Source organism: Pseudomonas sp. P4_C1 (genome assembly GCF_056402155.1).
Genome location: NZ_JBFUHY010000030.1, coordinates 1 through 56,574, shown reverse-complemented (window position 1 = coordinate 56,574; position 56,574 = coordinate 1). Strand labels below are relative to the sequence as shown.

The following is a 56,574-nucleotide window of genomic DNA, read 5'->3' as shown; positions in this document are numbered from 1 at the left end:
GGTGCTGGGTCGTCAGCCCGAGCGTGTACTCGACCTGGGTTGCGGCGAAGGCTGGTTGTTGCGCGCGCTGGCTGAACGGGCCATTGACGCGGTGGGTGTGGATGGCGACGTGACGCTGGTGGAGGCGGCGCGAGCGGCGGGTTCGTCGAAAGTGCATGTGGCGAGTTATGAAGCGTTGGCCGAAGCGAAAGTCGATATCGGCCGCGACTACGACCTGATCTGCGCCAATTTTGCCCTGCTGCATCAGGACATCATCCCCCTGCTCGCCGCCATGAACCTCTTGCTCGCCCCGGGTGGCGCGCTGGTGATCCAGACGTTGCATCCATGGGCAGCTGCGGCAGGCGATTATCAGGATGGCTGGCGGGAAGAGACCTTCGCCGGCTTCAAGGGGCAGTGGCAGCCCATGCCGTGGTATTTCCGTACTCTGTCCAGTTGGTTCAATGCGCTGGACATGGCCGGTTTTACGCTGGTCGGCTTGCAGGAGCCGCAGCACCCGCAAAGCCCTGTGCCGCAGTCGTTGCTGTTGGTGGCCGAGCCGCGGTGCTGAGTGATGCAAATCCTTTGGAAGCTTGCTCGCGATAGCGGTCTGGGGTTTCAGTGGCTGTGCGCAACATCTGCGAACTAACCAAATCATTGTGGGAGCGAGCTTGCTCGCGATGAGGCCGGTACATTCGACATCGATGTCGCCTGACACACCGCCTTCGCGGGCAAGCCCGCTCCCACAGGTTCAGTGGTTGTACGCAAAATCTGCGAACTACCCCAATCATTGTGGGAGCGAGCTTGCTCGCGATGAGGCCGGCACATTCGACATCGATGTCGCCTGACACACCGCCTTCGCGGGCAAGCCCGCTCCCACAGGTTCAGTGGCTGTGCGCAACATCTGCGAACTAACCAAATCATTGTGGGAGCGAGCTTGCTCGCGATGAGGCCGGCACATTCAGCATGTTCGTTGACTGACACACCGCTTTCGCGAGCAGGTTCAGCGGCTGCACACAAAATCTGCGAGCGACCCAAATCACCTGTGGGAGCGAGCTTGCTCGCGATGAGGCCGGCACATTCAAGATCAATGTCGCCTGACACTCCGTCATCGCGAGCAGGCTCGCTCCTACAGGTTCCGTGGTGCACCTAATACAGCGTCAGGCCCATTCTTTACGCAGTTGACGCGCCGCATTGACCATGTGCACCAGCGCCGCTTCGGTTTCCGGCCAGCCGCGGGTTTTCAGGCCGCAGTCCGGGTTGACCCACAGGCGATCGGCGGGAATGCGCTTGGCAGCCTTGCGCAGCAGGTTGGCCATTTCCGCGGAGTCCGGCACCCGTGGCGAGTGGATGTCGTACACGCCCGGGCCGATTTCGTTGGGGTAAGCGAAGGCTTCGAACGCATCCAGCAGTTCCATGTCCGAGCGCGAGGTTTCGATGGTGATCACGTCCGCATCCATCGCCGCGATGGACTCGATCACATCATTGAATTCGCTGTAGCACATGTGGGTGTGGATCTGGGTTTCGTCACGTACGCCGCAGGCGCACAGGCGGAACACTTCGGTCGCCCAGTCCAGGTAGTGCTGCCACTGCGCCCGACGCAACGGCAAGCCTTCGCGGAACGCGGCTTCGTCGATCTGCACGATCTTGATCCCGGCGGCTTCCAGGTCCACCACTTCGTCGCGAATCGCCAGGGCCAGTTGGCGGGCCTGCACTTCGCGGCTCACGTCTTCACGCGGGAACGACCACATCAGCATGGTCACGGGACCGGTCAGCATGCCCTTCATCACTTTGTCGGTGAGGCCTTGGGCATAGCGGATCCACTCCACGGTCATGGCGTTCGGACGGCTCAGGTCGCCGAAGATCACCGCCGGTTTCACACAGCGCGAACCGTAGCTCTGGACCCAGCCGAAACGGGTGAACACGTAGCCGTCGAGTTGCTCGGCGAAGTACTCGACCATGTCGTTGCGCTCGGCTTCACCGTGCACCAGCACGTCCAGGCCCAGGTGTTCCTGCACTTGCACGGCGTGACGGATCTCGCTGTGCATCGCTTCGGTGTATTCGGCTTCGGTCAGCTTGCCTTGCTTGAACGACTGGCGAGCCAGGCGGATCGACGCGGTTTGCGGGAACGAACCGATGGTGGTAGTCGGGAACAGCGGCAGGTTCAGACCGGCGCGTTGCTTGGCGATACGCTGGGCAAACGGCGAATGACGCTGGCTGTCCTTGGCGGTGATCGCGGCAACACGTGCCTGCACGGCCGGTTTGTGGATGCGCGGCGACGCAGCACGGCTGGCCTGCACGGCACGGCTTCGATTCAGCGCTTCAAGCACTTTCGGCGCTTCCGACTGGTTGACCGCCTGAGCCAGTACCGCCACTTCTTCGCACTTCTGCACGGCAAACGCCAGCCAGCTTTTCAGTTCGGCATCGAGCTTGTCTTCACGCCCCAGGTCAACCGGGCTGTGCAGCAGCGAGCAGGATGGCGCAACCCACAGGCGATCCCCCAGACGCTCGTGAGCATACTGCAACGTGGCCAGGGCGTTTTCCAGGTCGCAGCGCCAGACGTTGCGGCCGTTGACCACGCCCAGCGACAGCACTTTGTAGGCCGGCAGGCGGTCGAGGATGGTCGGGAACTGCTCAGGTGCGCGCACCAGATCGATGTGCAGACCGTCCACCGGCAGGTTGGCGGCCAGGCCCAGGTTCTCTTCCAGACCGCCGAAGTAAGTGGCAACCAGCTTCTTCAGCGGGTCACGCTGAATCAGGTTGTAGGCGCGTTCAAAGGCGTTTTTCCAGTCTTGCGGCAGGTCGAGGACCAGGATCGGCTCGTCGATTTGTACCCACTCGACGCCTTGTGCCGCCAGGCGCTGGAAGATCTGGCCGTACAGCGGCAACAGGCGATCCAGCAGCTCCAGCTTGTCGAATTCGGCGCCCTTGGCCTTGCCCAGCCACAGGTAAGTCAACGGGCCGATGATGACGGGCTTGACGTTGTGCCCCAGTGCGCGGGCTTCTTCGACTTCTTCGAACAGCTGATCCCAACCGAGCTGGAATTGTTGATCGGCGCTGAATTCAGGGACGAGGTAGTGATAGTTGGTATCGAACCACTTGGTCATTTCCTGGGCGTGCGCGCCGCGGCAGTTGTCGCTCACACCGCGCGCCATGCCGAACAGGGTATGCAGGCTGGCCTTGCCGTCGTGCGGGCGGAAACGCTCGGGGATTACACCGAACATCAACGAGTGGGTCAGGACCTGGTCGTACCAGGCGAAGTCGCCGACCGGCAACAGCTCGATCCCGGCCTTTTTCTGCAAATTCCAGTGGGTCTTGCGCAGGTCGCGGCCCACGGCGCGCAGACCGGCTTCGTCGAGCTCGCCCTTCCAGAACGCCTCTTGAGCCTTTTTCAGTTCGCGGTCGCGACCAATGCGCGGAAATCCAAGGGAATGGGCCAATGCCATGACAATAAAAACTCCATCTGGTTAATGGAGCCATTGTCGGTAGTTGGGCCCTGGTGAGACAAACTCATTTTTATCGTGATGATCACGAGTTTCATTCATGGAGATGAGAAAAAGTTTTACACCGCAAAAATATGTGGCGAGGGAACTTGCTCCCTCGCCACGGATCACGCCAGCTTATGAACAACTGCTACCGGCTGTTGCAGATCAGCTCCCGCCCATCAGATTTCCCAGATCAGGTTGACCGCCGCATAACGCCCTGGCTGAGTCAGACGATCAAGCCCTGCCGCGTTCTCGTCGCGGCCCTGCACGTCACCCCAGTTCCAGTACTTTTTGTCGGTCACGTTGAACAGACCGCCATTGACCGACACTTCCTGGGTCACCTGCCACCAGGCCGTCAGGTCGAGCGTGCCGTAGCCCGGGGTTTCGAACTGGCGATTGATCAGAAGGTCGGCATCGCCGCTGTGGTCGACGCGGTCCTTGGCCTGAACCAGAGTCCACATGACCTGGCCGCCGTACACGCCGCTCGGTGCATCGTAGGCCAGGCCCATGACGGCCTTGAGCGGGTCGACACTGTTGAGCGCCTCGCCGGTGTCTTCGTCCTTGCCACGGGCATAGGCAATCGAGCCCAGCGCGCGGGTGCCGGCCGGCATGAAGGCATCCAGCTTGACGTCACCCTTGGCTTCGGCACCACGAATGGTGACCTTGCTCAGGTTGCGCGACTGGAAGGTCAGCGGGATGTCGCTGGTCGGATCAACAAAACTGACAGTGTCGATGAAGTCCTTGTACTTGTTGTAGAACAGCGCAATACCAAAGCTTCCCAGGTCGTAGCGACCACGCAGACCGGTCTCGAAGCTGTCGCTGGTTTCCGCCTTGAGGTTCGGGTTGCCGATTTGCTTGTAGCCGACCTGCGGGTTGCTGAACTCACCGAACATGTTGACCGGGTTAGGTGCGCGGAAACCGGCGGCGTACTGGCCGTACAGGCTTTCGTGCTCGGTCAGCTGATAGGTCACGCCGAATTTCGGCGAGATGTGATCGTCGGTGATGCGCGACGGATCGGTTTCCGACGGCAGGCCATTCAGGAACTCCTGAGTGACGTGCGGGGTCTGGCGGTAGTAGTCGTAGCGCAGGCCCGGCAACAGGGTCCAGCGGCCGATCTCGATGCTGTCCTGCACGAACAGGCCCAGGGATTCGCTGGTCGGATCCGGGAAGTCGCTGACCGGGAAATTCTCCGAGGCCGGTACGGTGGCGCCGGTGTCCAGGCGAACCTCTTTACCGGTACGCAGGTTGCTCGAGTCGATGCGCTTGACTTCACCACCGTAGATCAAATGGTGCCTGGTGTCGGCAATCGCGAACTGTTTGTCGAGCTGGGCATTCAGGCTCCACAAGCGTTCATCGTAAGACGACTGGCGGGTGCGCACGCGGTTGACCCCCGAGGCGGTCTGACGCTGCTGGAAGGTATCCTGGTCGTTGCTGCTTTCCTGATAGTTCAACTGCCATTGCAGTTTGTCGGCCATCGCGCTGTCCAGGCTCAGGGTGTGCGCCAGGCTGTAGCGGGTACGGTCGATGCTGTCTTTGGAAGTGGAGCCGAGAATCGCCGGGCTCATGCCCGTGGCGCGGGGAACGATGTCGCTCAGCAGGTTGCTGTCGGCGTCGTCCTGATAACGCTCGTAAGTGAATTGCAGGCGGTCGCCTTCGCCGTAGTCCCAGCCCAGTTTGGTCAGCACGTTTTCAGTGGTGTAGTCGAGCGGATTGGCTTCTTCACGAGCGGCGCCAACGCCGCCAACGCTGCCTGCGGTGTCAGTGGACTGACCGTCACGGCGACCCAGGTGCAACAGGCCATCTACAGTGCCGGTGCGGCCGGCGAAGGTGGCGCTGCGCTGCCAACTGTCATCGCTGCCGTCATAACCGGTCTTGAAGCGTGCGTAGGCGTCGTCGCCGTCTTCGAGGTAGTCAGCGGCGTCCTTGGTCAGGTAGCTGACCGCACCACCGATGGCGTCGCTGCCGTACAGCGAAGACGCCGGGCCGCGGATGATTTCCACCTGCTTGATGGTATCGAGGTCGACGTAGTTGCTGCGCACGTCCTGGAACGGGCTGAAAGCGTTGCTCTGCGGCACGCGCACGCCGTCGACCTGGGTCAGGACCCGATTGCCGTCGATACCGCGGATGTTCGCCCCGGACAGACCGAAACGGCTGCCGGTGCCGCTCACCGAAACGCCCGGCTCATAACGCACCAGATCCTTGAGGTCCTTGTCGTTCTGCTGATCGATTTCACGCTCGCTGTGCACCGACACGGTACTCGGCACCTGCAACAGGGTCTGCTCGGTGCGGGTGGCGGTCACGCTGACGGTATCGAACTGAGTAACGGGTTCGGCGGCAAAAACCAGCGAAGGTGAGAGCAGCAGCAAGGCGAGCCAGGGACGCATGGCGAATGGCGGGCGGATCGACATCTGACTTTTACTCCTGAGAGTCTGACAGCGGTCACGTGCATGCAGGGTGCTGAAGGGGATCTGCATGGGCGACGGCAACTGTCCGGCGTGTGTTTGATTTTTTTGTGAACAAAGCGCTCGACCCTTTCTCTTGAAGGGATGTATACAAAAACGCTTTTCGGCAGCGGCGGCGAAGATAACCAGCTTGACTTGTAAATGCAAATTATTATCATGTGCATTATATTTTATAGCTGGAACGAGTGTGCATGAAGCACTTCTGGGGTTGTCTGGGGTTATCGATTGCGCTGCATTTGAGCGCCGGATGGCTCGTTCGCGAGATTCAGGCCGCGCCAGAACCTTTGGCCTTTCAGCCGCCGATGGCCATTCAAGTGGTCACCCTGGCGCCGATTGCGGTGCCCGCCCCTGCCCCACCGCAGCCCGTCCGCGCGCCAACGTCAACATCAGCGCCAGCACCAACGCCGGTGAAGGAACCGGCGACAACAAAGGCTGAACCCGCAACGCCCGCGCCAACACCGGTCAAGCCACTGCCGGTCAGCACCCAGCCGTCCATCGTCAAGGCTGCGAGCAAACCGCAACCGGCTCCCAAATCCCAGGCCGATCCACGTCGCGCCGAACCGCTTGAGTTGCCGGCCACCGTGGCGAAAAACCCACCGGCACCGGCACCGGCAGCGCCCTCCGCCGCCGTGCCCGCACAGAACACTCACCCGGCCACGCCGGTCGCTGCTGCCCCGGCCCCCATGCTCTCTCCGGTGGTCAGCCTGCGCCCGACCTTCGTCACCCCGCCCCCCGCGCCTCGCTACCCCACCACTGCACGTCGCCGAAACCAGCAGGGCGTGGTGCGGGTCGAGGTGCGCCTGGATGAACGCGGCCAGCAACTCAAGCTGACGCTGGTGCGTTCTTCCGGGGTGGAAAGCCTTGACCAGGCTGCACTCGAAGCCGTCACCACCTGGCGTTTTCGCCCCGAAATTGTCGACGGCCGGGCCGTGCCCAGCCGCGTAGAGATACCAATAGAATTCGCCCTCACGGCGAACCGTTGACCCTGAAGGAGCTTCACATGACCGCACAAACGTCCGCCCTGCCAACCAGCCCGGCCCTGTACCAGACCTGGCAACAGCTACGCGCCGAACAACCGGGCCTGCGCGCCCGCGACGCCGCCGCCAGACTGGGCGTCAGCGAGGCCGAGCTGACCGCCAGCCGCCTGGGCACCGACACCGTGCGCCTGCGCCCGGAGTGGAAAGAGCTGCTGCCAGCCCTCGGCGAACTGGGCACCATCATGGCCCTGACCCGCAACGAACATTGCGTACACGAACGCAAGGGCGTGTACAGCGAAGTGACGGTGATGGGCAGCGGTCAGATGGGCATGGTGCTGTCGCCGGACATCGACCTGCGCCTGTTCCTCAGCGGTTGGGCCAGCGTGTTCGCCGTCGATGAGACCACCGCGCGCGGTCCGCAGCGCAGCATCCAGGTGTTCGACCGTCAGGGCCTGGCCGTGCACAAGGTCTACCTGACCGCCACCAGCTTCGATGCCGCCTGGGCGCCGTTGGTCCAGCGTTTCCGTGCTGAAGAACAAACGGCCGAACTGAACCTGCAACCGCTGCCGCAAGCCAAGGCACCGCGTGCCGATGACGAAGTCGATGTAGACACCCTGCGTAGCGAATGGTCGCAGCTCAAGGACACCCACGACTTCTTCTTGCTGCTCAAGCGCAATGACGTGGCGCGCACCCAGGCCTTGCGCCTGGCCGGTCACGAGTGGGCCGAACCTCTGGCCACCGTCGAGCTGACCCGCGTCATTGAAGAAGCGGGCAAGCGTGAAGTGCCGATCATGGTGTTCGTGGGCAACAAGCACTGCATCCAGATCCACTCCGGCCCCGTCAGCAACCTGCGCTGGATGGACACCTGGTTCAACGTGCTCGACCCGATGTTCAACCTGCACCTGAAAACCACTGGCGTGACCGAACTGTGGCGTGTGCGCAAGCCAAGCGTCGATGGCATCATCACCAGTTACGAAGGTTTCGATGCCGAAGGAGAGCTGGTCATCCAGTTGTTCGGCGTGCGCAAGCCGGGCATCCCTGAGCGTGACGACTGGCGTGCCCTGGCTGAAACCGCCACCCCTCTGATCGGCTAAGGAATAGTTCCGATGCGTATGAAAACACTGCTGGCCTGTGCCAGCGTGCTCGTCAGCCAGATGGCCGTCGCCGATGCCCTGCCCCAGCGCTGGGTCAGTGCCGGCGGTGCGTTCAGCGAATGGGTGGTTGCCCTGGGCGGCGAAAGCAAACTGGTGGGTGTCGACAGCACCAGCCTGTACCCGCAATCGCTGCGCAGCCTGCCGGGCGTCGGCTACCAGCGTGCGCTGGCGGCCGAAGGGATCCTGGCCCTGAAGCCGGACATTCTGGTGGGCAGCAACGAAATGGGCCCGCCACCGGTACTGGAGCAACTCAAGGCGGCCGGCGTGCGCATTGAATTGCTGTCGGCCAAGGCCGACGTGCCGGCCCTGCAACACAACCTGACCGAGCTGGGGCAACTGCTGGGTAAGGAAACTGAGGCGCAAGCGCTGATGGGCGGTTACCTCAAGCGCCTGCAAACCCAGGCCGATTGGGTCAAGCTGGCGCAGCAACAGCAACCGGCTCCCCGGGTGCTGATGCTGCTCAGCCACTCCGGTGGCAACCTGCAAATGGCGGGCAAAAACACCCTGGCCGCCTGGATGATTCAACAGGCCGGAGGCAAAAGCCTGGGTGAGCACAACGGCTACAAACCGGTCTCCAGTGAAGCCATGCTGAGCCTGGACCCGCAAGTAATCATCTTTGCCGGTGGTCGTCTGGAGGGTGATGCGGCGCGTAAAGCCTTGCTGGAACAGAACCCGATCCTGGCGCAAACCCAGGCCGGTCGAAATGGCCGGGTGGTGGTGATCGACCCGACGCTTCTGGTCGGAGGCCTTGGCCCGCGTGTACCGGATGCACTGACGCGTCTTTCCACGGCGTTCTACCCGGACGCCAAAGCGCAGACTGCCGGGACCAACCCATGACGGCCATTTTTCGGCCGCGTCCGACGTTGATCTTTTTGCTGCTGTTGCTGGTGCTGGTGTTCTGGTTGTCCCTGGCCCTCGGGCCGGTCAGCCTGCCCCTGGGCGATACCTTGCTGGCCGGGATGCGCCTGCTGGGGTTGCCGCTTGACGGTGGCGACACGCAGCAGGCGGAGTTGATCCTCGGTCAGATTCGTTTGCCGCGCAGTCTGCTCGGCATCGCCGTCGGTTCAGTACTGGCGCTGTCCGGCGTGGCGATGCAGGGGTTGTTCCGCAACCCCTTGGCGGACCCGGGTCTGGTCGGTGTTTCCGGTGGCGCGGCACTCGGTGCCGCCCTCGCCATCGTCGGCGGCAGTCTGCTCGGTGGCATGCCAGCGGCCATCGAACCTTATCTGCTGTCGGTCAGCGCCTTCGCCGGTGGCTTGATCGTCACGGCGGTGGTGTATCGCTTTGGTCGCCGCAACGGGCAAACCGACGTTGCCACCATGCTCCTGGCGGGTGTGGCAATGACGGCCATGGCCGGTGCCGGGGTTGGTCTGTTCACCTACCTGGCTGATGATGCGACCTTGCGTACCCTGACCTTCTGGAACCTGGGCAGCCTCAATGGCGCCAGCTACCCGCGCTTGTGGCCGTTGCTGATCGTCACCGTGGGCGTGGCATTGTGGTTGCCACGTCGCRCGGCAGCACTCAATGCCATGTTGCTGGGTGAGTCGGAGGCCCGTCACCTTGGCTTCGACATCGAGCGGATCAAGCTGGAGCTGGTGTTGTGCACCGCCCTTGGCGTCGGTGCCGCTGTAGCGGCGGCCGGCCTGATCGGTTTTATCGGTCTGGTGGTGCCGCACCTGATGCGCCTGCTGGTCGGCCCGGATCACCGGGTGTTGCTGCCCGCCTCGTTGCTGGCCGGTGCCAGCCTGCTGTTGCTGGCTGATCTGGCGGCGCGCCTGCTGTTGGCGCCAGCCGAATTGCCCATCGGCATCGTGACCGCACTGATCGGCGCTCCGTTCTTTCTATATCTGTTGGTGCGAGGGCGTTCCTGATGCTGCAGGCAAACAACTTGCTGGTACGTCGTGGCAACCGCACGGTACTGGCAAACATCGATATCGAGTTGCGCCCTGGTGAAGTACTGGGTGTGCTGGGACCGAATGGCGCCGGCAAAAGCACCCTGCTCGCTGCCTTGTGTGGTGAGCTGGCGTCCAGTGAAGGCAGGGTCAGCCTCGACGAGCGTCCGCTCGCCGACTGGCCGGGTCAGGAACGGGCCAAACGCCTGGCCGTGCTGCCGCAGAGTTCGAGCCTGAACTTTGCGTTCTCGGTCAATCAAGTCGTCGGCATGGGTCGCTTGCCTCACGCCAGCGGCCGCGTGCGCGATGACGAAATCGTCGCCGAGGCGCTCAAAGCCGTCGACGCCCTTCATCTTGCCGGACGCAGCTACCTGGCCCTGTCCGGCGGTGAACGCCAGCGCGTGCATCTGGCGCGGGTGCTCGCTCAGCTCTGGCCGGGTGCCGAAGGGCAGACCCTGCTGCTCGATGAGCCGACGTCGATGCTCGATCCGCTGCATCAGCACACCATTTTGCAAGCCGTGCGCGACTTCGCCGAGCGCGGCGCTGCCGTGCTGGTGATCCTGCACGACCTCAACCTGGCCGCACGTTACTGCGATCAACTACTGTTGTTGCAACAGGGTCTGCCCCACGCCTATGGTCCACCGGCAGAGGTGCTGACCGCCGAGGCGCTGGCAGCGGTGTATGGGCTGGAAGTGCTGATTCACCAGCATCCGGAACGCGGTCACCCTTTGATCATCGCGCGCTGATACCACCCCTCCTCCGTCATCGAGGGGGCACCTGTCCAATAAGGAAAACCGATGCGCTTTCTGTTGCTCTGTGCATTCAGCCTGTTGGCTGCCTGCCAAACCCATCAGGCCACACCACTGCCGGCGCCGATCGCTCCGCAAGGGCGTGATCACGCCGACCTCGGGGTCATCCGTGAACTCGCCACGGGCCGTACGCTGACGCCGCAAGAACTGGTCGAACGCCTGGCCCGTGTGCCTCGGGTATTGGTCGGCGAACAGCACGACAACCCTGACCACCACGCCCTGCAATTGTGGCTGCTGCGCGAACTGGCGGCGCAACGTCCGCAAGGTAGTTTGTTGATGGAGATGCTCAATCCCGATCAACAGACCAGGGTCGATGCCGCGCAAGCCGCGACCCGCGCGGGCCAGCCACCGGCCGATGCGTTCAAGGCGCTGGCCTGGCAGGCCAATTGGGACTGGAGCGTCTATGGCGCACTGGTCACCTACGCGCTAAGGCAACCGTATCCACTGCTGGCGGCGAACCTGGACCGCGCGCAGATCATGCAGATCTACAAACAGCGCCCGGTACTCACGGGGGCAGCCTCCACCACCCAACAGGTACAGGCGACCTTGCTCGAAGACATCCGCGAATCCCATTGTGGCCTGCTGCCCGAAGCACAGATGCCGGCGATGCTCGCCGTGCAGCAGCAGCGTGACCGGCACATGGCAGAGCGCCTGATGACTGCACCGACGCCTGCGTTGCTGCTGGCCGGTGCCTTCCACGTACGCAAGGATCTGGGGGTGCCGCTGCACCTGAAGGACCTGGGGGCCGGTGAAGGGAATGCGGTGCTGATCCTGGCTGAAGCGGGCAAGACCGTGACCGCCGAAAGTGCGGATTTTGTGTGGTACACCGCCGCGCAACCGGAAAAGGATCATTGCGCGCAGCTGCGTCGGTGAACCTGTGGCGAGGGAGCTTACCTCCCTCGCCACAGGTTTCAATCTGCCTGGATTTTCTAAGTCATCCCCCACTCCGGCGCGACATTATGTCACGCCTCTTCGTCGGTCCAATGGTCGTATCCGCCCCTCCGGCACCGGCACAGTTTGTTAACATCCCCACGATTTTTTCGTCTGTACAGTCATCACGCTGTCATTTCAGCCTGTTCAACAGGATGCTTTTTCAATGAGTACTGTGTATACCCGCCGAACGGTCCTGCAAGGCATGGGCCTGTTGAGCCTGGGCCTGCTCGCCGGTTGCGACGACAGCAGCAAGCTGTCGTTCAAGTACGGCAAAGACCTCAGCGACAAGATCATGGGGCGCAACTTCAAGCTCAAGAACGCTCAGGGCGAAACCCGGATGCTGGGCAGCTATCGCGGCTTGATGCCAATGGTGTTCTTCGGTTTCACCCAGTGCCCGGCTGTGTGCCCCACTACGCTGGCCCGCGCGGCACAGGCCAAGAAACTGATGGGGCGCGATGGCGAAAGGCTGCAGGTGGTCTTCATCACCCTGGACCCTGAGCGCGACACGCCAGAGATGATCGATAAATACGTAAAAGCCTTCGACCCGAGTTTCGAGGCGCTGTACGGCACCCTGGAAGAAACCGCCGCCACCGCCAAGGAATTCGGCGTGTTCTTTGAAAAGGTCCCGAGCGGCGATACCTATACCCTCTCCCATACCGCGACCAGCTATGTCTTCGACTCCCGGGGCACTCTGCGCCTGGGACTGTCCACATCCCTGACGGCCCAAGAGTGCGCAGAAGACCTGCTCACCGTGATGGAGATTTGCTGAAATGAATGCCCCGCAGGCTAAAAACCGTTTCGCACAACGTTGCAGGCAACTGGCGCTGGGATTGTCCCTGGTTGGCCTGGCCTTTCAGGCATCGGCACAAACCGAGGTCAATGACGCCTGGGTCCGCGCCACCGTGGCCGGCCAACCGTCGAGCGGTGCCTTCATGACCGTCACCGCGAGCAGCGACAGCAAACTGCTGAGCGTGCAAACGCCGATTGCCGGGCTGGTGCAGATCCATGAAATGAGCATGAAAGACGACGTGATGAAAATGCAGCAGGTGGGCGCCGTCGCGCTGCCCGCCGGTAAAGCGGTGAGCTTCGACCCGCACGGTTACCACATCATGCTCATGAACCTGACGGCCCAGATCAAGGAAGGCGACAAAGTGCCGCTGACCCTGACCGTGGAAGACGCCAAGGGCGAGAAAGAGTCGATTCAGGTTGAAGCCGTTGCCAAGGCGATTGGCACCATGGATCACGGCTCGATGATGCATGATCACAGCAAGATGAATTGATTGCTCCGTCAGTTAAAACACAGAACCTGTGGGAGCGAGCTTGCTCCGGGCGGCGATCCGACGAAGGGGCCGGCACATCCAACAGAGATATTGCTTGACCCACCGCTATCGCGAGCAAGCTCGCTCCCACAGTTTGATCTTCAGTGAATRYGAGTCCCKCGGYCGGCCACAATATTTGTGGCGACGAGCAATTCAGGTCTTGGCGACAACCCATGTCATTCGCCAAGACCTTTTCATGTCAACTCAAACCAGCTTGAGCACGACGTTGATGTTGTTGCGCGTGGCTTTCGAGTACGGGCAGTACTGGTGCCCGGTGTCGACGATTTTTTGTGCGGTTTCACGGTCCAGCCCTGGCAGGCTGACATTGAGCCGCGCCTGGAGCAGGTAGCCGCCTTCATTGGTGCCCAGGTCGACTTCGGCATCGACGGCCACATCCTTGGGCAACGCCACTTTCATTTCCCTGGCCGCAACCTGCATGGCGCCGATAAAACAGGCTGACCATCCGGCAGAGAACAGTTGCTCGGGGTTAGTACCGCCACCGCCCGCACCCGGGGACGACAGCTTCACATCGAGGATTCCGTCGGAGCTGCGGGAGGCGCCGTCACGCCCGCCGGTGGTGTGGGTTTTGGCGGTGTACAACACTTTATCGATCTGGTTCATGGTGACCTCCTGATTGAGTTGTAAGAATCCGGCTTTAACACCCCATCCGGACGCAGGGATGGTCAATCAATATAGACGTCACACGCCCACACCGTGGTCGATCCGACCAGCGCCCGTTTCTTCTTTATTTACGTGCCAACTTGTACCTGACGCAGTCCTCATAAAAGCTCTGCCGTACAGCAGTCGGTTTGAATCGCGACGGACTGTCATAAGTTTGCTCTGTAATGCCAAGTGCCATCATGCGCATCCAGGTTTTGGCGAACTTGTAGACCTGGATTTTCTGGCGCGCGGCATACAGCGAAACGCCCGAGAGCTTGAGTTCCTGTGCCCTTGCAGCGGTGCCCGCACCCCAACTGCACATGTATTTATCATTGCTGGCCAGTTCTTTGGCTTGAGCCGAATTGGCTACACCCGCAACTATCAGCGGGATTAACGCGATCCATATCTTGCGCATCTTGACCTATTTAACTGGCTGAAAATGAACTAATTTTGCTGAGGATTTTTAAACTTGGGGGCCAGCATCGTGCCTTTTTTGCAAATTAAAGCGAAAACGAGATGGGCGATGTCATTTCTTGCGAGTTTTCAATCCTTTGCTATAGCTAAGACTCTCAATCGCCAACTTAAGTGAGGCAACGGAATGTCAGTCGCAAAGAAAATGAGTGTGGGACAACTGACAATGTTGACCGCCGTCAACATGTTGGGCTCAGGCATTGTGCTGCTACCGACGAAACTCGCGGAAGTCGGTGCAATTTCGATCCTCTCCTGGCTGGTGACGGCCACCGGCTCCCTCGCTCTGGCCTACGCGTTTGCGCGATGCGGGATGCTCAGCCGCAAGACCGGCGGCATGGGCGGTTATGCCGAATACACCTTCGGTAAAGCGGGTAACTACATCACCAACTACACCTACGGTCTCTCGCTGTTGATTGCCAACGTGGCGATCAGTATTACTGCGGTTGGTTATATCCAGGTGTTGTTCGGGATAAAACTGGATTCCCTGCAAGTAGGTCTGGCGACCATTGCCTTGTTATGGATCACCACTTTCGCCAACTTTGGCGGCGCGAGCATTACCGGCCGGATCGGTGCGATCACGGTCTGGGGTGTGATTGCTCCGGTGGTGCTGGTCTCCACGGTGGGCTGGTTCTGGTTCGACAGCAGCGTTTACGCCGCTGGCTGGAACCCCCACGACAAGGGCTGGTTCGAAGCGGCCGGCGCCTCGGTGGCGATCACCCTGTGGGCCTTCCTCGGTCTGGAATCGGCTTGCGCCAACACCGACGCGGTGGAAAACCCTGAGCGCAACGTACCGATTGCCGTGCTGGGCGGCACCCTGGGCGCGGCGGTGATCTACATCGTCTCCACCAACGTCATCTTCGGTATCGTCGGCAACGAAGAACTGGTCGCGTCCACCGCACCGTTCGGCCTGGTGTTCGCCAAGATGTTCACCCCGATGGTCGGGGACATCGTGATGGCAGCCATGGTACTCGCCTGCATCGGTTCGCTACTGGGTTGGCAGTTCACCATTGCCCAGGTGTACAAAAGCTCGGCGGACACCGGTTACTTCCTGTCGATCTTCGCCAAGGCCAACAAGGCGGGAACGCCGATTGTCGGCATGCTGGTACTGCTCGCCGCACAGACCGCGCTGGCCCTGCTCACTATCAGTCCAGACCTGAGCAAGCAGTTCGACACCTTGGTCAACCTCGCGGTGGTGACCAACCTGGTGCCGTACATCCTGTCCATGGCCGCGCTGATGACCATGCAGAAAGTCTCCAACGTGCCGGAAGGCAAGGCGCTGGCGACCAACATCATTGCCCTGATCGCGGCGGCCTACAGCTACCTGGCGCTGTACAGCTCCGGTCAGCAGGCGCTGATGCTGGGAGGCGTTGCCACCATCTTCGGTTACACCCTGTTCGGCTTCGTCAACAACCGTCTGATCCGCCTCGAAGCACTCAACAACAGTGTGCCGACGCAAACCGTCAGCGCGCAGCACCTCACTGCCGAGCCAGTGCCGGTGAACAATCTGAATGAAGCCACTATGGAGGTTCAAGCATGACGGAATATAAACACTCGCTGGGCATGCTGGCGCTACTGGTCAGCAGTCCGCCGGACAAGCGAACGGTATTCGGCCGCGCCCTGGACCAACTGGTCCACGACGTAGAGGGACGTGGTGTCAGTGTTCTGGCCTCGGAAAGCCTCACCGATGCTGCATCGATCCTGCGTTCGGACCCGGCCATTCAATGCGTGCTCATCCGATGGGAAATGGACACCAGTGAAGGCCACGCCGACTGCACCAAATTGTTGGTCAAGCTGCGCGAGCGCAACACCCGGGTGCCGGTGTTCCTGATCAGCGACCGTACCACCGCGTCGACCATTCCGTTATTGGTCATGCAACACGCCGACGATTTCATCTGGCTGCCCGAGGACACCTCCCGTTTCCTCAGCGGGCGTATCCTGGCGGCCATCGAACGCTATCGCCAGGCCGCCCTGCCGCCGATGTTCGGTGCGCTGGTGAAGTTTGCCCGCAACTATGAATACTCGTGGCACACCCCAGGGCATGCCGGTGGTACAGCCTTCCTCAAAAGCACCGCAGGTCGGGCCTTCTACGAGTTCTTCGGCGAGAACCTGCTGCGTTCCGACCTGTCGATCTCGGTCGGCGAACTGGGGTCGCTGCTCGATCACAGCGGCCCGATCGGCCAGGGCGAACGTTATGCCGCCAAGGTCTTTGGCGCGCACCGCACGTATTACGTGACCAACGGCTCGTCTATGTCCAACCGTGTCATCCTCATGGCCAGCGTCACGCGCAACCAGATCGCCCTGTGCGACCGCAATTGCCACAAGTCCGCCGAGCATGCGATGACCCTGTCCGGGGCGATTCCGACCTATTTGGTGCCGACCCGCAACCGCTACGGCATCATCGGCCCGATCCTGCCRCAGACCCTGAGCGCCGAAGGCGTGAAAACCGCCATCGCCAACAACCCGCTGGTCAAGCCAGGCATCGACCCGACGCCGGTGCACGCGATTGTCACCAACTCCACCTACGACGGCCTGACCTACAACGTCACCCGCGTCGAAGAGCTGCTGGGCGAAAGTGTCGACCGTCTGCACTTCGACGAAGCCTGGTACGGTTATGCGCGCTTCAACCCGCTGTACAGCGGACGCCATGCCATGCACGGCAACCCGGCCGATCACGACAAGTCCAAGCCGACCGTGTTCGCCACCCAGTCGACCCACAAGTTGCTGGCCGCCCTGTCCCAGGCCTCGATGATCCATGTGCGCGACGGCCGTAACCCGATCGAACATGCGCGCTTCAACGAGTCGTACATGATGCACGCCTCGACCTCACCGAACTACGCGATCATGGCGTCCTGTGACGTCAGCTCGGCAATGATGGAAGCACCGAGCGGGCAGATCCTCACCACCGAATCAATCGAAGAAGCGATCAGCTTCCGCCAGGTTCTCTCGCGCATGCACAACGAGATGCTGAGCAAGGACGACTGGTTCTTCACCTGCTGGCAGCCGCCGACCGTACAGGTGGGCGCAGCGACCGTGCCGTTCCATGAAGTCGACCCGGCTACGCTTAAAACCGACCCGAACTGCTGGGTCCTGCACCCGAACGCGGTATGGCACGGCTTCGGCGACATCGAAGACGGCTACTGCATGCTCGACCCGATCAAGGTTTCGGTACTTGCCCCGGGCATGGGCGACGACGGCAACCTGCTCGCCAACGGCATCCCCGCCTGCGTAGTCACGGCGTACCTGGGTCGTCAGGGTATCGTGGTCGAGAAAACCACCGATTTCACCATCCTGTTCCTGTTCTCCATCGGCATCACCAAAGGCAAGTGGGGCACGCTGCTCAACGCCCTGCTCGACTTCAAGCGTGACTACGACGACAACGCCGAGCTCGAGCTGTGCCTGCCCGATCTGTACAACGCCAACCAGCATCGCTATGCCGGCATGGGCCTGAAGGATCTGGCCGACGAAATCTTCGCCGCCATGAAGAAACACAAGACCACCGCCAACATGTCCCAGGCCTTCGGCACCCTGCCAAAAGCCGAGTTCAGCCCGGTGGAGGCCTACGAAAAACTGGTGCGCAACGACATCGAACTGGTGACCCTCGACGAAGCTGCCGGGCGCCTTGCCGCGACCGGTATCGTGCCGTACCCACCAGGCATCCCGCTGCTCATGCCGGGTGAGAACGCAGGGCCTGCGGACGGTCCGTTGCTGGCGTATCTCAAGGCACTGGAAGCCTTCGACAAATCCTTCCCCGGCTTCACCCATGACACCCACGGGATCGAAGTCGAAGACGGGGTTTATCGGATGCTGGTACTGAAATAGGTCCAACCGATTCACCGCAACACCTGTGGGAGCGAGCCTGCTCGCGATAGCGTTTTTGCAGCCAACATCTCTGTGGCCTGACACTCCGCCATCGCGAGCAGGCTCGCTCCTACATTGCTTCGCATACCCATCAAATCCCTATGGGCAAACTCGATCACAGCGCTCTATGATTGATCCCCATGACCACCACCGCTGCGATCCGCTCACCCTGCCCGCCCGGCGCCTGCGACTGCGGGCGTGACCCGCTGCTGGAAACTCCGGGGGCGGACCTGCGCATTCTGTTTCTGACCCGCAACGAAGAAAAACGCCTGATCGAACGCCTGGAAAACCTGCAGAGCCTGAGCGATCTTGAGCACGTGAAACGGCGCATGTTCGAACAGTTGGGTATCCGCGTGGACATCGCCCCCGGCTTCAATGAAGTGCGCACCATGCGCGGCATCGGCATCCAGATTGGCGAACTGCCGGGGCTGTGCCGCAAGACCCGCGCCAACATACCCGCCGCCATTCGCCGAGCCATGGAAAAGCGCCCGGAGATTGCCTACGAACTGCTCAATGCCAACGACCTGTTGCGTGACGCCTGATGAAACCTCTTCTCGAATTCCCCCTCACCGACAAGATTCTCACCACGTACGCCCTGGCCATCGGTGCCGACCTGCAGGGCTACCGCAACCACATTTACCGGGTGCTGAATTTCCATGGTGCTCTCAGCGCTGCCGATGGCCTGCCCCCGGATGCCGTACAAATCGCGGCGGCGTTTCATGACCTGGGTATCTGGACCGATGACACCCTCGACTACCTGCCCCCGTCCATTGCTCTGGCCATCGAGTACCTCGACAGCCAGCAACGACCGGAACTGAAGGATGAAGTCAGCGCGTTGATACTTGAGCATCACAAGCTGCGCCGGTATCGCGGCGCTTACGCCGACAGTGTCGAACCCTTCCGCCAGGCCGATCTGGTGGATGTGTCCCTGGGACTGGTGCGTTTCGGCTTGCCCCGAAGCTTCATCAAAACCGTGCAGGCGACCTTTCCCGATCATGGCTTTCACTCGATGCTAATGAAGCTTTGCGCACGACAATTACTCCGCTCGCCGCTGCGGCCGTTGCCCATGTTTCGCTGGTGACACCCGTGTCCGTCCCTCTCTCTGACGGTGCCTTTAGCGCAAAGCCATTTCGCTGAAAAGCGCCTGAAACACTAACTTTCTGACCATCCATTACTGGATATTTCGTAATTCAAACCTACGCTCTCCGCGGGGGATACGAATTTCAACGACGGTTGGGGGCTCGTCTCGATGTACTCACGCTTGTACGCAGGAGCTCCACATGAATCGGACAACCTCATCCTCGATTTTCGCTATCCCCCTGTTGTTGTCTGCCATGGCGCTTCCCGGCCAGACCCTGGCCGCTGACAAGTCCCCCAACATTCTGGTGATCATGGGCGACGATGTCGGCTGGTCGAATATCGGCGTCTACAACCAGGGCATGATGGCCGGCAGAACCCCCAACCTTGATCAGCTGGCGAACGAAGGCATGCGTTTCACCGACTATTACGCCGAGGCCAGTTGCACCGCCGGGCGCGCCAACTTCATCACCGGCGAACTGCCGATTCGTACGGGAATGACCACCGTCGGCCAGGCCGGCTCGCCCGTGGGCATTCCCGCCGAAGCCGTCACCATCGCGACCACCCTCAAGGCCATGGGTTATGCCACCGGCCAGTTCGGCAAGAACCACTTGGGCGACCTCAACCAGTTCCTGCCCACCGTCCACGGTTTCGATGAATTCTTCGGCTACCTCTATCACCTCGACGCCATGGAAGACCCGGCGCACCCCAATTATCCGAAGGAACTGCTGGACTCGGTTGGCCCACGCAACATGGTCCACAGCTGGGCCTCCACTACCGATGACACGACCGTGATGCCGCGCTGGGGCAAGGTGGGCAAGCAGAAAATCGAGGACGCCGGCACGCTCTATCCGGAGCGGATGAAAACCGTCGACGAGGAGATTCGCGACAAGGCCTTCTCTTTCATCGACAAGGCCAAGCAGGACGACAAACCGTTCTTCGTCTGGCTCAACCCGACCCGCATGCACATCGTCACGCACCTGTCCGACAAGTACGAAGCCATGCGCAACTCGCAGAATGGCTGGTCAGAACAGGAAGCCGGCATGGCGCAGCTCGATGACATCGTTGGCGACGTCCTGGCGAAGCTGAAAAAAGACGGCATGGACGACAACACCATCGTGATTTTCACCACCGACAACGGTGCGGAAAACTTCACCTGGCCCGATGGCGGCACGACGCCGTTCGCCATGGGTAAAGGCACGGTCATGGAAGGTGGCTTCCGGGCGCCGGCGATCATTCGCTGGCCGGGCAAGGTGCCGGCCAACCAGATCGCCAACGGCATCATGTCCGGCATGGACTGGTTCCCGACTCTGGTCGCGGCGGCGGGTAACCCGAACATCGCGGCGGAGCTGCTCAAGGGCAAAAAATTGGGCGACACCACCTACAAAGTTCACCTGGACGGCTATGATCAAACTCCAATGATCACCGGAAAAGGTCCGTCGAACCGGCATGAAGTCTTCTACTTTGGAGAGAGCGCCTTGGGTGCAGTGCGCATAGACGACTACAAATATCGCTTCATTGACCAACCGGGTGGCTGGTTGGGGGCTAAAGTTGCTGTGGACGTGCCGATCCTGACCAATCTTCGACTCGACCCGTTCGAGCGCATGGGCTGGCCGGAAAATCAGGCCGCGCAGGGTTCGCAACAATACTTCGACTGGTTCAAGTTCCAATTCTGGCGTTTCGTGTTCGTCCAGCAGCAGGTGGCCAAACTGGCAGAAACAGCGATCGAGTTCCCGCCGATGCAAAAAGGCGCGAGTTTCAACCTCGACTCTGTTAAAGCCAAGRTCGCCGCGGCCAGGGCAGAGATGGCCAAGTAACAGCCGAATCCACGGGTGGCTGGTGCAGTCCACCCGTATTCGAAAAGGACAATTGCTGAGGGATTTCAATGCCGACAAAAACCGCTACCCTGCCCGCCTCTGCGCTACTTGCCCTGTGCTGCCAACAAGCCTGGGCCGGCGGCATCATGCTCTATGAAATCGGCACTGATAACGCCGGCCTGGCCAACGCCGGTGCCGCCGCCCGTGCACAAGGCCCCTCGACCATCGCCAGCAACCCCGCGGGCATGAGCTACCTGCCGGGCACGCAAATCACCGCCGGCTTGCAGGTTCTGTATGGCGACCTGAGCTTCGACCGCGACTCCGGCACCAACACCCCGGGCAGCGGCAGTGGCAATGCCCTCGATCCGATTCCCGGTGGCAGCTTCTTCATCAGCCATGAACTGGACGAGCACTGGAGCGTCGGTTTCGGCCAGTACGGTGACTTCGGGCTGGCGGTCAACTACGACAACGATTGGTCCGGCCGCTACTTCGCACAGAACTCCAGCCTGCTCGGCCTGTCGCTGGTACCGAGCGTGGCTTATCGCTTCAACGAGCAGTGGTCGGTCGGCCTGGGCATCAAGGCCATGTACGGCATGTTGAAGGCAGACACCGCCATCGACCGCTCCCCTTTCGGCTTCACTGACCGCTCTGACGGCCAATTCAAGTACAGGGACAACACCTGGGGCTATGGCGCCAACGTCGGCGTGATCTACGCCCCGCAACCCGGCACGCGCATCGGCCTGACCTACACCAGCCAGGTCGACCTGGACTTCGAGGACCGGCTCGATGTGAAGGGCGACGGACGTCTGCTCGAGCGCGTCAACAACACCAACACCGAACTCGACATGAAGGTGCCGCAAACCGTCACCCTGAGCCTGTTCCAGCAACTGGACCGGCAATGGGCGCTGCTGGCCTCGGCCAACTGGCAGGACTGGTCCGAGTTCGGCGACATCGCCGTAGAGGTCGACACCACGGCCTTTGGTGCGCAATCGACAACGGTCGACGCCGGCTTCAAGGACACCTGGCACCTTTCCCTTGGCGCGCAATACCAGGCCACCGAGCAGTGGTTGTGGAACTTCGGCGTGGCCTACGACAGCAGTGCCGTCTCGGACAGCAACCGTAGCGTGGTCGTGCCGATGAGCGAATCCTGGCGCATTGCCACAGGAGCCACCTATGCCCTGAACAAGGACACCGATGTCAACGTCAGCTGGGCCATGGTCTGGATCGGCGACATGCCGGTGGACCAGGCCAAATCCGTATCGGGCAATCGAGTTTCCGGTGAATTCGACAATGCCTGGATTCAAGCCTTGACCGGGAATATGACCTGGCGATTCTGATGTTTTGTAAACGAAAGAACGACGATTTCACCCAAGGAGTAAACACCACTATGAATCTGTCCCGAAACCTGCTTGTCGGCGCCGCGCTGGCCAGTCTGTTGCTAGGCGGTTGCACCTCGAAAGTGACGGAGAAGGAGCAATACTCTGGCTTCCTGTCCAACTACAACAACCTGCAGGAAGTCCAAACGCAGAGCGGCGGAACCGCGATGCGCTGGGTCAGCCCTTCGTGGAACCCGAATGCTTATGACACTGTGGTGTTCAACAAACTGGAGCTTTACCCGGCCCCCAAACCCAATGAGCGGGTCAACCAGCAGACGCTGACCGACATTCAGAACTACATGACCAGCAAGGCCAAGGCCTCGCTGGGTCAGAAGTACCGTGTAGTACCCACTTCCTCATCCGCCCCGGCGGGTTCCCGGCCCCTGATCATGCGGGCGGCGATTACCGGGGTGAACGCCGAAAACGAAGGCATGAAGTGGTATGAAGTGGTACCCGTTGCGGCCGTTGTCGGGGCAACTCAGGCCGCCACCGGTCACCGCGACCAGGACACCACCCTGTTCATCGAAGCCGAGTTCGTTGACGCCAAGAGCAACCAGACCGTGGCCAAAGTGGTGCGCAAGGTGTTTGGCACCGCCCTGGAAAACGAAAGCCAGAAGATTACCGCCAAGGACTTCAAGGCAGCGATCGACAAACTGGGCACCGACTTCCAGGCGTTCCTCAAGTAACACCCGCCCAGGTGGCAAGGGAGCTTGTTCCCTCGCCACCTGGGCTTCCCTCCCTGACCGAACCCTTCACTTTCTCTTCCCGACTCGCCGACGCCTTGCGACGGTGATTGCCAGTTGCTCGGCATTCTTGTGGAAAAACAGCTCGTCAGCGATACCATCCGGCGCGCGGACCAGGGCCACCGGACGACCCAGGAGGCTGCGGGGTGACGCCCGATTTCAGTGCTGATCAGACGCTGGTTCTCTTTTGCAGGGGGGGTTATCCAGTCAGGCAACGATAGACCTCGCAGGTGAATGTGCCGGCACCGTTGGGCTGACGCGCCTTCGCGAGCGCGGATTTGTCCGGTGTGTTTAGCTAAGATTCATGGGTGGTGAACCTTATTCCCGGATACCCGGTCGATACCTGCAACCCGACCCGGTTTGCCACCGCCCCCGTACGCGAGGTGACAACTGGCTTGCTTCATTCACTGGAGAACGCCCCCGTGATTTCAACCCTGTACATCGCCAGACTCAAAGCATGGGGTGCCCATGGTTTTACGGCCACTGGCGTGGTCACCGCTTTCCTGGCCACCCTGTCCCTGCTGGATAACCAACCGACCCATTGCCTGCTGTGGCTGGGTGTCGCCCTGATCGTCGACGGGCTGGACGGTGCGCTGGCACGCAAGGTCAACGTGCAGTCAGTGCTGCCGAGCTTCGATGGCTCGATTCTCGACCTGGTGATCGATTACCTGACCTATGTGTTTATCCCGGCGCTGTTCATCTATCGCTACATCCCGTTGCCGGACTACACCTTGTTGTTGACCGTGTCGCTGATTCTGGTGTCGTCGCTGTTCTGTTTCTGCAACGTCAACATGAAGAGCAAGGACAACTACTTCCAGGGCTTCCCCGCCGCCTGGAACGTGGTTGCCCTGTGCCTGTACATCATCGCCCCGTCACCGTGGATCACCTTCGTTACAGTCATTGGCCTGGCCCTGCTGACCGTGAGCCGGATGAAATTCCTGCACCCGTTTCGCGTGCGCCGCTTCATGCCGATCAACATTGCGGTGACGGCCATCTGGTTGCTGTGCAGTTTGTCGCTGGTGCTCAACCATCCGTTGATCAACCCGTTGGTGATGGGGCTGTGGTTGCTGATGTCGGCGTACTTCCTGGGCATCTGCCTGTGGCGCACGGCGCTGGAGTGGTTCGATGAATCGAGGCACAAGTAGCCATGGCGGTCCATATCGTTCAACTCGGATCACCCCGCCGCCCCGACGAAGGTTTGCGCCTGGGCACGGTACGCCGCCCTCCCCGTGGCGTACCGAAAGCCGAATTCGCCCGTCGGGATTTTTATGATGTCTGGCAGCCATTGCTGTCACCCAGCGCGGAGCTGGTGGCCGAGGCCAAGGCTGCGCAAGATGCCAGGGCCTGGGAGGTGTTCCGGCGCAAGTTCAAGGCCGAGATGAGCCAGCCTGCTGCCAGTCAGATGCTCGACCTGCTGGCCGCGTTGTCCCACCGGACGTCCCTGGCCGTGGGCTGTTATTGCGAGGATGAAGTGCATTGTCATCGGTCGGTGTTGCGCGAGTTGCTGGAGGCGCGTGGTGCCGTAGTGATTTAGATACCATTGACCACCACAGTCCACCCTGTGGGAGCGAGCTTGCTCCCACAGGGTTTTGCATTGCTTTCGCTCACCGCCGCGTGATCACCACTTCCAGGTATTCACTCGCACCACCAGCGACTTGTCGCCTGCCCGGTTCATCCGGTTGATCAACTCGGTCAGGTCCGTTTCCAGAGCCACGGCGCCGTCCGGTGGCAGCGCCGACGATTTGCAGGCAGTCAGATCAATAGGTGTACTCATGGAAACGGTCTCTGGGGTGAAACACGAATCGGGTCCGGCCGCGGTTACTCCGCCGTTGTCGGGTCGATAATGTTCATGACCTGGGAAATGCGATTGGCGGGAAACCCGCTCACCCGGGCGTGCTCCCTGATCTGCTCCTCGCTCGGCGAGATGTACACGCAATAGAGCTTGTCACCGGTGACATAACTCTGCAGCCACTGCACCTCTGGCAACTCACGCAACGCCCGGCAGGACTTTTGCGAAGCGGCTTTCAAATCCCTTTCCGATAATGCTCCGGCGCCCTGGATCTCGCGTTCAATGACGAACTTCGGCATGGCAACCTCTCTTTTCTTGTTCTGGATGGCAGGGCGGCACTCACCCTGTGGGCAAACTATCGCCCTCACCGGCGTTGGCGTCCTGTCCGATCGTCGCCCAACCCTGCCCGATCGTCCGGAGATTCCACGTTGCGCGCAGGCGCGTTCACAATCAGGAACCTCCCACGGGGAAACCCCAATGGACGCTCTGTCACAGACCCTGCGCGTCGTGCACCTGGTCGGCGCGATCTTTATCAACGCCCGGTTCACCGCGCCCTGGTGCTACCAGTCGCCCAGCGCCGACACCGCCGCGCCGTTTCTGGAGCCCGATGCGGAACGGGTGGTGATCTTTCACCTGATCACCGAGGGCGAGTGCTACGTGGAGTTGGGCGATGACCCGCCGCTGCTGCTGAGTGCGGGCGACGTGGTGATCTTCCCCCAGGGCGATGCCCATCGCATGTGCTCACATCCCGGATTGCCCCCGGCCACGGGTGCGCGACTGGATGCGGTGCTGGCGCGCCGCCCTCGCCAATTGAGCTATGGCGGGGGTGGCGCGGTCACCCGGTTGGTGTGCGGTTACCTGGCCTGCGACACACGCCTGGCGGGCATGTTGCTCAAAGGCTTGCCGGCCGTGGTGCAAGTCAATGTGCGCGGTTCGAATGCCGGTATCTGGCTGGAATCCTCGGTGCGCTATGCCCTCGCCGAAGCCCGCTCGCCTCGCCCCGGCGGCGAAGGGGTATTGGCCAAACTGGCCGAAGTGCTGTTCATCGAAGTGCTGCGCCTGTACATGAACGAACAGGGTGAAGGTCGCACCGGCTGGCTGGCCGGCGTGCGCGACCGCATCGTCGGCGCCGCCCTCAACGCCTTGCACAAAAAACCCTGCCACGCCTGGACCCTGGACGAACTGGCGCGCACCGCCAGCACCTCAAGATCGGTGTTGGCCGAACGCTTCCAGCAACTGGTAGGGGTGTCGCCAATGCAGTACCTGACGCAATGGCGGATGTTGCTCGCCGCCAACTTGTTACGCAGCAGCAACAGCTCATTGACGCGCATCGCCGAAGAAGTGGGATACCAGACCGATACCGCCTTCAGCCGCGCCTTTCGTCGCGAGTACGGTGCGCCACCGGCGGCGTGGCGGCGCGGTCAGGAGAGAAAAAACATGGCCCACGAGGCAAGACCTGTGAGCCACTGATCGAGCGGATTACGCTGCTGGCGCGCCGGCCTTGGCCTCCTCCAGCAACTGCTGAATCATCTTCTCCTGCGTGTCGTAGCTGCCTTCACCGAAGTGGGTGTAACGCACCTGCCCCTTGGCATCGATCAGGTAGTGCGCCGGCCAGTACTGGTTGTCGAAGTTGCGCCAGATCGCGTAGTTGTTGTCGATCGCCACCGGGTAGGTGATGCCGTATTCCTTCACCTTGGCCCTGACGTTGTCGATGATGCGTTCAAAGCCGTATTCGGGTGTGTGCACGCCGATCACCACCAGTCCGTCCTTTTCGTATTTCTTCGCCCAGTCCTTCACGTACGGCAGGGTGTGCCTGCAGTTGATGCAGTCGAAGGTCCAGAAGTCCACCAGCACCACTTTGCCTTTCAGGGCTTCGTTGGTCAGTGCGGGCGAGTTGAGCCAGTCCACCGCACCGGACAGCGACGGCATGACGCCTTGGGCGTTGTCCATGGTGCTGTCGGCCTTGACCTTGCTGACCAGGTAATCGACGACTTTCGGCACGGTTTCCAGCACACCTTTCTCTACGCCGCTGACACCTTCCGATGAAGTGTTGGCCAGCAACAGGTCGTTGGCCCCTGTTGCAATCACCGCTGCTCCGGCCAGCACCGCAACCCCGGCGCCTCGGCGCAACCAGCCCGTAACCGGAATCGACGGTTTCAAGCGATTGACCAGGCCGCGACCGGCAAAGATCAGGGTGCCCAGGGACAGCGCACTGCCGGCACCATAGGCCACCAACAACAGACTGGTGCCGGCGTTCGCGCCCTGCAGCATGGCGCTGGTCAGAATCACCCCGAGGATCGGCCCGGCGCACGGTGCCCAGAGCAGCCCGGTAGCGACACCGATCATGATCGAAGCCAGCGGACCGGACATTTTGCGCGAGTTCGGGTCGATGCGATTACCCAGCAACACGAAGGGACGGGCCAGCCAGTCGCCGACCCGCGCGGAAATCAGCGACAGGGCGAACAGCACCATCACCACCAGCGCTACGTGGCGGCCGGTGTTGCTGGCCTGAATCACCCACTCACTGCTGACCACGGCCAGGCTGGAGACCAGGGCAAAGGTCAGGACCATGCCGCCGAGGGTAAGCAGGATCGAGGAGCGTGTGCGGTCGGCCCCGGCAAACAGGAATGGCACGACCGGCAGGATGCACGGGCTGAGGACGGTCAATATGCCGCCCAGGAAAGCGATGAGTAACATGGGATCACCTAATTCAGGTTAGAGGGCGACACATCACCACTGTAGGAGCGAGCCTGCTCGCGATAGCGTCCGGTCAGGCGACACATCGTTGACTGAACCATCGCCATCGCGAGCAAGCTCGCTCCCACAGTGGATTGGGGGGTGTTCTCAAGCCGTCTGCTCATCCAGCAACTGCCCCTGAGGCGTGCGGCTGGCACCGTTCTCGGCGAGCATCTGCCCTTGCGGCGTACGGCTGGAGCCGTCCTGCGCAAGGAAGCCATGGGTGCCCTTCTCTGCCACCGGCGTGAGTTGGAAGCAGGTGTTGCTGGCGCAGGTGCTTTGCTCGACAGCGGCGTTGGCATGGGCTGCCGCGCCGGCGACGGAAAAGGCGATGGCGGTCAAAAAGCGGGAAACGTTGTTCATGATGTCCTTCCTGTTTCAAATGGTTTGGGCGATCGTTGGTCGCAACACTCAGTTTTGCGAGTTGCAGTTGTCGGCGAATTTTCGGTAATCCAGCACCTGGGATTTCGACTGAGCGTCGAGGTAGGTCAGCCGCGCATTTACCACCCCGCAGGAAGGCGTAGCGTCTTCGGTCAGCGACACCACTTTCCTGATGTCAAGTTGGGTGCCGTAGGTGTAGGTTTTCGGAGCGACATCGGCTTCGGCACGGGCCGACAGGGTGCAGATGTTCAGGGCGGCAAACAGGCAGGCGGCGTAGATGGCCTTGGTGTTCATGGCGAGTTCCTCAGGGTTTCAACAGGTCGATCGTTGGTTGATCCGAGGCGGTCTGGTTTGCCTCGATGGAACCTATTAAAAGCTTGCGAGGTATCTCGTCTGTGTCGGGAAYCGGCGTGAATCAATCGCTGCGTATCAGAACCGGGCGCAGATACAGAGCCATACAAAACCGCTGAAAATCGGCTTTTTTGCCTTCGTGTGTATCCTCAGGCAAGCCAGATACACTGCAATACAAAGGGCGGCAGGCGAGCCCGCCCAGGCTCGATAGACTGTGTGGCATTCCCCATTTATCAGAGGTTTGGCCCAATGGATCACGTTGATCACATCCTCATCGTTGACGATGACCGCGAAATCCGCGAGCTGGTAGGCAACTACCTGAAGAAGAACGGCCTGCGCACCACGGTCGTGGCGGATGGACGGCAGATGCGCGCCTTTCTGGAAACCACCCCGGTGGACCTGATCGTGCTCGACATCATGATGCCGGGGGACGATGGCCTGTTGCTCTGCCGCGAATTGCGCGCCGGCAAACACAAGGCCACGCCGGTGCTGATGCTCACCGCCCGCAACGATGAAACCGATCGCATCCTCGGCCTGGAAATGGGCGCCGACGACTACCTGGTCAAGCCATTCGCCGCCCGTGAACTGCTGGCGCGGATCAACGCGGTGCTGCGGCGCACCCGCATGCTGCCGCCGAACCTGGTGGTGACCGAAGCCGGCCGCCTGCTGGCCTTTGGGCGATGGCGCCTGGACACCTCGGCCCGTCACCTGCTCGACGAAGACGGCACCATGGTCGCCCTGAGCGGTGCCGAATATCGATTGCTGCGGGTGTTTCTCGACCATCCGCAACGAGTGCTCAACCGTGATCAGTTGCTGAACCTGACCCAAGGCCGCGACGCCGACCTGTTCGACCGCTCCATCGATCTGCTGGTCAGTCGCCTGCGCCAGCGCCTGCTCGACGACGCCCGCGAACCGGCCTACATCAAGACCGTGCGCAGCGAAGGCTATGTGTTTTCCCTGCCGGTGGAAATCCTGGGCGATCAATCATGACGCAGGCGCTGCATTGGCCGCGGTCCCTGGCCTCGCGGCTGTCGCTGATTTTCCTGATCGGCCTGATCCTCGCCCAGGCGTTGTCCTTTGGCGCGCAGTATTACGAGCGCTACGAGTCCTCGAAAAACACCATGCTCGGCAACCTGGAAACCGACGTATCCACCTCCGTTGCCATTCTCGACCGCTTGCCCGCCGATGAGCGAGCCGCTTGGCTCAAACAACTGGAACGGCGCAATTACAGTTACATGCTCAATGAGGGTTCGCCGGGCACGCCCATACGCACCGACATGCCCGATGCGCCCATTGCCATCGCCTCGATCAAGGACGCCATCGGCCATGACTACCCGATGACCTTTACCGACATCCCCGGCCCGAGCAAACACTTTCAAGTGCACCTGAAACTCGCCGATGGCAGCCCGCTGACCATCGACGTCCGCCCGGCGATGGTCCCGTTGTCGCCCTGGCTGCCCATCGTGCTGCTCGGGCAACTGGCGCTGATGCTTGCCTGTTCCTGGCTGGCGGTCAGGATCGCCATCCGCCCCCTCACCCGCCTGGCCGGTGCCGTCGAAACCCTGGACCCCAATGCCCATCCCGTACTCCTGGACGAAAAGGGCCCGACCGAAGTCGCCCACGCCGCCAAGGCCTTCAACTCGATGCAGGCACGCATCGCGGCGTACCTGAAGGAACGCATGCAGTTGCTCGCGGCGATTTCCCACGACCTGCAAACCCCGATCACCCGCATGAAACTACGCGCCGAGTTCATGGACGACTCCAGCGAAAAAGACAAACTGTTGAACGACCTGCGCGAGATGGAACACCTGGTCCGCGAAGGCGTCGCCTACGCCCGCAGCATCCACGGCGCCACCGAAGAAAGCCGCCGCATCGACCTCGACTCGTTCCTCGACAGCCTGGTGTTCGACTACCAGGACATGGGCAAGGACGTGCAGCTCGAAGGCAAAAGCGCCACCGTCATCGACACCCGCCCCCACGCCTTGCGCCGGGTGCTGGTCAACCTGACGGACAACGCATTGAAGTTTGCCGGTGCTGCCGAGTTGCAAGTGGAAAAACAGGCCGATGGCAACCTGTCGATCAAGATCCTCGACCGCGGCCCGGGCATCGCTGAAGAAGAACTCAAGCAAGTGATGGAACCGTTCTATCGCGTGGAAAATTCCCGCAACCGCAGCACCGGCGGCACCGGGCTGGGACTGGCGATCGCCCAGCAATTGGCGGTCGCGATTGGAGGGTCGTTGACCTTGAGCAATCGTGAGGGTGGCGGGTTGTGTGCGGAGTTGAGATTGCCGGTGTAGCAAGCTTCGGTTCAGGGGTGAGGAATACCGGACCCGCCGTAAAAGAATGGTCGGCTGGCAGGCCGTCATCGCGAGCAAGCTCGCTCCCACAGGGGATTGGGTGCACCTTTGAGAAATTGGTCGGCTGACAGGCCGTCTTCGCGGGCAAGTCGGACGCCGCACCGCCGCTCCCACAGAAGAGCAAAGGCAAAGCGGCGTACACCCACGCCCTTCACCACTCAACAGGCCGAGCGTTAGCTCGCCTGCAGCTTTTGATCTTGATCCACCCGCCCCCTCGGAAGGCTGAGCGGAGGTGTTTATCCGGGGACGGGCGCGCAGCGCCGTTCGACGCAGTCGAACTCATTGCATGTAGGTCGAAGCGAAGCCGACCGGAGGGCAATGCCCCCGGATGAATGCCGGAGCGAAGGAACCCCGAGCCTAAGCGAGGGGCCGTACGTAAGGGGCGAGACTTTTTGGTTCCTTTTGTGTCGTTTGACAAAAGGGACTCGCCGTCAGGGCGAAACCGCCAGTCGCCGTTACCGCAGGAATGGATATGTACCCAGTCAGCCAAGAACCTGGTCGGCCCGAAGGCCGCCAAGGTCAAAGAATGTCAAAGAAAATCAAACAACCCCAACAACCCCCTCCTCATGCATCTGCCGCAACAACCTCAGACCACCCTCGAAAAACTCCGATGAACCAACCTGCCCCGCCTCGACCGCCAATCCTTGCAACTGTTCACGCCCGGTCACTTCGGGAAACTCGTCAATTCTCTGCAACAACCGCCACGCCAACGGACTCAGTTCGGAAAACCTCACACTCCAGTYCTCCGCTCGCCGCACCAGCAGCAATGTCGGCTGATCAGGCAAAGCGTCCGGCTGATGATCCGGCCCCACCTGTTGCACCGGCCAGGCATACGCCAACGGCCAGGCAAGCGCCGACACCTGCAACGGCCGCTCCAGCAGCAACGCAGCATCACCGGCAACCAGAGGCTCGGCGTCGGACTGTTGCAAGGCCATTTCCACCCACTCGTAATGCGCCAGCTCCACCATGAACGGTGGCCACGGCCCATCGCTCAACGCTTGAGGCTCAGTCGCGAGAAATTCGACAAACTCCTGGGCGATCTCGCCAAACTTCGGCGTGCGGGCGCGGTAGTCCCGCAGAAAAATCCGCACCAGCGAATGCCAGTGCTCATCGCCCAGAATTTTCACCAGAACCGGAAAGGTGCCACTGAGCAGCGAAGACAGGTTGGCAAACACCAGATCGCGGTAAACCTGTGCCCGCGCCGGGTCCATTTCGGTGGGTGGCGCGTTGTGTTCAGGGTCGCGCAGGTACAGGCCCATGGTGGTTTGTTGATGCAAAAGACTCGACTTATCCACGGTTCACGCCCTCCTGCTGCAGGTAGCGAATGGTCTGCAACTCCGCCACCAGTTCGGCGAATGCCGGAAAATTGAAATCGCGCTCCAGCAAGGTTGGCCGAGCACCGAACCGGGCATACGCCTGGGCCAGCAACGACCACACCGCCGGCTTCACCGAAGCGCCATGGGTGTCGATTTTCAAGGTATCGGACTCGTCGAAATGCCCGGCGATATGCATCGCCACCACCCGGCCCGCATCGATGCCCGCGAGAAACGCCTGCGGATCGAAACCGTGGTTGATCGAGTTGACGTAGACATTGTTGACGTCCAGCAGCAGGTCGCAATCAGCCTCGCGCAACACCGCATTGGTGAACGTCACCTCGTCCATGTCCTGTTGGGGCGCGGCGTAGTAGGAGACGTTTTCCACCGCCAGACGCCGGCCAAGGATGTCCTGGGCCTGACGAATACGCGCGGCGACGTGGTGCACCGCCTCTTCGGTAAACGGCAGCGGCAACAGGTCGTACAGGTGGCCGTCATCGCTGCAATAGCTCAAATGTTCGCTGTACAGCGGCACGTTGTAGTGATCGAGAAAACCCCGGACTTCCTGCAAAAACCCGACGTCCAGCGGCGACGGCCCGCCCAGGGACAGGGACAGGCCGTGACAGGACAACGGATAACGCTCGGCCAGCGCCCGCAGCGCCGCACCATGGGCACCGCCGATGCCGATCCAGTTCTCCGGCGCGACTTCCAGAAAGTCGAAATGTCCGGCCGGGGCCGCTTGCAGTTCTTTGAGCAAACCGCGACGCAGGCCAAGCCCTGCGCTGGCCCTGGCTACGGGGGCAATGGATGTCTGCATGGTGTCGATCTCGCGTGTGTCCAGGATTGCGGGCAGGTGCCCGCCTTGAGACACAGTTAATCGAAGGGGTGTATCGGGACTGTGTTCGGCTGGAGCCTGAAGTTGCGCGGGACTGTATCGAAAGGCGGGTGAGATACAGTGAGATACATGCGATACCGACGGCCACCGCTGAATACTGTGGGAGCGGGCTTGCCCGCGATGGCGGTGTGCCTGATGGTGCGGATGTTGGATCTGCCGGCCTCATCGCGGGCAAGCCCGCTCCCACAGGGTTCGGTGTCGAAACAGAAAATCCAGCCACAAGGGGCTTTCGTCGCGCCAGACCCCGCAGTACAAGGCCCGAACTAGACTCAACGCACACAGGACCCGCTTGGTGCCCTGCACATTCCCACGACCACCGCCCAGCGGCGAACACCTCGCCAGACACTGCCCCTGGACCGTGATCCTGTTGAAGGAGCACAGATGATGGACGAGGCCAGACTCAACGATTTCATGGGCAAACTGGTAAATGACATGGGCGGCGCGGCGATGCTCGCCAACGTCATCCTCGGCGAAGAGCTCGGCCTGTACCGGGCGATGGCCGACTGCCAGCCGATCACCCCCGAAACCCTTGCCGGGAAAACCGGCTGCAACACCCGCCTGCTGCGCGAATGGCTCAGCGCCCACGCCGCCTCCGGCTACATGGAACACCATGACGGCCAGTTCCGCCTGCCCGAAGAGCAAGCCATGGCTTTGGCAAACGAAGACTCACCGGTCTATGTGGCGGGCGGGATCAGCGTGGTCGCGTCGTTTTTCCACGACAAGGACAAGCTGGTCAACGCCATGCGCGGCAACGGTGCCCTGCCCTGGGGCGATCACCATCCGTGCATGTTCAGCGGCACCGAACGCTTCTTCCGCCCCGGCTACAAAGCCCATTTGGTCGCCGAATGGTTGCCGGCCCTCGACGGTGTGGTGGCCAAACTGGAAGCCGGGGCCAAAGTGGCGGACATCGGCTGCGGCCATGGCGCCTCCACGGTGATCATGGCCCAGGCCTTTCCTGATTCGCGCTTCGTCGGTTTCGACTACCACGCGCCCTCCGTTACCGTCGCCACCCAACGCGCCGAAGAAGGCGGTGTGTCCGGTCGTGCCCGGTTCTTCCAGGGCACGGCCAAAAGCTACCCCGGCAGTGACTATGACCTGATCTGCTACTTCGACTGCCTGCACGACATGGGCGACCCGGTGGGTGCGGCCAAACATGCCTATGAGTCATTGAAGGACGACGGCACCGTGTTGCTGGTCGAGCCCTACGCCAACGATCTGCTCGACGACAACGTCAACCCGGTCGGACGCCTGTTCTACGCGGCCTCGACCTTCATCTGCACGCCCAACTCGCTGTCCCAGGAAGTCGGCCTCGGCCTCGGCGCCCAGGCCGGTGAAGCACGGTTGCGCAAGGTGTTCAGCGAGGCTGGATTCACCCGTTTTCGCCGCGCCACGGAAACGCCGTTCAACCTGATACTGGAGGCGCGTAAATAGTCCCCGCCGCCATCTGTAGGAGCGAGCTTGCTCCGGGCGGCGTTCCGATGAGGGTGTGTCAGCTATATTGATGTCGACTGACACTCCATCGCGAGCAGGCTCACTCCTACAGGTTTCCCGACATGCTTGACCGCCGGATCCATGAACAGCTCGATCGCCTCCATCAGCTCATGGCCGACGCGCCGTTTGCCGTGCTGACCGGGGCCGGTATCAGCACGCCATCGGGCATTCCGGATTATCGCGACAACCAGGGCGTGCGGCGTGGCAGGCAGCCGATGATGTATCAGGAATTTCTCTCGGCCCCGGAGTCCCGGCGACGCTATTGGGCGCGGGCGATGCTCGGCTGGCCACGGGTGCGTCTGGCGCAGCCGAACGTGGCCCACGACACCCTGGCCCGTTTGCAAGGCACGGGGCAGATCAGCGGGTTGATCACCCAGAACGTCGACACCCTGCACGACCAGGCCGGCAGCAATGACGTGATCGAGCTCCACGGCAGTCTGCACCGGGTTTTGTGCCTGGATTGCGGTCGGCGCAGCGAGCGCGATTCGATCCAGCACCTGATGGAAACACAGAACCCGTACCTGGCCGGTGTCGACGCGGTACAGGCGCCGGACGGCGACACCTTACTCGACCCGGCCTTCGAGGCACGCTTCCAGGTCCCCCGCTGCCCGCATTGCGCCGGGGAACGGATGAAGCCGGATGTGGTGTTCTTTGGCGAGAACGTCGCGCAGGCCACGGCGGCCAAGGCGATGGCAGCCGTTGAACAGGCTGCCGGGTTGTTGGTACTCGGGTCTTCGTTGATGGCCTATTCGGCATTTCGTTTGTGCCGGGCGGTGGCGGATCAGGGCAAGCCGTTGATCGCGATCAACCTGGGCAAGACCCGGGCGGATGAGATGCTGGATTTGAAGATCGAGGGGGCGTGCGAGCGGTTGTTGCCATTGCTGGCCGAACGCTTTGCCCCCTGAAGAAAACACCATCCCTGTGGGAGCGGGCTTGCCCGCGATGGCGGTGGATCTGTCGATAAATATGCTGGATGTGCCGGCCCTATCGCGGGCAAGCCCGCTCCCACAGGGACTGTGATCAGTACAGAGGATTGTGATCAGCTCATGGCAACTCGTTGCCCAAGGTTTTCCTCTTTGAGCACATCAAACAACGCCTGCGCCGCCGCCGACAGCTCTCCCCCGGGCAACGTCAACACCCCAAGCGCCCGCTCCACCACCGGATCGCGCAAGGTAATGCAACGCGCGCCCAGCTCACGCATCTGCCCGGCACACAAGGCCGGCACCGCGCTCACGCCCAGGCCACTGGCAACCATGCGCCCGACCGTCGCCAGTTGATGGCTTTCAAACTCCACCGGCAGTTTCATGCCCCGGGCCTGCAAATGCTCTTCAAGCATGACCCGCACCGTGGACGGTCGCTGCAAGGTAATGAACGGTTCCTTGAGCAGGGTTTGCCAGTCGATGTCATCGAGTTCGGCCAGTGTCGAATCCCGGGGCACCACTGCAACGAATCGGTCGATGTACAACGGCGTGAATTGCAGCGACGAACTCATGGTCGGCTCGAACGCCACCCCCAGTTCAACCTGGCGGTCACGGACCATTTCCAGCACCTGCTCGTTGATCACGTCATTGACCGTCACGTTGACGTTCGGATAACGGGCGCGGAACGTCTTGAGGATCGGCGGCAGCAGGTTGCCGGCGAACGATGGCATCGCCGCCAGGGTCACGCGACCGCGCTGCAGGGTGAAGCGTTGGCGCATTTCATCCTCGACATTGTCCCAGTCGGCGATCAACCGGCGCGCGAGCGGCAGCAGGGATTCGCCTTCGGCGGTGAGTGCCACGTTACGCGTGTTGCGGGTGAACAAGCGCCCGCCCAGGCCTTCCTCCAGCGCCTTGATGGTCAGGCTCAGGGCCGATTGCGACAAGTGCAGGCGCTCGCAGGCCACGGCAAAGCTCAGGCTCTGGGCCACCGCCAGAAAGGCGCGGATCTGCTTGACGGTCATGGGGCAATGCTCCAGTTGTAAGCTACAGGTTCTAAGCTGAAAAGGACGGGGCAGCACATTATTGAGCTTTATCAATCAATCCGCTCTAAAAAACAACTTAACAAATGAATCTTGCAGCGAGACACTCCCTCCCATTCGGCTAGCCAGCCGCCCACAAAGAATAAAAGAGGTGCATATGGCAGGTTTCGACAAGCGCGTGAGTTCCTACGAGGAAGCCCTGGCAGGTCTTGAAGACGGCATGACCGTGATCGCTGGCGGCTTCGGCCTGTGCGGCATCCCGGAAAACCTGATCAACGAGATCAAGCGCAAAGGTACTCGCGACCTCACCGTGGTTTCCAACAACTGCGGCGTCGACGGTTTCGGCCTCGGCGTACTGCTGACCGACCGCCAGATCAGCAAAGTGGTGGCGTCCTACGTCGGCGAAAACAAGCTGTTCGAAGAGCAACTGCTCAAAGGCGAAATCGAAGTCATCCTGACCCCGCAAGGCACCCTCGCTGAAAAAATGCGCGCAGGCGGTGCCGGCATTCCGGCCTTCTTCACCGCTACCGGCGTTGGCACGCCTGTCGCCGATGGCAAGGAAGTCCGCGAATTCCATGGCCGCAAGTACCTGATGGAAGAATCCATCACCGGCGACTTCGCCATCGTCAAAGGCTGGAAAGCCGACCATTTCGGTAACGTGATCTATCGCCACACGGCCCAGAACTTCAACCCGCTGGCCGCCACTGCCGGCAAGATCACCGTGGTCGAAGTCGAAGAAATCGTCGAACCCGGCGAGCTGGACCCGGCGCAGATCCACACCCCTGGCATCTACGTCGACCGGATCATCTGCGGCACGTTCGAGAAGCGCATCGAACAGCGCACCGTGCGTAAGTGATCCCCTGCCCCCGGACCGAATGAAGGAATAACGACAATGGCACTTTCCCGCGAACAAATGGCTCAACGCGTCGCCCGCGAAATGCAGGACGGCTTCTACGTGAACCTGGGCATCGGCATTCCGACCCTGGTCGCCAACTACATCCCCGAAGGCATGGAAGTCATGCTGCAATCGGAAAACGGCCTGCTGGGCATGGGTCCGTTTCCTACTGAAGACACCATCGATGCCGACATGATCAACGCCGGCAAGCAGACCGTGACCGCCCGTATCGGTGCTTCGATCTTTTCCTCGGCCGAGTCCTTCGCGATGATCCGCGGTGGCCATGTCGACCTGACCGTATTGGGCGCGTTCGAAGTGGACGTCGAAGGCAACATCGCTTCGTGGATGATCCCCGGCAAACTGGTCAAGGGCATGGGCGGCGCCATGGACCTGGTTGCCGGCGCAGACAACATCATCGTCATCATGACCCACGCCTCCAAGGATGGTGAGTCCAAGCTGTTGTCCAAATGCAGCCTGCCGCTGACCGGCGCCGGGTGTATCAAGCGCGTACTGACTGACCTGGCTTACCTGGAAATCGAAAACGGCGCGTTCATTTTGAAAGAGCGCGCACCGGGTGTCAGCGTCGAAGAGATCGTTGCCAAGACTGCCGGTAAACTGATCGTGCCGGACCACGTTCCGGAAATGCAGTTCGCTGCCCAGTGAGGAATCATTCCATGCAAGAAGTCGTCATTGTTGCCGCCACGCGCACCGCGATCGGCAGCTTCCAGGGATCCCTGGCCAATGTGTCCGCGGTTGACCTGGGCGCTGCGGTGATCCGCCAGTTGCTGGCGCAAACCGGACTGGATCCTGCGCAAGTCGATGAAGTGATCATGGGCCAGGTGCTGACCGCCGGCGCCGGGCAAAACCCTGCGCGCCAGGCCGCGATCAAGGCCGGCCTGCCCTTCGCCGTGCCGGCCATGACCCTGAACAAGGTCTGCGGTTCGGGCCTCAAGGCCTTGCACCTGGGTGCTCAGGCGATTCGCTGCGGCGATGCCGAAGTGATCATTGCTGGCGGTCAGGAAAACATGAGCCTGGCCAACTACGTCATGCCCGGTGCCCGCACCGGCCTGCGCATGGGTAACGGGCAAATCGTCGACACCATGATCAGCGATGGCCTGTGGGATGCATTCAACGATTACCACATGGGCATCACTGCCGAGAACCTGGCCGAGAAGTACAGCCTGAGCCGCGAGCAGCAGGACGCGTTCGCCGCTGCCTCGCAGCAGAAAGCCGTGGCCGCTATCGAGGCCGGGCGCTTCGTCGATGAAATCACCCCGATCCTGATCCCGCAGCGCAAGGGCGATCCGCTGTCCTTCGCCACCGACGAGCAGCCACGGGCCGGCACCACCGCCGAATCCCTGGGCAAGCTCAAGCCAGCCTTCAAGAAGGACGGTTCGGTGACCGCCGGTAACGCTTCGTCGCTGAACGACGGTGCCGCGGCCGTGATCCTGATGAGCGCCGAAAAGGCCAAAGCCCTCGGCCTGCCGGTACTGGCGAAAATCGCCGCCTACGCCAACGCAGGCGTCGATCCGGCGATCATGGGCATCGGCCCGGTGTCGGCCACCCGCCGCTGCCTGGACAAGGCCGGCTGGAACATCAACCAGCTTGAGCTGGTTGAGGCCAACGAAGCCTTCGCCGCGCAATCCCTGGCGGTGGCCAAGGACCTGGAATGGGACTTGAACAAGGTCAACGTCAACGGCGGCGCCATTGCGCTCGGTCACCCGATCGGGGCCTCGGGTTGCCGCGTGCTGGTGACCCTGCTGCATGAAATGCTCAAGCGTGACGCCAAGAAAGGCCTCGCCACCCTGTGTATCGGTGGTGGTCAGGGCGTGGCGCTGGCGCTCGAGCGGACGTAAGCCAACAGCGTTCAACAGACGGCGCGGGGACCCACGAAGATCCGTGACCGCCTGGAAAAACACCCGGTGCGATGCAAGTCGCACCGGGTTCTTTTTTGCCTGCGTTTTTTCAGTTGGACCGCGTTATCGTTCATCGCGAGCAAGCTCGCTCCCACAGGGGATTTGTGGCCACAGAAAGTTTACTGTGGGAGCGAGCTTGCTCCGGGCGGCGTTCCGACGATGAGGCCCGATCTGTCACCCCAGAAACTGCAGAATCAACCAACTGTTCGCCCCACTGATCACCACAAACCTCGGGCCAGGTCCGGCAAAACGCAAAGTCTACGGGGCCGCGCCCAGCAACTGCTGACGCAACTCTGGGTTATTGGTACGCGGATCGAGCCAGATGGCAAAAAACGCCTGGGCGAATTGCAGGTCCTTCACTTCACGCAGTAACTGCTGACCGAGAAAAAACCGCGCGCCCTGCCCCGGCAGATACACCCCGGTCAGCCGCGTGCCGGCCTGCACATCGACGAACGACTGCTGCATCTGCGCCTGCCAGGACGCCAGTTGCTCAGCACTGACCGAAGTGCCGGCGAGTCGCTTGATTTCCCTGACGCTGGCATTCACCAGGTCATCACGGGAAATGCTGCGCTGGTAGATCAGCTCCAGGGCGAACGGCTGATCGCTCGCCAGGGGCCGCGAAGTACTCCAGAGCCGTGCGCTGTAGACATCGAAGCCGTACTTGCGAAACTCGCCGCTGCCGAGGATTTGCGCACCAGGCAGCGAATCCTGCCAATTGGCCAGGGCCTGGCAGCTCAGCAAAACCAGCAGCCACAGACTATGGCGCAGCGGTGATCGTTGACGGTTCATGGCGGGTTGGCCTCATTGCGGGATGCCCAAAAAACGTATGCGCAAAAGACCTTTCGCACAATTTCCAAAGGCTTGAATTTTGTATACAAAATTTACATACACATAAAGCAATCTACCCGATGCAATGTTACCGTTGCCACCTCACACAGGTCGGAGACGTGCGCGTGTTGATCCTTAAACTGCTGGTGATTCCAGGCTTTCTGCTACTGATTTCCCTGGCTGGCAAACGCTGGGGGCCGAGCGTGGCCGGTTGGTTGTCGGGGTTGCCGGTGGTGGTCGGGCCGATTCTGTTGTTCCTCGCCCTTGAACAAGGCGAGGCGTTCGCTGCGCAATCGGCCACCGCTGCGCTGTCGGCGATGTTCGCGATGATTGCGTTTTGCGTGACCTACGCCCAGATCGCGCAACGGGCCGGGTGGCCGCTGGCGTTGCTGATCTCGCTGTCGGTCTGGGCGCTGGTGGCGATTGCCCTGTCGCTGATCCCGGCATCCCTGGTGTTTTCGGTGTGCGCCGCCGCCACCGCGCTGCTCGCCGCACCGTACCTGTTCCCCGCCGTGCAACCGGTGCTCAATGGCCCGGCGCCGAAATCCGACAAGCTCCTGCTGCGCATGCTGGCCGGTGCATTGCTCACGCTAGTCGTGACCCTGCTGGCCAGCACTATCGGCGACCGCTGGAGCGGCCTGCTGGCGGTGTTCCCGGTATTGGGTAGCGTGATGGCGGTGTTCTCCCAGCAAACCCGTGGCCCGGCCTTTACCGCCGCGTTGCTGCGCGCCACCGCCACCGGCATGTACTCGTTCGCCGCCTTTTGCCTGGTGTTGGCGCTGGCCCTGCCGACGATGGGAATGAACGCTTTTGTGCTGGGCATCGCGGTGTCGGTGGCCATGCTGGGTGTGACCAAACGCCTGCTGGCGCGGCCGGCCGGTCCGACGACACACACTGAAGGCGCTGCCATCAAACGCTAGGCTGCATCGGGTCATCGGGATGTCCTCAGTATAGGTGGGTGCCCGGCCAAGGTGACCGCTCGGTAGAGCACGCTGGAATGCATCACAACCTCCATGGGATGATCGCGCCCCACCGCGCGCCCATCCCTGGAGATTCCGATGTCATTGTTGAGTAAAAAAGCCCTTGTCCTGCTGCTGGCAGCCGCTACCGGCCTGGGGGCTTTGAATGCGCAGGCCGCCAAGGCCGCTTCCAGCGATGCGCCCGCCCAGAAAGTCTCGATGCTCGGCGGCAAGTTCACCTTCAACCTGCCCAAGGGTTTCATCGCCAACCCGCTGCCGGCCAGCCCGGAGGGTGCGAGCGGCACCCTGTACAGCAATGAAACCACCAAGACCGTGGTGATCGCCGCTGAAAACACCCTGCCCAACAGCATCAGTGTCAAGGACAACGACGGCGCGTTCCTCGACGGCACCGTGGCCGACTTCGATTCGGCGCAACACAAGTCCCTGCCCGACTACAACAAACTGAGCGAGAAAAGCCTGACCCGGAAAACCGGGCTGGGCCTGCGCCAGGTCGACGGCACTGCCACACAAGGCGGTGGCATGACCCTCACCACCACGCTGATGGCGGCATCCGGCACCCGCATGGCGGTGATCCAGGTGATTTCCCGTCCCGGCGACATGGCGGCCCACGAAACCCTGATCAAACAGATCGTCAGCGCAAAATAAGGCTCAGGGGTTGAGACGCTGCAACCAGGCGCTCAAATCCTGGATCTCGTCGGCGCTGATGTTGTGGCCGACACCGGGATAGCCGTGAAACTCGGGCTCGAGCGACACGCTCTGCAGCAGGCTGTTGGCTTCAGTGCCGTCGCTGTAGGGAAGGCGTTTGTCCTGCTCGCCATGACCGATGAAAATCGCCAGCGACTGGCGTTTTTCATCCGGCACAAGCTCGGACTTGAGCACCGGCAGAATCCGCCCGCTCAACGCAGCGATGCCACCGAACGCCTCGGGATACCGCAGGCCCACTTCGTAGGACATGATCGCGCCCTGGCTGAAGCCGACCAGGAACACCTTCTCGGGTTCGGTGTGATATTTCTTCGTGGCCTGTGCGACGAATTCCAGCAGCAACTGGCCGCTGGATTTCAGATCATCGGTCTCGCCGTTGTAGGCCCCTTCACCCTTCTTGCGAAACCACTGGTAACTGCCCTCCTGCATCACAATCGGCGCTCGTACCGACAGGTAGGTGTAGGACTCGGGCAAGTCATCCTTGATGCCGAACAGGTCCTGCTCGTTACTGCCGTAACCGTGGAGGAAAATCACCAGGGGTTGATGGTTCGAATCGGCGTTGGCCTGTTCCAGGTATTTGAGCGGCAAGTCGGTTTGCAGCGGGGTTTGGGCGTGGACGACAGTAGATGCCAGGAGCGTAAGCAGCGCGAGAATCTTCAACATGGGTCTTCCTTCACGGAATGCAGGATTCGGGGAAGAGCCTAACACTGGTCAGTAGGCAGAGGCATCTCTAGCGTGGCGGGTGCCGTCATCGCGAGCAGGCTCACTCCTACATATGAAATGCATTCCACTGTAGGAGCGAGCCTGCTCGCGATGAGGCCAGGACAGACACCGAAGTACCTGGCTCAGTCGTTAATCAACTTCCCCACCCGAATCGGCTCGCGCCCCGCCACTTTCGCCTGCCAAGTGCCAGGCTGGGTGTAGCGCCCACGGTCGATGGCAAACAGCACGCCGCTGGTGCCGGCCTGCACGGTGGTGACCTTGTCGTTCAACGGGTCGACCACCTCGAACAGCGCATCGCCCTTTTCCACCCATTCCCCGGCCTCACGCAGGAAGCTCACCACACCGTGATGCGGAGCGAACAGGTATTGGGTGCCTTCGAATGGCATGCCTTCACAGCATTCGGCCGGTGCCGCCGGCCAGGTGCCGGAGATGAAACCCTGCTCGGCGAGGAACCCGAGAATGGCCTCGCAATTGGCCCGGGCCTGGTCGACGCGGGTGTCTCCCATGCTGCCCAGCTCCAGCGTGGTCGCCAGGTTGGCCGGTGGAATCGCCGCCGTCGGGAACGCCCTGGCCAGACGCAACCATGGCGCAGAACAGGATTCGTCGAACGAGCTGCCGCCAGAGTCTTCGCACAACAGCGCCACGCCGGCCTTCAAACGCGCCGCCAGGGACTGCCATTGTGGCCAGTGCTGCGGCAAGGCGTAGAGGTGGATCGCCGCATCGAAATCGCAATGCAGGTCGAGGGTGATGTCGGCGTCGCAGGCATGGCGCAGCAACAGGCGGTGCATAGCCTCCAACTGCGATGTCGCGGCTGGCAAGTCGTCGAGGACCTGGCCCATGGCCTGGCGAATCAGCGCGATGTTGGCCTGGGCATCGCTGCCGAGGCGATCACCGACCAACCCGGCCACCGGCGCACTGAGTTCGACGAACGAGCGGTTGAAGTTCTTGCCGCTGCCGAGCTCGAAACGCCCCATGTGGCTGCCTTGCAAGTGCTRATCGAGGCCAATGGGATTGGCCACCGGCACCAGYTCGATCACACCGTTCAATTGTCCCTGTTGTTCAAGTTCGGCCAGGCGCTTCTTCAACTCCCAGGCCGTGCGCATGCCCGGCAATTCGTCGGCGTGCAGGCTGGCCTGGATGTACACCTTGCGCGTACCCGCGCCATAACGAAACACGCTGAGGGTGCGCTCGGTGCCCAGGTGRCTCCAGGGCAGTATGTGATCGATGCGTTGCATGGGGGAACTCCTGATGTCGGAACGGCGAGATCACCTGTGGGAGCGAGCTTGCTCGCGATAAGGCCAGACCAGCCACCATCATTGTCGACTGTTCGACCGCTATCGCGAGCAAGCTCGCTCCCACAGGTATCTCGTTTCAATAGAAAGAAAGCACAAAAAAAATGGCAACCGCGCCAACGGTTGCCACTTTTTCAACCCGCTCGCTTACTCGCCGTAAACGTCAAACTTGAAGTACTTGTCCTGCACTTGCTTGTACTTGCCGTTGGCACGGATGTCGGTGATCGCTGTGTTGAATTTCTCGGCCAGGGCGGTATCACCCTTGCGCACGGCAATCCCGGCGCCGCCACCGAAGTATTTCGGATCGTTGTACTCAGGGCCGACAAAGGCAAAACCTTTACCGGCGTCGGTTTTCAGGAAACCGTCGTCCAGGTTGACCGAGTCGGCCAGCAACGCGTCAATGCGGCCGGAGACCATGTCCAGGTTGGCTTCCTGCTGGGAGCCGTAACGCACCAGGACAATCCCTGCCGGTTGCAATACTTCAGTGGCGAAGCGGTCGTGGGTACTGGCACGCAGGACACCGACTTTCTTGCCCTTGAGCTCGGTCAGCGGGTCCTTGACGTCGCTGCCTTCCTTCATCACGAAACGCGCCGGGGTGTGGTAGTACTTGATGGTGAAATCGACGTTCTTCTTGCGATCATCAGTGATGGTCATGGACGACAGGATGGCGTCGATTTTCTTGACCTTCAGTGCCGGGATCAGGCCATCGAACTCTTGCTCGACCCAGGTGCACTTGACCTTCATCTGCTCGCACAGGGCGTCGCCGATGTCCACGTCGAAACCGGCGAGTTTGCCGTCAGGGGTTTTCATCGAGAATGGCGGGTAGCCGGCTTCGATGCCGATGCGGATCGGCTTGGCGTCATCAGCCACGGCGGTCAGGGACAACATCGACAGTGCCAGGGCACCGAACATCACTAGCTTCTTCATTTATAACTCCTGTGCGCGGAGGCTTTTATTGGCAGCTTCGATTGGCAGCGTTCGGTTATCGCTTTGTGAGCGGGAACCGAAGTGGCCGGCAGTCTAGAGTGGCTACCGGAGGGCAAATTACGCCGAGGCGACAAATATTTACAGAAAAGTGGCGGCAGGATGGAGGTATTGAGGTGCACGCGCCATGACGGGGCAAAGTCTGTCAGACAAGCCGCGTTTTCAGCACAAACCTGCAGCGTTTGCGGCTGCATCCGACGGAATGAGCCGACTGGCGATGCTGGATGTTTTACGGCACATTGAGTGCCCTTGCGTCCCATCGAGACTAGCGTAATGCCCACGTTGAACCTGATCCAGCACCACCGCGCCGAGGGCCCGGGAGCCATCGCCATCTGGGCCGAATCCCGAGGGCTGGCGCTGAACGTGTTTCGCGCCGACCTGGGTCAATTGCCGCCCGTCAGCGCCGACCCCGTGATCCTGTTGGGCGGCCCTTATGAATCCAATGCCGGTCCGGCCTGGCTGGAAGCCGAACGGCAATGGCTCGCAGGCACTCTGGGTCTGGGTGGGGCCGTATTCGCGATATGCCTGGGGGCACAGTTGCTGGCACTGGGTCTCGGAGGGAATGTACGGCGGATGGACCGGACCGAAACCGGATGGACCCGCGTGAGCTTTATCGATGGGCAAACGCTGAAGGTGCTGGAGTGGCACGAAGACGCCATCGATCTGCCGCCTGCTGCGCAACTGCTGGCCAGCAGCGCGTTATGCGCACAGCAGATGTACCGCGCCGGGCCGACGCGGCTGGGGTTGCAGTTTCATCCAGAGTGGAATGCCGAATCGGTGGCCTTGCTCAATGCACATTTTGGCGATGAGTCGCCGTTGCCACGGGGTTCGGAGGAGACTGAGGCTTACGCAGCAGTGGCCAAGTGGTTGGAAGCGACACTGGATAAGTGGTGGGCGGCCGTAAATGAATAAAAAAGATCAAAAGATCGCAGGCTGCGCCAGCTCCTACAGGCACCGCAATCCRATGTAGGAGCTGGCGCAGCCTGCGATCTTTTACGGTTACATCAACACTCGCAACCGACCACGCTGCTGGCTTGCCGCTGTACCCCGACACCCAACTCAAACCCTTCATCCAGCCACCCGGTTACGCCACCGATCATTTCCTTGACCGGATAACCCAAGGCCGCCAGTTTCACTGCAGCCTTGTTGGCGCCATTGCAATGAGGCCCGGCGCAATAGACCACAAACAGGCTGTTTTTCGGATACCCCGCCAAACCTTCGGCGGTCAGCAAGCGACCGGGAATGTTGATCGCTCCCGGAACATGCCCACGTTCGAACGCCAGCGGGCCACGAACATCCACCAGAACGAAATCGACTTCACCGCCCTGCTGGCTGGCGTGGACGTCGGAACAATCGGTTTCGAACGTCAGACGGTTGCTGAAATGCATCAGGGCGATGGCCGATGGAGCGGCGGGAATTTCGCGTACCAGACTGGTCATGTTGTGTACTCCAAGGTATCGGTGGGTGTAGGAAGACTTTATCCGCCAGCCACTTGCAGCTACAGTGGCGCAAAAGACACTCACCGGGAACTTTCCGCCAAATGCACCCCAGCCCAGGAATGGTTGCGATTCTGGCCTACGACGGCCTCTGCACGTTCGAGTTCGGCATTGCCGTGGAGATCTTCGGCCTGCCACGCCCTGAATTCGATTTCCCGTGGTACGAGTATCGTATCGTCGCCGTCGATCATGGCCCGATGCGTGCCATGGGCGGCATCCAGGTCCTGGCCGATGGCGGCATGGAAATGCTCGCCGACGCACGGACCATCATCATCCCCGGCTGGCGCGACCGCAGCGCTGCAGTACCCGCCCAACTGGTCGCCGCCCTACGCCAGGCCCATGCGCGGGGCGCGCGGTTACTGTCGATCTGCTCCGGTGTTTTCGTCCTCGCCGCCACCGGCTTGCTCGACGGGCGCAGCGCGACCACGCACTGGCGCTATACCTCGGAACTGGCCGAGCGGTTTCCCGGCATCCTGGTGGACCCGGACGTGCTGTATGTCGATTCCGGTCAATTGATAACCTCCGCCGGCAGCGCGGCAGGCATCGATGCCTGCYTGCATCTGGTGGCGCGGGATTTCGGTACGCAGGTGGCCAACTCCGTGGCCCGACGCCTGGTCATGTCGCCGCAACGCAGTGGTGGTCAGGCGCAATTCATTCCGACGCCGGTCAGCCCTACACCGCGCAGCGATCTTTCCCGCGTCATGCAGTGGGCACGTGAGCGTTTGCACGAGCCGCTGGAGGTGCGCGACCTGGCCAGCGAAGCCGCCATGAGCGAACGCACCTTCCTGCGCCGCTTCACCGAAGCCAGCGGCCAGTCACCGAAAACCTGGTTGCAGCACGAACGTCTGGGCCGCGCCCGCGAACTGCTGGAAAGCAGTGACCAGAACACCGAGCAGATCGCCGAACGTTGTGGTTATCGCTCGGTGGAAAGCTTCCGGGTGGCCTTTCGCACGGTGGTGGGCGTGCCTCCGTCGGTGTATCGGGAGCGGTTTGGGCGTGGGGGCAATGCTGGTTTTTGAGGTGTTCTCAAGGGCCTCTTCGCGGGCAAGCCCGCTCCCACAGGGAACTGCATTTCAAATAATGTGGGAGCGAGCCTGCTCRCGAAGGCGTCAGACCGGGCAGTTCAGTGCTCAAGGCTTGCGCAATAAATAGGTATCCATGATCCAGCCATTGGCCAGCCGCGCAGCCTTTCGCACCCGTTGGATTTCATCCGCCACATCCTTGAGCCTGCCGCTGATCAGGATTTCATCCGGCGTCCCCAGATAGGCGCCCCAGTAAATCTCGGTGTCCTGATCCACCACCTGATGGTAAGCATCCTGGGCATCGAGCATCACCACCAGGCTGTCGGCATCGCTCACCTGCCCTGCCGCCAGACGCCGGCCCGTGGTGATTTCAACCGAGCGGCCAATCTGGTTGAGCGGCACCTTGTGCTGTGCCGCCAACGCCTGGACGCTGGTAATGCCGGGGATCACCTCGAACTCGAACGTGCAGGCACCTGAGGCCTGGATCGCCTGCAAGATGCGAAGGGTGCTGTCATACAGCGCGGGATCGCCCCACACCAGAAAACCACCACACTGGCCGTCAGACATTTCATCGTTGATCAGCCGTTCGAAGGTCTGCTGTTTGGCCAGGTTCAAGTCGTCGACACTGGTCTTGTAGTCCACCTCACCACGCTCGCGCTCCGGGCTTTGGGCTTCGACAAAACGGTAATCGCGATCGGTGATGTAGCGTTCGCAGATTTCGCGCCGCAAATCGATGAGTTTGTTTTTGCTCTCGCCCTTGTCCATGAGAAAAAAAACGTCGACCTGATTCAGCGCCTTCACCGCTTGCATCGTGATGTAGTCGGGATTGCCAGCACCTATGCCGATAACCAGGAGTTTTTTCATCACAGCAGATCCTCGGGGTCGGTGCCCGGCAAGCGCAGCCGCCAGCGGCCATGGAACCTCAGTTCGACCGCCGACAGGGGTTCGACGTCGATCAGGCTGGACGATGCGCCTTGCAACACCTGCGTCAGTGCGGCACGGATGACGAAGGGATGGGTAATGGCGACGATGTGCCCCGGCGTCGACTGCAACGTAGTCAACCATGCGCCGACGCGCTCGCCCAGTTGCACCAGTGACTCGCCACCGTGGAGTGCCGAAGCCGGGTCGCCCAGCCAATGCTGGAGCGTCTCGGAATCGTTTTTTTGCAGATCACTAATGCGTATTCCACTCCAGCGCCCGAAGTCACAGTCCCTCAGTGCGTCGACAATCTGCGGCGCGCTGCCAAACAGTTCGGCGGTTTGCCGGGTGCGCAACTCCGGGCCGCAGACAAGGCGCGCAGCGCCCCTGAACTGATTGCGACGGGAAAGCCTGAGCGCTTGCCAATCCATCTCCAAAGGCTCGTCCAGAGGAAAACGCGCCAATTTCTGTGCGACGGTTCGAGCGTGACAAATCAGGGTTAAACGGGTCGCCTGCACCAGCAATCACTCTAAAGATGGAAAGGAACGACGGCGTCAGGTGACCGCCATCGCGCAATTGTGCCGCAACAAAGCGGCCCCGGGTGGGGTTTAATTTTCCTGTTTGAAACGGATCCTTCAGTCATTTCCTGCCAGGTTTTCTGTTATGGCTGACCGCAACCAAGGCAATCACCTACAAGACTTTACGACATCGGCGTAGTCCCTTGGCACAGGCACTTCGCCCCTTTTTCGGGCACGGCCAGACCGCGCGAGAATTCACTAGACAGGCAGGACGCGATAATTAAATACTCCTTTCAACGTGCTGTTAAAACCTGTTCCACACTCATCCAGCAGGAGCCCGGATGCCCTTTCTTGAATACCCGATCAATGCGCCTGGCCAGGCATCGCCTGCGGCCGAATCGCCCGTTTCTTGTTTAATGCGGTCCATTCCAAAAAACATCTGACAAGAAAAAGAGTGGCGCCTGACAACGTTCAGACGACCACCGATTGAATGTGTGGAAAAACCGACAGTGAAAGTCAGGTTCGGCTCAAACCGCCGAATCGTTTGATACAGGAGTGTCTCCATGCTGGTCTTGCGTCCAGTCGAGTCAGCCGACCTGCCCCAGTTGCAGAGGCTGGCTCGTGAAAGCCTGGTGGGCGTTACATCCCTGCCCGACGATAGCGAACGGTTGCGCGGAAAAATCCTCGATTCCTGTGCGTCGTTCGAAAAGGACGTCGATGGTCATGGCCCGGAAAACTATTTCTTTGTACTCGAAGACCTGGCGACGCAGCACCTGGTCGGCTGCTCGGAGATCCTCGCCACGGCGGGGTTCAACGAGCCGTTCTACAGCCTGCGCAACCGGCACTTCACCAGTGCCTCGAGGGAACTGAACATTGAGCACGGTGTACCGACCTTGTCGTTGTGTCACGATCTCAGTGGCCACACCTTGCTGCGGGGCTTCCATATCGATGTCGCGCGTGTGTGCAGCGCGCATTCCGAACTGCTGTCGCGGGCGCGCCTGTTGTTCATCGCCACCCACGCCCGGCGTTTTTCCGAAACGGTGATCACCGAAATCATCGGCTACAGCAGTGATGAAGGCCACTCGCCATTTTGGGATGCCGTGGGCAAGCATTTCTTCGACTTGCCCTACGTCGAGGCCGAACGGCTTTGCGGCCTGCAGAGCCGCACCTTTCTCGCCGAACTGATGCCGCAGTATCCGATTTACGTGCCCATGCTGCCCCAGGCGGCACAGGACTGTATCGGCAGCATCCACCCCGATGGCCAGGAAGCCTTTGATATCCTCGAGCGTGAAGGCTTCGAAACCAACAGCTACATCGATTTGTTCGACGGCGGCCCGACCCTGTATGCGCGCACGTCGGGCATTCGTTCCATCGCCCACAGCCAGCGCGCTATCACGCTGCAGGGATCGGTGATCGATGCCCGCGGCAGCTTTCTGGTGAGCAACGAGTCCTTGAAGGACTACCGGGCCATCGTCGCCGATCTTGACTACATCACCGGGCAACCCGTCACGCTGGACGCAGCCATGTGCAAGGCGCTGAAGGTGACCGAGGGCAGCCCGATCAGGCTGATCGCACTGTGAATACCTGCCAGCGTCGTCACCGCCCGAGCACACACGAACAAGGAACAGCCGCATGATTGTCCGTCCGGTCCAGATCACCGATCTGCCCGCCCTGTTCACGCTGGTGCGTCAGGCCGTTCCGGGACTTACCAGCCTGCCGGCCGACAAAGAACGCCTGGCCCACCGGATCCGCTGGGCCCAACGCACTTTCGCCGGGCAGGTCGATCGGGCCGATGCCGATTATCTGTTCGTGCTCGAGGACGACGAGCAGCAAGTGGTGGGCGTCAGCGCCCTGACGGGTGGCGTCGGCCTGCGCGAGCCCTGGTACAACTACCGGGTCGGGCTGACGGTCAGCGCTTCAGAGGACCTGGGCATCCAGCGCCAGATCCCGACCCTGTTCCTGAGCAATGAATTGACCGGGCAATCGGAAGTCTGCTCGCTGTACCTGCGCCCCGATCAGCGCCAGGGAAGCAACGGCCGTTTGCTTTCGCTCGGGCGTTTGTTGTTTGTGGCCGAGTTTACGCAGCTGTTCGGCAACCGGCTCATCGCCGAGTTGCGCGGCAGTGCCGACGAACGAGGCGGCTCGCCGTTCTGGGACAGCCTCGGCCGGCACTTTTTCAAGATGGATTTCAGCCACGCCGATCACTTGTCCGGGCTGGGCAACAAATCGTTCATCGCCGAATTGATGCCGCGCCAGCCGCTGTACACCTGCCTGCTGACCGAACAGGCCCAGGCGGTGATCGGCAAGGCCCACCCGAATACCGAGCCGGCCCTGAAAATCCTCAGCGCCGAAGGGTTTGCCCACAAGGGTTACATCGATATCTTCGACGGCGGACCGGTCCTTGAGGCACCGGTTTCCGGGATCCGCACCGTGCGCGACAGCCAACCGCTGTCACTGGCCATCGGCTCGCCGGACGATAAAGCGCCCCTCTGGCTGATCCACAACCGCCGCCTGGAAAACTGCCGCATTACCTGCGCCCCGGCCCGACGGCTGGGCAACAGCCTGGTGGTTGATCGCCTGACCGCCAAGCGCTTGCAGTTGCAACCCGGCGACTCGGTGCGCGCCGTGCCGCTGCTTGACCAACGGCAACAGGCCGAAGCGGCGTGACTTATCAGCGCCATCTTTGCGACGTCAATCTGCCGGACCCGGCAAATTCGTCATCATTTTCCCCCTGCGCGCGTGATAGCCTTTTATTTCTTCGGCGTTGACATTTTTGCTCAAGCCCCTCCATTCCATTGGTGGAACTCATATGTCCAGGCTTTCCCATCAAGATTTGCGCCACAACTTTCGCCAATTGTTCGCCTCCGACACCTGCTACCACACAGCCTCGGTTTTCGACCCGATGTCGGCCCGCATCGCCGCCGACCTGGGCTTCGAAGTCGGGATCCTTGGTGGTTCGGTCGCCTCGTTGCAAGTGCTGGGCGCCCCTGACTTTGCCCTGATCACCCTCAGCGAATTCGCTGAACAGGCCACCCGCATCGGCCGTGTCGCCCAGTTGCCGGTGATTGCCGACGCCGACCACGGCTACGGCAACGCGCTCAACGTCATGCGCACCATCGTCGAGCTCGAACGGGCCGGCGTCGCCGCGCTGACCATCGAAGACACCCTGCTGCCTGCGCAGTTTGGCCGCAAATCCACCGACCTGATCACGGTCGCCGAAGGTGTCGGCAAGATCCGCGCGGCACTGGAAGCCCGCTGCGATAAGGAAATGGCAATCATCGCCCGTACCCATGCGGGGATTGCGCCGGTGCAGGAAATCATCAGCCGCACCCGGCAATACCAGCGCGCCGGGGCCGACGGTATCTGCATGGTGGGCGTAAAGGACTTCGACCATCTGGAGCAGATCGCCGAGCACCTGAGCGTGCCGCTGATGCTGGTGACCTACGGCAATCCGCTGCTACGCGATGACAAGCGCCTGGCCGAACTGGGTGTTCGTGTGACCATCGACGGCCATGGCGCTTACTTCGCCGCGATCAAGGCGACCTACGACAGCCTGCGCGAGCAACGCCAGATACTCACCCAGACGTCGGACCTGAACGCGACCGAGCTGACGCACACCTACACGCAACCGGAGGAATACATCCGCTACGCGGAAGAATTCATGAGCGTGAAGGAATGACGGTTTAAACAGACACGCCGCCATCGCGAGCAGGCTCGCTCCCACAATTGATCGCGGGTGTACGTAAATGACGGGTTCACCGCAAATCTACTGTGGGAGCGAGCTTGCTCCGGGCGGCGTTCCGACGATGGGGCCATCACAGCCAACATCCACATCGCCTGACACTCAGCCATCGCGAGCAAGCTCGCTCCCACAATTAATCGCGGGTGTACGTAAATGACGGGCTCACCGCAAATCTACTGTGGGAGCGAGCTTGCTCCGGGCGGCGTTCCGACGATGGGGCCATCACAGCCAACATCCACATCGCCTGACACTCAGCCATCGCGAGCAGGCTCGCTCCCACAATTGATCGCGGGTGTATGCAAATGATGGGCTCGCTCCCACAGGTTTTGCAGTGTGCAATCACACCGAGTCGAGCAGTTCGGGATGGGGTTTGCCATTGCCGCAACAGATCACTCGATTGCGCCCGGTGGTCTTGGCTTCGTATAGCGCATGGTCGGCGTCATTGAGCCAGAGCATCGCGTCGGCGTGGGCCGGGTTGAAGGAGGCCAGGCCAATGCTCAGGCTGACTTTCAGCGCCGGGTTCTGCTCGTCCCCCAAGGTGGCGAATCGATCGCGCAGGGCCTCCATGACGGCGACGGCGCGGTTCAGGGGCAGGTCCGGAAGGATCACGCAGAACTCGTCACCGCCGTAGCGCCCTGCCACATCGGTCGCTCGCAGGCTGTGCCTGAGCATTTTGCTCAACTGACGCAGGACGATGTCGCCGGCAACATGGCCGTAGGTATCGTTGATGGCTTTGAAATGGTCGATATCGATCAGCGCGATAGCCCCGCCTTTTTGCTGACGTTTGCAACGCTGGAACTCGACCTCCAGCTGGTCCTTCCAGGAGCCATGGTTCAGCAGGCCCGTCAGGCTGTCGGTGCGGCTCAGTGCCAGCAGTTCACGCTTCTGACGGCCGAGGGCATGGGCCTGGCGGAAGCAGAACCAGCCCAGCGCCAATGGATACAGGCACAGCAATGGCAAACAGGCATAGAGCTGCACCGGGCTGGTAGCGGGAATGAACGCCGGGGCGAAAATCTGCAAGCCTACGCAGAGGCCCAGCACTTGCGCGGCCGTCCCGGCCAGCAGGAAGCGCAAGCCGCCGATGGCCACGTTATGCATGGCCATCATGGAGATGGTGGTCGCACTGGGCAGTGGATTGAATTGCATGGCGGCAATCCAGAATCCGCCGAGAAAGGCATCGATCAGCAGATTGCGGTGTTCGGCATGATAGGGCGTCCTGGCCCGGCGCGCCCATTGGTAAGCCAGGTGCGGCCAGACCAGGCCGTTGAACCACATGAATCCCCAGACCCAGGGCGCCGGATCGAGTGGATACATCGCCGCACTCACACACACCAATCCCAGGGCCACCCCCAGGATTCGCGATGTATAGAGCCTCCTGGCCAATGAAGATCCCTTTCCTCCCGTTTTTGCCATAGGGCCTCTGTGCCACTCGACGGAATGCGATAACAGCCTGTGTCTGTGTGCTGGAGTCTATCAGGGTGAAATCAAATAGCCATCACCGACTGACAGGCTGAATATCGCGACATCACGCTCGAATAAAAGCAAAAGCCTCGTCTCCAGAAACGGCTATACATGAAAGAAGGGTTGATCAATGACCATAAGAGGAGGCCCATGCAGACCTTTCAAGTATTGATCATCGGCAGCGGTTTTGGCGGACAATGTGCTGCAATCAATTTGCTCAAGGTCGGCATCGACGATTTCCGCCTGCTGGAGCGACGGGATTTCTTCGGCGGCACCTGGTGCCAGAACACCTATCCCGGCGCGGCAGTCGATGTGCCTTCGCCGCTGTACTCCTTGTCTTTCGCCCCGTATCGCTGGACGCAAATGTTCGCCGGACAGGCCGAACTGCACCGCTACACCCGCCATGTGGTGGAACACTTCGGCCTGCGGGGCAAGGTGGAACTGGACGCTAATGTCGAGCGCGTCGAATGGGACGACGCCAGCAGGCGCTGGACGGTTTACACCGCCGGAAAAGGCTCGTTTTGCGCGCAGTTCCTGATCAACGCGACCGGGCCGTTGAGTCAACCGGTGGTGCCGCACTTCAACGGACAGGAGCGTTTTCAGGGCAAGACTTTCCACACCAACAACTGGGATCACGGCTACGACTACCGGCAAAAATCCGTGGCCATCGTCGGCAGCGGCGCCAGTGCGGCCCAGGTCATTCCGGCCATTGCCCCGGACGTCGGGCACTTGCATGTGTTCCAGCGCACGCCCCACTGGGTATTGCCCCGGGCTGATCGCAGGTTTGGCCGCTTCCAGCGCTGGCTGCTGGGGCTCAAGCCCGTCTACAAGTTGCTGCGCTGGGGTATCTACTGGCAATTCGAAACCCGGGTGTTTGGCTTCAAGTATTCGAAGCCGGCCGTGCACAGGGTTCAGCGCCAGGCCCTGCGCTTGCTCAAGCTCCAGGTGCCGGACGCCGAACTGCGGCGCAAACTGACGCCGGACTACACCATGGGCTGCAAACGGGTGATTCTGTCCAGCACGCTGTACCCGGCACTGGCCCGCCGCAACGTGACGCTGCACAGCCGCGAACAAGGCATCGCGGCCATCGACGAAACCGGGATCGTTACCCTCGATGGCCAACATATAGACGTGGACCTGATCGTCTGGTCCACCGGCTACGATGCCACCGACGGGGTGATTTGCTACCCGGTAACGGGCAAAAACGGCACATGTCTCAAGGAGGTCTGGGCACAATACCCGCGGGCCTATCTCGGCACCGCCCTGCCCGACTTCCCCAACCTGTTCATCGTCACCGGGCCGAACACCGGCTTCGGCCACACCTCGGCGCTGTTCATCATCGAATCGCAGATGAATTACATCCTCGATTGCATTCGCACCTTGAAGGATCAAGGTTTACGCAGCATCGAAGTTCGCCATGAGGCGGAACGTACCTACACTGAAATGATCCACCGGGAAATGGAACGCACCGTGTGGAAGTCCGGCGGTTGCCACAGTTGGTATCAAAGCAGGAGCGGTCATGTGATTGCCATGTTTCCGGGGTTCAGCTTCAGCTTTCATCGCTTGACCCGAGCGCTGAAACCCGCTGATCACATTTTGTCCTGAGCAGATACAAGGGAGACGCGTGATGCTTTTGTTGTTCGTCGTTCTCGCGGTGTTCGTCGCCTGGAGCTGGCTGACCTACCCGGCCATCGGCTACTGGCTCTATGACTTGAACATGGCGGCCGAGGCCAAGTTGTACCGRCTGCACAAAATCGTCGTGCCCATCCCCGAGATGACCGTCTCGACCTGGCAAGGCGGGCCGTACGAGGCCACCAGCAGTGTGCTGATGCTCCATGGCTTCAGCGCTGACAAGAACATCTGGCTGCGTTTTGCCCGACACTTCGTCGGCAGCCACCGGGTGATCATCCCGGACATCGCCGGCCATGGCGAAACCGGCTTCAAGGCCGGCGGCGGCTATGACATTCCGCTACAGGCCAAGCGCATGATCCAGCTGCTGGACGTGTGCGGGGTGGAGAAAGTCCATGTCATCGGCAATTCCATGGGCGGCTACATGGCCGCATGGCTCGCGGCCACGTACCCCGAGCGCATTGTGTCCTTGGCACTGATCGACCCGGCGGGTGTCACCGCGCCCGAGCCCAGTGACCTCGAGCGGCATCTGGCCAAGGGCCACAACCCGTTTCTGATTCACTCGCGCGAAGAATTCCAGCGCTTCTACGCCATGACCATGGCTTCGCCACCCTGGGTACCGAAGCTGGTTCTCGATGCCGTCGCCCAGCGCTATGAACAGTCCTGCGAGGAGCTGGAAGAAATCTTCCGCGAAATGCGCGCCAGTCCGCCGATGGAACCGCACCTGCCCGACATCACCGCCCCGGCTCTGTTGCTGTGGGGACGCAAGGACCGGCTGATCGATGTCAGCAGCGTGGCGGTCTGGAGCAAGGGCATCGCCGACCTGCGCGTGCATATCTGGGACGCCGTCGGGCACATGCCCATGGTGGAAGCCCCCACCGGTTCGGCGCGGCTGTATCGGGAGTTTTTGGCATCGCTGCGCTCGGAGAGCCCACAGGATCAACGACTGCATTAGGGGGGCGTTCTCAATTAGTTTCCCCACCGCGTTGTCGCCTTAAAGCTGGCCAGGCAAGGCGTAGGCCGCTGGGAATGGTTGTTCCCTTTCCAAGGCCTGCAACGCAGCATGGCCAGCTTTAAGGCACAACCCGAAGGGCCGGGTCTGCTGTTGTGCAGGGCTGCGTTGCTCGAAGCTTATTTGGAATGACCAAACCACGCTTCTCGCGCCTTGCCCTGCACAACAGCAGAC

Annotated in this window: 54 protein-coding genes and 1 pseudogene (1 of these 55 only partly in view); 35 read left to right on the top strand and 20 right to left on the bottom strand. The window is 61.3% G+C overall.

Going from position 1 to position 56,574, the window contains the following annotated elements; genetic code table 11:
- Window positions 1-547, top strand: partial view of a class I SAM-dependent methyltransferase gene (locus tag AC1DU9_RS17665; protein ID WP_223463932.1) — the 3' portion only. 125 nt of this gene lie to the left of the window's left edge; the window shows 547 of its 672 coding nt (coding positions 126-672); the start codon falls outside the window, past its left edge; the stop codon is at window positions 545-547.
- 589 nt (window positions 548-1,136) lie between these two features.
- Here AC1DU9_RS17665 and metE read toward each other — a convergent pair.
- Both metE and AC1DU9_RS17655 read right to left on the bottom strand, forming a co-directional pair.
- Window positions 1,137-3,422 carry a 5-methyltetrahydropteroyltriglutamate--homocysteine S-methyltransferase gene (gene metE, locus AC1DU9_RS17660; protein WP_223463931.1) on the bottom strand — a complete coding sequence of 762 codons (2,286 nt, stop codon included), beginning with the start codon at window positions 3,420-3,422 and terminating at the stop codon, window positions 1,137-1,139.
- 218 nt (window positions 3,423-3,640) lie between these two features.
- The gene (locus tag AC1DU9_RS17655; RefSeq protein WP_477810561.1) at window positions 3,641-5,869 is read right to left on the bottom strand and encodes a TonB-dependent hemoglobin/transferrin/lactoferrin family receptor; all 2,229 of its coding nucleotides are present in this window, start codon (window positions 5,867-5,869) and stop codon (window positions 3,641-3,643) included.
- 245 nt (window positions 5,870-6,114) lie between these two features.
- Here AC1DU9_RS17655 and AC1DU9_RS17650 point away from each other — a divergent pair, with 245 nt between their 5' ends.
- The 8 genes from AC1DU9_RS17650 (at window position 6,115) to AC1DU9_RS17615 (ending at window position 12,968) form a co-directional block, all read left to right on the top strand.
- Entirely contained in the window at window positions 6,115-6,906 is a 792-nt protein-coding gene (locus tag AC1DU9_RS17650) for an energy transducer TonB (protein WP_477810560.1), read from the top strand.
- A gap of 17 nt (window positions 6,907-6,923) precedes the next feature.
- A complete protein-coding gene (locus AC1DU9_RS17645; protein ID WP_477810559.1) occupies window positions 6,924-7,994 on the top strand; it encodes a hemin-degrading factor in 1,071 nt (356 codons plus the stop codon).
- Window positions 7,995-8,006: 12 nt separating this feature from the next.
- Window positions 8,007-8,891: a heme/hemin ABC transporter substrate-binding protein gene (locus tag AC1DU9_RS17640; protein WP_477810558.1), complete on the top strand. Its 885-nt coding sequence runs from the start codon at window positions 8,007-8,009 to the stop codon at window positions 8,889-8,891.
- Between the two features lie 50 nt (window positions 8,892-8,941).
- A complete protein-coding gene (locus tag AC1DU9_RS17635) occupies window positions 8,942-9,925 on the top strand; it encodes a FecCD family ABC transporter permease (protein WP_477810564.1) in 984 nt (327 codons plus the stop codon).
- The gene (locus tag AC1DU9_RS17630; RefSeq protein WP_477810557.1) at window positions 9,925-10,692 is read left to right on the top strand and encodes a heme ABC transporter ATP-binding protein; all 768 of its coding nucleotides are present in this window, start codon (window positions 9,925-9,927) and stop codon (window positions 10,690-10,692) included. The genes AC1DU9_RS17635 and AC1DU9_RS17630 overlap by 1 nt, the downstream gene beginning before the upstream one ends.
- Before the next feature lie 51 nt (window positions 10,693-10,743).
- A complete protein-coding gene (locus AC1DU9_RS17625) occupies window positions 10,744-11,628 on the top strand; it encodes a ChaN family lipoprotein (RefSeq protein ID WP_477810556.1) in 885 nt (294 codons plus the stop codon).
- 223 nt (window positions 11,629-11,851) lie between these two features.
- Window positions 11,852-12,457 (top strand): SCO family protein, encoded by a 606-nt coding sequence (locus tag AC1DU9_RS17620; protein WP_223463015.1) that lies wholly within the window; start codon window positions 11,852-11,854, stop codon window positions 12,455-12,457.
- Window position 12,458: 1 nt separating this feature from the next.
- Window positions 12,459-12,968, top strand: coding sequence for a copper chaperone PCu(A)C (locus AC1DU9_RS17615; RefSeq protein WP_477810555.1), 510 nt, complete (start codon window positions 12,459-12,461; stop codon window positions 12,966-12,968).
- A 243-nt stretch (window positions 12,969-13,211) separates the two neighbouring features.
- Here the strand turns inward: AC1DU9_RS17615 and AC1DU9_RS17610 are convergent, their stop codons facing one another.
- The gene (locus AC1DU9_RS17610; RefSeq protein WP_007991821.1) at window positions 13,212-13,628 is read right to left on the bottom strand and encodes an organic hydroperoxide resistance protein; all 417 of its coding nucleotides are present in this window, start codon (window positions 13,626-13,628) and stop codon (window positions 13,212-13,214) included.
- 124 nt (window positions 13,629-13,752) lie between these two features.
- Window positions 13,753-14,082 (bottom strand): hypothetical protein, encoded by a 330-nt coding sequence (locus tag AC1DU9_RS17605; RefSeq protein ID WP_223463018.1) that lies wholly within the window; start codon window positions 14,080-14,082, stop codon window positions 13,753-13,755.
- A gap of 183 nt (window positions 14,083-14,265) precedes the next feature.
- Between AC1DU9_RS17605 and potE the strand changes: the two genes are divergently transcribed.
- The 9 genes from potE to AC1DU9_RS17560 all read left to right on the top strand — a co-directional run bounded on the left by potE (window position 14,266) and on the right by AC1DU9_RS17560 (window position 24,543).
- Complete coding sequence (gene potE / locus AC1DU9_RS17600) at window positions 14,266-15,675, top strand: putrescine-ornithine antiporter (protein ID WP_477810554.1); 1,410 nt, start codon at window positions 14,266-14,268, stop codon at window positions 15,673-15,675.
- The gene (locus AC1DU9_RS17595; protein ID WP_223463020.1) at window positions 15,672-17,957 is read left to right on the top strand and encodes an Orn/Lys/Arg family decarboxylase; all 2,286 of its coding nucleotides are present in this window, start codon (window positions 15,672-15,674) and stop codon (window positions 17,955-17,957) included. Before potE ends, AC1DU9_RS17595 begins: the two co-directional genes overlap by 4 nt.
- Window positions 17,958-18,136: 179 nt before the next feature.
- The gene (locus AC1DU9_RS17590; protein WP_223463021.1) at window positions 18,137-18,538 is read left to right on the top strand and encodes a hypothetical protein; all 402 of its coding nucleotides are present in this window, start codon (window positions 18,137-18,139) and stop codon (window positions 18,536-18,538) included.
- Window positions 18,538-19,077, top strand: a complete 540-nt coding sequence (locus AC1DU9_RS17585; protein ID WP_223463022.1) for an HD domain-containing protein — start codon at window positions 18,538-18,540, stop codon at window positions 19,075-19,077. The genes AC1DU9_RS17590 and AC1DU9_RS17585 overlap by 1 nt, the downstream gene beginning before the upstream one ends.
- Before the next feature lie 199 nt (window positions 19,078-19,276).
- Window positions 19,277-20,890 (top strand): arylsulfatase, encoded by a 1,614-nt coding sequence (locus tag AC1DU9_RS17580; protein ID WP_477810553.1) that lies wholly within the window; start codon window positions 19,277-19,279, stop codon window positions 20,888-20,890.
- 68 nt (window positions 20,891-20,958) lie between these two features.
- Complete coding sequence (locus tag AC1DU9_RS17575; RefSeq protein WP_477810552.1) at window positions 20,959-22,227, top strand: OmpP1/FadL family transporter; 1,269 nt, start codon at window positions 20,959-20,961, stop codon at window positions 22,225-22,227.
- 50 nt (window positions 22,228-22,277) lie between these two features.
- Window positions 22,278-22,952: a DUF3313 domain-containing protein gene (locus AC1DU9_RS17570; RefSeq protein WP_223463025.1), complete on the top strand. Its 675-nt coding sequence runs from the start codon at window positions 22,278-22,280 to the stop codon at window positions 22,950-22,952.
- Window positions 22,953-23,431: 479 nt separating this feature from the next.
- Window positions 23,432-24,154 (top strand): phosphatidylcholine synthase, encoded by a 723-nt coding sequence (gene pcsA, locus AC1DU9_RS17565; protein ID WP_223463026.1) that lies wholly within the window; start codon window positions 23,432-23,434, stop codon window positions 24,152-24,154.
- A gap of 2 nt (window positions 24,155-24,156) precedes the next feature.
- Window positions 24,157-24,543: a DUF488 domain-containing protein gene (locus AC1DU9_RS17560; RefSeq protein WP_477810551.1), complete on the top strand. Its 387-nt coding sequence runs from the start codon at window positions 24,157-24,159 to the stop codon at window positions 24,541-24,543.
- A 70-nt stretch (window positions 24,544-24,613) separates the two neighbouring features.
- Here AC1DU9_RS17560 and AC1DU9_RS17555 read toward each other — a convergent pair.
- Window positions 24,614-24,747, bottom strand: a pseudogene (locus tag AC1DU9_RS17555) (SAM-dependent methyltransferase); the annotation flags it as partial.
- 80 nt (window positions 24,748-24,827) lie between these two features.
- On the bottom strand, window positions 24,828-25,097 hold the full coding sequence (locus AC1DU9_RS17550) for a DUF4242 domain-containing protein (protein WP_223463028.1): 270 nt from the start codon (window positions 25,095-25,097) through the stop codon (window positions 24,828-24,830).
- Window positions 25,098-25,275: 178 nt separating this feature from the next.
- On the opposite strand from AC1DU9_RS17550, the gene AC1DU9_RS17545 reads away from it, so the two are divergent.
- Window positions 25,276-26,268, top strand: coding sequence for an AraC family transcriptional regulator (locus AC1DU9_RS17545; RefSeq protein ID WP_477810550.1), 993 nt, complete (start codon window positions 25,276-25,278; stop codon window positions 26,266-26,268).
- 9 nt (window positions 26,269-26,277) lie between these two features.
- On the opposite strand, the gene AC1DU9_RS17540 is transcribed toward AC1DU9_RS17545, so the two are convergent.
- The 3 genes from AC1DU9_RS17540 to AC1DU9_RS17530 all read right to left on the bottom strand — a co-directional run bounded on the left by AC1DU9_RS17540 (window position 26,278) and on the right by AC1DU9_RS17530 (window position 28,209).
- A complete protein-coding gene (locus AC1DU9_RS17540) occupies window positions 26,278-27,495 on the bottom strand; it encodes a cytochrome c biogenesis protein DipZ (protein WP_223463031.1) in 1,218 nt (405 codons plus the stop codon).
- Window positions 27,496-27,642: 147 nt separating this feature from the next.
- Window positions 27,643-27,897, bottom strand: coding sequence for a hypothetical protein (locus tag AC1DU9_RS17535; protein WP_223463032.1), 255 nt, complete (start codon window positions 27,895-27,897; stop codon window positions 27,643-27,645).
- Window positions 27,898-27,945: 48 nt separating this feature from the next.
- Complete coding sequence (locus tag AC1DU9_RS17530) at window positions 27,946-28,209, bottom strand: DUF2790 domain-containing protein (protein WP_223463033.1); 264 nt, start codon at window positions 28,207-28,209, stop codon at window positions 27,946-27,948.
- A gap of 306 nt (window positions 28,210-28,515) precedes the next feature.
- On the opposite strand from AC1DU9_RS17530, the gene AC1DU9_RS17525 reads away from it, so the two are divergent.
- The gene (locus tag AC1DU9_RS17525; RefSeq protein ID WP_223463034.1) at window positions 28,516-29,256 is read left to right on the top strand and encodes a response regulator; all 741 of its coding nucleotides are present in this window, start codon (window positions 28,516-28,518) and stop codon (window positions 29,254-29,256) included.
- Entirely contained in the window at window positions 29,253-30,563 is a 1,311-nt protein-coding gene (locus tag AC1DU9_RS17520; RefSeq protein WP_477810549.1) for an ATP-binding protein, read from the top strand. The genes AC1DU9_RS17525 and AC1DU9_RS17520 overlap by 4 nt, the downstream gene beginning before the upstream one ends.
- A gap of 599 nt (window positions 30,564-31,162) precedes the next feature.
- On the opposite strand, the gene AC1DU9_RS17515 is transcribed toward AC1DU9_RS17520, so the two are convergent.
- Together AC1DU9_RS17515 and AC1DU9_RS17510 are read right to left on the bottom strand one after the other, a co-directional pair.
- Complete coding sequence (locus AC1DU9_RS17515) at window positions 31,163-31,918, bottom strand: HvfC family RiPP maturation protein (RefSeq protein ID WP_477810548.1); 756 nt, start codon at window positions 31,916-31,918, stop codon at window positions 31,163-31,165.
- Window positions 31,911-32,753, bottom strand: coding sequence for an HvfB family MNIO-type RiPP peptide maturase (locus AC1DU9_RS17510; RefSeq protein WP_477810547.1), 843 nt, complete (start codon window positions 32,751-32,753; stop codon window positions 31,911-31,913). The genes AC1DU9_RS17515 and AC1DU9_RS17510 overlap by 8 nt, the downstream gene beginning before the upstream one ends.
- Window positions 32,754-33,215: 462 nt before the next feature.
- Here AC1DU9_RS17510 and AC1DU9_RS17505 point away from each other — a divergent pair, with 462 nt between their 5' ends.
- Together AC1DU9_RS17505 and AC1DU9_RS17500 are read left to right on the top strand one after the other, a co-directional pair.
- Window positions 33,216-34,262 carry a class I SAM-dependent methyltransferase gene (locus AC1DU9_RS17505; protein ID WP_223463038.1) on the top strand — a complete coding sequence of 349 codons (1,047 nt, stop codon included), beginning with the start codon at window positions 33,216-33,218 and terminating at the stop codon, window positions 34,260-34,262.
- Window positions 34,263-34,384: 122 nt separating this feature from the next.
- Window positions 34,385-35,227 (top strand): NAD-dependent protein deacetylase, encoded by an 843-nt coding sequence (locus tag AC1DU9_RS17500; protein ID WP_477810546.1) that lies wholly within the window; start codon window positions 34,385-34,387, stop codon window positions 35,225-35,227.
- Window positions 35,228-35,361: 134 nt separating this feature from the next.
- On the opposite strand, the gene AC1DU9_RS17495 is transcribed toward AC1DU9_RS17500, so the two are convergent.
- Window positions 35,362-36,264 (bottom strand): LysR family transcriptional regulator, encoded by a 903-nt coding sequence (locus AC1DU9_RS17495; protein ID WP_223463040.1) that lies wholly within the window; start codon window positions 36,262-36,264, stop codon window positions 35,362-35,364.
- Between the two features lie 175 nt (window positions 36,265-36,439).
- Here AC1DU9_RS17495 and AC1DU9_RS17490 point away from each other — a divergent pair, with 175 nt between their 5' ends.
- The 3 genes from AC1DU9_RS17490 to AC1DU9_RS17480 are packed head-to-tail and all read left to right on the top strand — an operon-like array spanning window position 36,440 to window position 39,033.
- Window positions 36,440-37,138 carry a CoA transferase subunit A gene (locus tag AC1DU9_RS17490; protein WP_008063052.1) on the top strand — a complete coding sequence of 233 codons (699 nt, stop codon included), beginning with the start codon at window positions 36,440-36,442 and terminating at the stop codon, window positions 37,136-37,138.
- 36 nt (window positions 37,139-37,174) lie between these two features.
- Complete coding sequence (locus tag AC1DU9_RS17485; RefSeq protein ID WP_074875601.1) at window positions 37,175-37,840, top strand: CoA transferase subunit B; 666 nt, start codon at window positions 37,175-37,177, stop codon at window positions 37,838-37,840.
- Window positions 37,841-37,851: 11 nt separating this feature from the next.
- Window positions 37,852-39,033: an acetyl-CoA C-acetyltransferase gene (locus AC1DU9_RS17480; RefSeq protein ID WP_223463041.1), complete on the top strand. Its 1,182-nt coding sequence runs from the start codon at window positions 37,852-37,854 to the stop codon at window positions 39,031-39,033.
- Window positions 39,034-39,351: 318 nt separating this feature from the next.
- Here the strand turns inward: AC1DU9_RS17480 and AC1DU9_RS17475 are convergent, their stop codons facing one another.
- The gene (locus tag AC1DU9_RS17475) at window positions 39,352-39,882 is read right to left on the bottom strand and encodes a chalcone isomerase family protein (protein ID WP_223463042.1); all 531 of its coding nucleotides are present in this window, start codon (window positions 39,880-39,882) and stop codon (window positions 39,352-39,354) included.
- A gap of 164 nt (window positions 39,883-40,046) precedes the next feature.
- Between AC1DU9_RS17475 and AC1DU9_RS17470 the strand changes: the two genes are divergently transcribed.
- Both AC1DU9_RS17470 and AC1DU9_RS17465 read left to right on the top strand, forming a co-directional pair.
- The gene (locus AC1DU9_RS17470; RefSeq protein ID WP_223463043.1) at window positions 40,047-40,841 is read left to right on the top strand and encodes a hypothetical protein; all 795 of its coding nucleotides are present in this window, start codon (window positions 40,047-40,049) and stop codon (window positions 40,839-40,841) included.
- A 138-nt stretch (window positions 40,842-40,979) separates the two neighbouring features.
- Window positions 40,980-41,546, top strand: coding sequence for a DcrB/PsbP domain-containing protein (locus AC1DU9_RS17465; RefSeq protein WP_223463044.1), 567 nt, complete (start codon window positions 40,980-40,982; stop codon window positions 41,544-41,546).
- Between the two features lie 3 nt (window positions 41,547-41,549).
- Here the strand turns inward: AC1DU9_RS17465 and AC1DU9_RS17460 are convergent, their stop codons facing one another.
- The 3 genes from AC1DU9_RS17460 to AC1DU9_RS17450 form a co-directional block, all read right to left on the bottom strand.
- Window positions 41,550-42,266, bottom strand: coding sequence for an alpha/beta hydrolase (locus tag AC1DU9_RS17460; RefSeq protein WP_223463045.1), 717 nt, complete (start codon window positions 42,264-42,266; stop codon window positions 41,550-41,552).
- A 182-nt stretch (window positions 42,267-42,448) separates the two neighbouring features.
- Window positions 42,449-43,561 (bottom strand): succinylglutamate desuccinylase/aspartoacylase family protein, encoded by a 1,113-nt coding sequence (locus AC1DU9_RS17455; protein WP_477810545.1) that lies wholly within the window; start codon window positions 43,559-43,561, stop codon window positions 42,449-42,451.
- Window positions 43,562-43,765: 204 nt separating this feature from the next.
- Window positions 43,766-44,545 (bottom strand): ABC transporter substrate-binding protein, encoded by a 780-nt coding sequence (locus tag AC1DU9_RS17450; RefSeq protein WP_223463047.1) that lies wholly within the window; start codon window positions 44,543-44,545, stop codon window positions 43,766-43,768.
- A 330-nt stretch (window positions 44,546-44,875) separates the two neighbouring features.
- On the opposite strand from AC1DU9_RS17450, the gene AC1DU9_RS17445 reads away from it, so the two are divergent.
- Window positions 44,876-45,514: a type 1 glutamine amidotransferase gene (locus AC1DU9_RS17445; protein ID WP_457266139.1), complete on the top strand. Its 639-nt coding sequence runs from the start codon at window positions 44,876-44,878 to the stop codon at window positions 45,512-45,514.
- A gap of 92 nt (window positions 45,515-45,606) precedes the next feature.
- On the opposite strand, the gene AC1DU9_RS17440 is transcribed toward AC1DU9_RS17445, so the two are convergent.
- On the bottom strand, window positions 45,607-46,041 hold the full coding sequence (locus tag AC1DU9_RS17440; RefSeq protein ID WP_223463049.1) for a rhodanese-like domain-containing protein: 435 nt from the start codon (window positions 46,039-46,041) through the stop codon (window positions 45,607-45,609).
- A gap of 101 nt (window positions 46,042-46,142) precedes the next feature.
- Here AC1DU9_RS17440 and ftrA point away from each other — a divergent pair, with 101 nt between their 5' ends.
- The gene (gene ftrA, locus AC1DU9_RS17435) at window positions 46,143-47,117 is read left to right on the top strand and encodes a transcriptional regulator FtrA (RefSeq protein ID WP_457266138.1); all 975 of its coding nucleotides are present in this window, start codon (window positions 46,143-46,145) and stop codon (window positions 47,115-47,117) included.
- A 111-nt stretch (window positions 47,118-47,228) separates the two neighbouring features.
- Here the strand turns inward: ftrA and cobF are convergent, their stop codons facing one another.
- A complete protein-coding gene (gene cobF, locus AC1DU9_RS17430; RefSeq protein WP_457266342.1) occupies window positions 47,229-47,984 on the bottom strand; it encodes a precorrin-6A synthase (deacetylating) in 756 nt (251 codons plus the stop codon).
- On the bottom strand, window positions 47,984-48,556 hold the full coding sequence (locus AC1DU9_RS17425) for a histidine phosphatase family protein (protein ID WP_223463052.1): 573 nt from the start codon (window positions 48,554-48,556) through the stop codon (window positions 47,984-47,986). Before AC1DU9_RS17425 ends, cobF begins: the two co-directional genes overlap by 1 nt.
- A 563-nt stretch (window positions 48,557-49,119) precedes the next feature.
- Between AC1DU9_RS17425 and AC1DU9_RS17420 the strand changes: the two genes are divergently transcribed.
- The 3 genes from AC1DU9_RS17420 (at window position 49,120) to AC1DU9_RS17410 (ending at window position 52,235) form a co-directional block, all read left to right on the top strand.
- Entirely contained in the window at window positions 49,120-50,136 is a 1,017-nt protein-coding gene (locus AC1DU9_RS17420) for an arginine N-succinyltransferase (protein WP_457266343.1), read from the top strand.
- A gap of 52 nt (window positions 50,137-50,188) precedes the next feature.
- Window positions 50,189-51,223, top strand: coding sequence for an arginine N-succinyltransferase (gene astA, locus AC1DU9_RS17415; protein ID WP_457266344.1), 1,035 nt, complete (start codon window positions 50,189-50,191; stop codon window positions 51,221-51,223).
- A gap of 142 nt (window positions 51,224-51,365) precedes the next feature.
- The gene (locus tag AC1DU9_RS17410; protein ID WP_457266345.1) at window positions 51,366-52,235 is read left to right on the top strand and encodes an isocitrate lyase/PEP mutase family protein; all 870 of its coding nucleotides are present in this window, start codon (window positions 51,366-51,368) and stop codon (window positions 52,233-52,235) included.
- A gap of 402 nt (window positions 52,236-52,637) precedes the next feature.
- On the opposite strand, the gene AC1DU9_RS17405 is transcribed toward AC1DU9_RS17410, so the two are convergent.
- Window positions 52,638-53,711, bottom strand: a complete 1,074-nt coding sequence (locus tag AC1DU9_RS17405) for a diguanylate cyclase (protein WP_457266346.1) — start codon at window positions 53,709-53,711, stop codon at window positions 52,638-52,640.
- 198 nt (window positions 53,712-53,909) lie between these two features.
- Between AC1DU9_RS17405 and AC1DU9_RS17400 the strand changes: the two genes are divergently transcribed.
- Window positions 53,910-55,364 (top strand): flavin-containing monooxygenase, encoded by a 1,455-nt coding sequence (locus AC1DU9_RS17400; protein WP_223463056.1) that lies wholly within the window; start codon window positions 53,910-53,912, stop codon window positions 55,362-55,364.
- A 22-nt stretch (window positions 55,365-55,386) separates the two neighbouring features.
- Window positions 55,387-56,343 (top strand): alpha/beta fold hydrolase, encoded by a 957-nt coding sequence (locus AC1DU9_RS17395; RefSeq protein WP_223463057.1) that lies wholly within the window; start codon window positions 55,387-55,389, stop codon window positions 56,341-56,343.
- The last annotated feature ends 231 nt before the right edge of the window (window positions 56,344-56,574 follow it).

Bases quoted from the DNA above. Each gene is read 5' to 3' on its own strand.
- cobF (WP_457266342.1), bottom strand. From the start codon at position 47,984: ATGAAAAAACTCCTGGTTATCGGCATAGGTGCTGGCAATCCCGACTAC.
- AC1DU9_RS17490 (WP_008063052.1), top strand. From the start codon at position 36,440: ATGGCAGGTTTCGACAAGCGCGTGAGTTCCTACGAGGAAGCCCTGGCA.
- AC1DU9_RS17410 (WP_457266345.1), top strand. From the start codon at position 51,366: ATGTCCAGGCTTTCCCATCAAGATTTGCGCCACAACTTTCGCCAATTG.
- AC1DU9_RS17620 (WP_223463015.1), top strand. From the start codon at position 11,852: ATGAGTACTGTGTATACCCGCCGAACGGTCCTGCAAGGCATGGGCCTG.
- AC1DU9_RS17420 (WP_457266343.1), top strand. From the start codon at position 49,120: ATGCTGGTCTTGCGTCCAGTCGAGTCAGCCGACCTGCCCCAGTTGCAG.
- AC1DU9_RS17630 (WP_477810557.1), top strand. From the start codon at position 9,925: ATGCTGCAGGCAAACAACTTGCTGGTACGTCGTGGCAACCGCACGGTA.
- AC1DU9_RS17500 (WP_477810546.1), top strand. From the start codon at position 34,385: ATGCTTGACCGCCGGATCCATGAACAGCTCGATCGCCTCCATCAGCTC.
- AC1DU9_RS17445 (WP_457266139.1), top strand. From the start codon at position 44,876: ATGCCCACGTTGAACCTGATCCAGCACCACCGCGCCGAGGGCCCGGGA.
- AC1DU9_RS17615 (WP_477810555.1), top strand. From the start codon at position 12,459: ATGAATGCCCCGCAGGCTAAAAACCGTTTCGCACAACGTTGCAGGCAA.
- AC1DU9_RS17590 (WP_223463021.1), top strand. From the start codon at position 18,137: ATGACCACCACCGCTGCGATCCGCTCACCCTGCCCGCCCGGCGCCTGC.
- AC1DU9_RS17570 (WP_223463025.1), top strand. From the start codon at position 22,278: ATGAATCTGTCCCGAAACCTGCTTGTCGGCGCCGCGCTGGCCAGTCTG.
- AC1DU9_RS17465 (WP_223463044.1), top strand. From the start codon at position 40,980: ATGTCATTGTTGAGTAAAAAAGCCCTTGTCCTGCTGCTGGCAGCCGCT.
- AC1DU9_RS17525 (WP_223463034.1), top strand. From the start codon at position 28,516: ATGGATCACGTTGATCACATCCTCATCGTTGACGATGACCGCGAAATC.
- AC1DU9_RS17640 (WP_477810558.1), top strand. From the start codon at position 8,007: ATGCGTATGAAAACACTGCTGGCCTGTGCCAGCGTGCTCGTCAGCCAG.
- potE (WP_477810554.1), top strand. From the start codon at position 14,266: ATGTCAGTCGCAAAGAAAATGAGTGTGGGACAACTGACAATGTTGACC.
- AC1DU9_RS17585 (WP_223463022.1), top strand. From the start codon at position 18,538: ATGAAACCTCTTCTCGAATTCCCCCTCACCGACAAGATTCTCACCACG.
- AC1DU9_RS17655 (WP_477810561.1), bottom strand. From the start codon at position 5,869: ATGTCGATCCGCCCGCCATTCGCCATGCGTCCCTGGCTCGCCTTGCTG.
- AC1DU9_RS17510 (WP_477810547.1), bottom strand. From the start codon at position 32,753: ATGCAGACATCCATTGCCCCCGTAGCCAGGGCCAGCGCAGGGCTTGGC.
- AC1DU9_RS17495 (WP_223463040.1), bottom strand. From the start codon at position 36,264: ATGACCGTCAAGCAGATCCGCGCCTTTCTGGCGGTGGCCCAGAGCCTG.
- AC1DU9_RS17405 (WP_457266346.1), bottom strand. From the start codon at position 53,711: ATGGCAAAAACGGGAGGAAAGGGATCTTCATTGGCCAGGAGGCTCTAT.
- AC1DU9_RS17575 (WP_477810552.1), top strand. From the start codon at position 20,959: ATGCCGACAAAAACCGCTACCCTGCCCGCCTCTGCGCTACTTGCCCTG.
- astA (WP_457266344.1), top strand. From the start codon at position 50,189: ATGATTGTCCGTCCGGTCCAGATCACCGATCTGCCCGCCCTGTTCACG.
- AC1DU9_RS17550 (WP_223463028.1), bottom strand. From the start codon at position 25,097: ATGCCGAAGTTCGTCATTGAACGCGAGATCCAGGGCGCCGGAGCATTA.
- AC1DU9_RS17475 (WP_223463042.1), bottom strand. From the start codon at position 39,882: ATGAACCGTCAACGATCACCGCTGCGCCATAGTCTGTGGCTGCTGGTT.
- AC1DU9_RS17605 (WP_223463018.1), bottom strand. From the start codon at position 14,082: ATGCGCAAGATATGGATCGCGTTAATCCCGCTGATAGTTGCGGGTGTA.
- AC1DU9_RS17485 (WP_074875601.1), top strand. From the start codon at position 37,175: ATGGCACTTTCCCGCGAACAAATGGCTCAACGCGTCGCCCGCGAAATG.
- AC1DU9_RS17460 (WP_223463045.1), bottom strand. From the start codon at position 42,266: ATGTTGAAGATTCTCGCGCTGCTTACGCTCCTGGCATCTACTGTCGTC.
- metE (WP_223463931.1), bottom strand. From the start codon at position 3,422: ATGGCATTGGCCCATTCCCTTGGATTTCCGCGCATTGGTCGCGACCGC.
- AC1DU9_RS17540 (WP_223463031.1), bottom strand. From the start codon at position 27,495: ATGTTACTCATCGCTTTCCTGGGCGGCATATTGACCGTCCTCAGCCCG.
- AC1DU9_RS17505 (WP_223463038.1), top strand. From the start codon at position 33,216: ATGGACGAGGCCAGACTCAACGATTTCATGGGCAAACTGGTAAATGAC.
- AC1DU9_RS17650 (WP_477810560.1), top strand. From the start codon at position 6,115: ATGAAGCACTTCTGGGGTTGTCTGGGGTTATCGATTGCGCTGCATTTG.
- AC1DU9_RS17610 (WP_007991821.1), bottom strand. From the start codon at position 13,628: ATGAACCAGATCGATAAAGTGTTGTACACCGCCAAAACCCACACCACC.
- AC1DU9_RS17530 (WP_223463033.1), bottom strand. From the start codon at position 28,209: ATGAACACCAAGGCCATCTACGCCGCCTGCCTGTTTGCCGCCCTGAAC.
- AC1DU9_RS17625 (WP_477810556.1), top strand. From the start codon at position 10,744: ATGCGCTTTCTGTTGCTCTGTGCATTCAGCCTGTTGGCTGCCTGCCAA.
- AC1DU9_RS17480 (WP_223463041.1), top strand. From the start codon at position 37,852: ATGCAAGAAGTCGTCATTGTTGCCGCCACGCGCACCGCGATCGGCAGC.
- AC1DU9_RS17560 (WP_477810551.1), top strand. From the start codon at position 24,157: ATGGCGGTCCATATCGTTCAACTCGGATCACCCCGCCGCCCCGACGAA.
- AC1DU9_RS17520 (WP_477810549.1), top strand. From the start codon at position 29,253: ATGACGCAGGCGCTGCATTGGCCGCGGTCCCTGGCCTCGCGGCTGTCG.
- AC1DU9_RS17535 (WP_223463032.1), bottom strand. From the start codon at position 27,897: ATGAACAACGTTTCCCGCTTTTTGACCGCCATCGCCTTTTCCGTCGCC.
- AC1DU9_RS17440 (WP_223463049.1), bottom strand. From the start codon at position 46,041: ATGACCAGTCTGGTACGCGAAATTCCCGCCGCTCCATCGGCCATCGCC.
- AC1DU9_RS17400 (WP_223463056.1), top strand. From the start codon at position 53,910: ATGCAGACCTTTCAAGTATTGATCATCGGCAGCGGTTTTGGCGGACAA.
- AC1DU9_RS17545 (WP_477810550.1), top strand. From the start codon at position 25,276: ATGGACGCTCTGTCACAGACCCTGCGCGTCGTGCACCTGGTCGGCGCG.
- AC1DU9_RS17450 (WP_223463047.1), bottom strand. From the start codon at position 44,545: ATGAAGAAGCTAGTGATGTTCGGTGCCCTGGCACTGTCGATGTTGTCC.
- AC1DU9_RS17645 (WP_477810559.1), top strand. From the start codon at position 6,924: ATGACCGCACAAACGTCCGCCCTGCCAACCAGCCCGGCCCTGTACCAG.